General features: G+C 37.7%; 44 protein-coding genes. 24 read left to right on the top strand and 20 right to left on the bottom strand.

All coding sequences use genetic code 11. From position 1 onward, the window contains the following. Positions 1-91 precede the first annotated feature (91 nt). The 3 genes from WAE64_RS23760 (at position 92) to WAE64_RS23770 (ending at position 2,724) form a co-directional block, all read left to right on the top strand. The gene (locus tag WAE64_RS23760; protein ID WP_340240528.1) at positions 92-1,276 is read left to right on the top strand and encodes an AI-2E family transporter; all 1,185 of its coding nucleotides are present in this window, start codon (positions 92-94) and stop codon (positions 1,274-1,276) included. Positions 1,277-1,522: 246 nt separating this feature from the next. Continuing rightward, complete coding sequence (locus WAE64_RS23765; RefSeq protein WP_340240529.1) at positions 1,523-2,179, top strand: porin family protein; 657 nt, start codon at positions 1,523-1,525, stop codon at positions 2,177-2,179. An 89-nt stretch (positions 2,180-2,268) separates the two neighbouring features. Continuing rightward, the gene (locus tag WAE64_RS23770; RefSeq protein ID WP_340240531.1) at positions 2,269-2,724 is read left to right on the top strand and encodes a hypothetical protein; all 456 of its coding nucleotides are present in this window, start codon (positions 2,269-2,271) and stop codon (positions 2,722-2,724) included. Positions 2,725-3,296: 572 nt separating this feature from the next. Here WAE64_RS23770 and WAE64_RS23775 read toward each other — a convergent pair. Continuing rightward, a complete protein-coding gene (locus WAE64_RS23775; RefSeq protein ID WP_340240533.1) occupies positions 3,297-3,551 on the bottom strand; it encodes a GlsB/YeaQ/YmgE family stress response membrane protein in 255 nt (84 codons plus the stop codon). 127 nt (positions 3,552-3,678) lie between these two features. Further along, positions 3,679-4,041, bottom strand: coding sequence for a response regulator (locus WAE64_RS23780; protein ID WP_340240535.1), 363 nt, complete (start codon positions 4,039-4,041; stop codon positions 3,679-3,681). A 222-nt stretch (positions 4,042-4,263) separates the two neighbouring features. Between WAE64_RS23780 and WAE64_RS23785 the strand changes: the two genes are divergently transcribed. The 3 genes from WAE64_RS23785 to WAE64_RS23795 all read left to right on the top strand — a co-directional run bounded on the left by WAE64_RS23785 (position 4,264) and on the right by WAE64_RS23795 (position 5,631). Continuing rightward, positions 4,264-4,572, top strand: coding sequence for a YtxH domain-containing protein (locus tag WAE64_RS23785; RefSeq protein ID WP_340240537.1), 309 nt, complete (start codon positions 4,264-4,266; stop codon positions 4,570-4,572). Between the two features lie 77 nt (positions 4,573-4,649). Then, entirely contained in the window at positions 4,650-5,006 is a 357-nt protein-coding gene (locus WAE64_RS23790; RefSeq protein WP_340240540.1) for a phage holin family protein, read from the top strand. Further along, positions 4,996-5,631: a hypothetical protein gene (locus WAE64_RS23795; RefSeq protein ID WP_340240542.1), complete on the top strand. Its 636-nt coding sequence runs from the start codon at positions 4,996-4,998 to the stop codon at positions 5,629-5,631. The genes WAE64_RS23790 and WAE64_RS23795 overlap by 11 nt, the downstream gene beginning before the upstream one ends. Here WAE64_RS23795 and WAE64_RS23800 read toward each other — a convergent pair. Both WAE64_RS23800 and WAE64_RS23805 read right to left on the bottom strand, forming a co-directional pair. Beyond that, positions 5,612-6,028 carry a response regulator gene (locus tag WAE64_RS23800; RefSeq protein WP_340240544.1) on the bottom strand — a complete coding sequence of 139 codons (417 nt, stop codon included), beginning with the start codon at positions 6,026-6,028 and terminating at the stop codon, positions 5,612-5,614. The genes WAE64_RS23795 and WAE64_RS23800 overlap by 20 nt on opposite strands. 12 nt (positions 6,029-6,040) lie before the next feature. Then, a complete protein-coding gene (locus WAE64_RS23805) occupies positions 6,041-7,429 on the bottom strand; it encodes a sensor histidine kinase (RefSeq protein ID WP_340240546.1) in 1,389 nt (462 codons plus the stop codon). A gap of 245 nt (positions 7,430-7,674) precedes the next feature. On the opposite strand from WAE64_RS23805, the gene rpoN reads away from it, so the two are divergent. The 4 genes from rpoN to WAE64_RS23825 all read left to right on the top strand — a co-directional run bounded on the left by rpoN (position 7,675) and on the right by WAE64_RS23825 (position 12,581). Beyond that, the gene (gene rpoN / locus WAE64_RS23810; protein ID WP_340240548.1) at positions 7,675-9,096 is read left to right on the top strand and encodes an RNA polymerase factor sigma-54; all 1,422 of its coding nucleotides are present in this window, start codon (positions 7,675-7,677) and stop codon (positions 9,094-9,096) included. A 49-nt stretch (positions 9,097-9,145) separates the two neighbouring features. Then, positions 9,146-10,576 carry a sigma-54-dependent transcriptional regulator gene (locus WAE64_RS23815; RefSeq protein WP_340240550.1) on the top strand — a complete coding sequence of 477 codons (1,431 nt, stop codon included), beginning with the start codon at positions 9,146-9,148 and terminating at the stop codon, positions 10,574-10,576. 98 nt (positions 10,577-10,674) lie between these two features. After that, the gene (locus tag WAE64_RS23820) at positions 10,675-11,136 is read left to right on the top strand and encodes a response regulator (protein ID WP_340240552.1); all 462 of its coding nucleotides are present in this window, start codon (positions 10,675-10,677) and stop codon (positions 11,134-11,136) included. After that, the gene (locus WAE64_RS23825) at positions 11,136-12,581 is read left to right on the top strand and encodes a hybrid sensor histidine kinase/response regulator (RefSeq protein WP_340240554.1); all 1,446 of its coding nucleotides are present in this window, start codon (positions 11,136-11,138) and stop codon (positions 12,579-12,581) included. The genes WAE64_RS23820 and WAE64_RS23825 overlap by 1 nt, the downstream gene beginning before the upstream one ends. A gap of 51 nt (positions 12,582-12,632) precedes the next feature. On the opposite strand, the gene WAE64_RS23830 is transcribed toward WAE64_RS23825, so the two are convergent. Further along, positions 12,633-13,466, bottom strand: coding sequence for a hypothetical protein (locus tag WAE64_RS23830; protein WP_340240556.1), 834 nt, complete (start codon positions 13,464-13,466; stop codon positions 12,633-12,635). Between the two features lie 4 nt (positions 13,467-13,470). Next, positions 13,471-14,406, bottom strand: coding sequence for a YihY/virulence factor BrkB family protein (locus WAE64_RS23835; protein WP_340240558.1), 936 nt, complete (start codon positions 14,404-14,406; stop codon positions 13,471-13,473). Positions 14,407-14,876: 470 nt separating this feature from the next. On the opposite strand from WAE64_RS23835, the gene WAE64_RS23840 reads away from it, so the two are divergent. Beyond that, positions 14,877-15,347 (top strand): Dps family protein, encoded by a 471-nt coding sequence (locus WAE64_RS23840; RefSeq protein WP_340240560.1) that lies wholly within the window; start codon positions 14,877-14,879, stop codon positions 15,345-15,347. Positions 15,348-15,497: 150 nt separating this feature from the next. Here WAE64_RS23840 and lpdA read toward each other — a convergent pair whose 3' ends face one another. Together lpdA and WAE64_RS23850 are read right to left on the bottom strand one after the other, a co-directional pair. Next, positions 15,498-16,889: a dihydrolipoyl dehydrogenase gene (gene lpdA, locus WAE64_RS23845; RefSeq protein WP_340240562.1), complete on the bottom strand. Its 1,392-nt coding sequence runs from the start codon at positions 16,887-16,889 to the stop codon at positions 15,498-15,500. 268 nt (positions 16,890-17,157) lie between these two features. Next, positions 17,158-18,006, bottom strand: a complete 849-nt coding sequence (locus WAE64_RS23850) for an SdiA-regulated domain-containing protein (protein WP_340240564.1) — start codon at positions 18,004-18,006, stop codon at positions 17,158-17,160. Between the two features lie 83 nt (positions 18,007-18,089). Here WAE64_RS23850 and WAE64_RS23855 point away from each other — a divergent pair, with 83 nt between their 5' ends. From WAE64_RS23855 to WAE64_RS23880, 6 genes are all read left to right on the top strand, one after another. Further along, positions 18,090-20,147: a M13 family metallopeptidase gene (locus WAE64_RS23855; protein WP_340240565.1), complete on the top strand. Its 2,058-nt coding sequence runs from the start codon at positions 18,090-18,092 to the stop codon at positions 20,145-20,147. Positions 20,148-20,286: 139 nt separating this feature from the next. Further along, positions 20,287-20,706 (top strand): lasso peptide biosynthesis B2 protein, encoded by a 420-nt coding sequence (locus tag WAE64_RS23860; RefSeq protein ID WP_340240566.1) that lies wholly within the window; start codon positions 20,287-20,289, stop codon positions 20,704-20,706. 620 nt (positions 20,707-21,326) lie between these two features. Further along, a complete protein-coding gene (locus tag WAE64_RS23865) occupies positions 21,327-21,458 on the top strand; it encodes a hypothetical protein (RefSeq protein ID WP_340240568.1) in 132 nt (43 codons plus the stop codon). A 126-nt stretch (positions 21,459-21,584) separates the two neighbouring features. Beyond that, positions 21,585-21,716, top strand: coding sequence for a hypothetical protein (locus WAE64_RS23870; RefSeq protein ID WP_340240570.1), 132 nt, complete (start codon positions 21,585-21,587; stop codon positions 21,714-21,716). A 480-nt stretch (positions 21,717-22,196) separates the two neighbouring features. Then, on the top strand, positions 22,197-22,328 hold the full coding sequence (locus WAE64_RS23875; RefSeq protein ID WP_340240574.1) for a hypothetical protein: 132 nt from the start codon (positions 22,197-22,199) through the stop codon (positions 22,326-22,328). Between the two features lie 134 nt (positions 22,329-22,462). Beyond that, the gene (locus tag WAE64_RS23880) at positions 22,463-22,594 is read left to right on the top strand and encodes a hypothetical protein (RefSeq protein WP_340240576.1); all 132 of its coding nucleotides are present in this window, start codon (positions 22,463-22,465) and stop codon (positions 22,592-22,594) included. A 49-nt stretch (positions 22,595-22,643) separates the two neighbouring features. Here the strand turns inward: WAE64_RS23880 and WAE64_RS23885 are convergent, their stop codons facing one another. The 3 genes from WAE64_RS23885 to WAE64_RS23895 form a co-directional block, all read right to left on the bottom strand. Then, on the bottom strand, positions 22,644-24,521 hold the full coding sequence (locus WAE64_RS23885; RefSeq protein WP_340240577.1) for an asparagine synthetase B family protein: 1,878 nt from the start codon (positions 24,519-24,521) through the stop codon (positions 22,644-22,646). A gap of 44 nt (positions 24,522-24,565) precedes the next feature. Continuing rightward, positions 24,566-24,841: a PqqD family peptide modification chaperone gene (locus WAE64_RS23890; protein ID WP_340240578.1), complete on the bottom strand. Its 276-nt coding sequence runs from the start codon at positions 24,839-24,841 to the stop codon at positions 24,566-24,568. A gap of 183 nt (positions 24,842-25,024) precedes the next feature. After that, entirely contained in the window at positions 25,025-25,720 is a 696-nt protein-coding gene (locus WAE64_RS23895; protein WP_340240580.1) for a DsbA family oxidoreductase, read from the bottom strand. 212 nt (positions 25,721-25,932) lie between these two features. On the opposite strand from WAE64_RS23895, the gene WAE64_RS23900 reads away from it, so the two are divergent. Beyond that, positions 25,933-28,119: a 3-coathanger stack domain-containing protein gene (locus tag WAE64_RS23900; protein ID WP_340240581.1), complete on the top strand. Its 2,187-nt coding sequence runs from the start codon at positions 25,933-25,935 to the stop codon at positions 28,117-28,119. 77 nt (positions 28,120-28,196) lie between these two features. Here WAE64_RS23900 and serS read toward each other — a convergent pair whose 3' ends face one another. From serS to WAE64_RS23945, 9 genes are all read right to left on the bottom strand, one after another. Then, positions 28,197-29,468, bottom strand: coding sequence for a serine--tRNA ligase (serS, locus tag WAE64_RS23905; RefSeq protein WP_340240582.1), 1,272 nt, complete (start codon positions 29,466-29,468; stop codon positions 28,197-28,199). 50 nt (positions 29,469-29,518) lie between these two features. Continuing rightward, positions 29,519-30,847: an aspartate kinase gene (locus WAE64_RS23910; RefSeq protein ID WP_340240584.1), complete on the bottom strand. Its 1,329-nt coding sequence runs from the start codon at positions 30,845-30,847 to the stop codon at positions 29,519-29,521. A 39-nt stretch (positions 30,848-30,886) separates the two neighbouring features. Beyond that, the gene (locus WAE64_RS23915) at positions 30,887-31,375 is read right to left on the bottom strand and encodes an SRPBCC family protein (RefSeq protein WP_340240586.1); all 489 of its coding nucleotides are present in this window, start codon (positions 31,373-31,375) and stop codon (positions 30,887-30,889) included. Between the two features lie 11 nt (positions 31,376-31,386). Further along, positions 31,387-32,007 (bottom strand): nucleotidyl transferase AbiEii/AbiGii toxin family protein, encoded by a 621-nt coding sequence (locus WAE64_RS23920; RefSeq protein ID WP_340240588.1) that lies wholly within the window; start codon positions 32,005-32,007, stop codon positions 31,387-31,389. Beyond that, on the bottom strand, positions 31,962-32,261 hold the full coding sequence (locus WAE64_RS23925; protein WP_340240590.1) for a DUF6922 domain-containing protein: 300 nt from the start codon (positions 32,259-32,261) through the stop codon (positions 31,962-31,964). Before WAE64_RS23925 ends, WAE64_RS23920 begins: the two co-directional genes overlap by 46 nt. Before the next feature lie 7 nt (positions 32,262-32,268). Then, complete coding sequence (ribH, locus tag WAE64_RS23930; protein ID WP_340240592.1) at positions 32,269-32,745, bottom strand: 6,7-dimethyl-8-ribityllumazine synthase; 477 nt, start codon at positions 32,743-32,745, stop codon at positions 32,269-32,271. 100 nt (positions 32,746-32,845) lie between these two features. Next, a complete protein-coding gene (locus WAE64_RS23935; protein WP_340240594.1) occupies positions 32,846-33,541 on the bottom strand; it encodes a tetratricopeptide repeat protein in 696 nt (231 codons plus the stop codon). 326 nt (positions 33,542-33,867) lie between these two features. After that, entirely contained in the window at positions 33,868-34,545 is a 678-nt protein-coding gene (locus tag WAE64_RS23940; protein ID WP_340240596.1) for an AlbA family DNA-binding domain-containing protein, read from the bottom strand. A gap of 150 nt (positions 34,546-34,695) precedes the next feature. Further along, positions 34,696-35,409, bottom strand: coding sequence for an MIP/aquaporin family protein (locus tag WAE64_RS23945; RefSeq protein ID WP_340240598.1), 714 nt, complete (start codon positions 35,407-35,409; stop codon positions 34,696-34,698). A 336-nt stretch (positions 35,410-35,745) separates the two neighbouring features. On the opposite strand from WAE64_RS23945, the gene purB reads away from it, so the two are divergent. The 6 genes from purB to WAE64_RS23975 all read left to right on the top strand — a co-directional run bounded on the left by purB (position 35,746) and on the right by WAE64_RS23975 (position 46,808). Next, a complete protein-coding gene (purB, locus tag WAE64_RS23950) occupies positions 35,746-37,089 on the top strand; it encodes an adenylosuccinate lyase (RefSeq protein ID WP_340240600.1) in 1,344 nt (447 codons plus the stop codon). Between the two features lie 202 nt (positions 37,090-37,291). Then, positions 37,292-40,237, top strand: a complete 2,946-nt coding sequence (locus WAE64_RS23955) for a DEAD/DEAH box helicase (RefSeq protein ID WP_340240609.1) — start codon at positions 37,292-37,294, stop codon at positions 40,235-40,237. A gap of 43 nt (positions 40,238-40,280) precedes the next feature. Next, positions 40,281-41,234, top strand: coding sequence for a D-2-hydroxyacid dehydrogenase (locus WAE64_RS23960; RefSeq protein ID WP_340240602.1), 954 nt, complete (start codon positions 40,281-40,283; stop codon positions 41,232-41,234). A gap of 225 nt (positions 41,235-41,459) precedes the next feature. Then, positions 41,460-41,978 carry a hypothetical protein gene (locus WAE64_RS23965; RefSeq protein ID WP_340240604.1) on the top strand — a complete coding sequence of 173 codons (519 nt, stop codon included), beginning with the start codon at positions 41,460-41,462 and terminating at the stop codon, positions 41,976-41,978. Positions 41,979-42,262: 284 nt separating this feature from the next. Next, positions 42,263-45,289: a SusC/RagA family TonB-linked outer membrane protein gene (locus tag WAE64_RS23970; protein WP_340240605.1), complete on the top strand. Its 3,027-nt coding sequence runs from the start codon at positions 42,263-42,265 to the stop codon at positions 45,287-45,289. Between the two features lie 13 nt (positions 45,290-45,302). After that, a complete protein-coding gene (locus tag WAE64_RS23975) occupies positions 45,303-46,808 on the top strand; it encodes a SusD/RagB family nutrient-binding outer membrane lipoprotein (RefSeq protein WP_340240607.1) in 1,506 nt (501 codons plus the stop codon). Positions 46,809-47,466: the final 658 nt, after the last annotated feature.

Genomic DNA, 47,466 nt, shown 5'->3' on the forward strand with positions numbered 1-47,466 from the left:
TGAAGTCACAATTAAGAAAACCTCAAATCTCTGCGGCATGACCATTCCAAAGCGAAAGCCCTAGTATATTGACTTTTAAACTATTATTTCCATGTTTCCACAACGTTTACCATTTAATGTAAAACTGCCTCTTGCGCTTATATCAATTTCAATTGTTGTATATTGGCTGAGTATCCTCGAATCAGTACTGGTTCCGTTTATTATCTCAATTATTTTATCGATTCTGCTGTTTCCGTTATGCGATTGGCTCGAGAAACACAAAGTTGGCAGGGTGCTCGCCATCACTATTACGTTGGTTTTATTTACTATGCTATTAGGCGTAATTGTGTATCTGGCCTCTACCCAGATAGCAGGTTTCTCAGAAATGATTCCTCAGTTAGTATCTAAGCTCGAAAAAGCCTATAATAATCTTCTGGCGTGGACCTCTGAGAAGTTTAATTTATCGATGGAAACCCAGACCAATCAAGTAAAAAACTATACTGACCAATTACTTGATAAAGGCGGAGCAGTTGTAGGCACAGCACTTACTACAACCTCAAATATGCTTGGCAATGTATCTATTATGCCTGTATATATGTTTTTTCTACTGCTTTACCGAGATTTCTTCAAAGAGTTTTTCCATAAGGTTTTTAAGAGTGTAGAGAAAGAAAAAGTAGACGAAGTGCTTGGCAAAATCTATGATGTTATTCATAGCTATTTATCCGGCGTTATTATAGTTACTATTATAGTTGGCACACTCAATACTATTAGTTTACTTCTTTTAGGGATAGATTATGCCATTTTCTTTGGTTTTCTGGCAGCTGTGCTCCTTATAATTCCCTATATCGGCATTCTTATTGGCTCTCTTTTGCCTATCATTATTGCATTGGTTACCAAAGACTCCCCCATGTATGCAGTAGGTGTGGCAGCTTGTTTTTTTGCTATACAGATGCTCGAAGGTAACTTTATAACACCAAACATTGTAGGGTCAAAAATCAGTATTAATCCGCTGGCTGCAATCCTGGGCTTGTTGATGGGTGCTACCCTATGGGGAATAGCCGGCATGGCCCTTTGTTTACCTTGTATAGCCATTATAAAAGTAATTTTTGATTCTGTGCCGAGCTTACAACCTTATGGTTTTTTGATGGGTGAGCCAGTGAGCGACAGTGAGCTAATGGATAAGAAACGTAAGCGTGCTACTAAAATCGAGAAAGATATTGTAGAAACCATCAGCGAAACTACTGAAGATGTAAAGTCTTTTTTTAGAGGAAAAAGTACAACTAAAAAGAAAGAATAACTCTCAAAAAGCCTGTTTAAATTTTATAATCCAGTGTCTTGAAAGAGTTTCTTCAATCAGAATCACAAAATTTAAACAGGCACTCACAATAGCCAGAATAATAAATTCTTACCCACTGTGTAGAAACATTTCCCCGTTCTGCAAAAACACCTTTATACAAACAACTGATAATAAGCTACTTACAAACTTGGCATGTTAATTTTTGCTATATAATCAACTAACAATTATTTATAACAAAAACACAGCATGAAGAAGTTTATAACATTAGCAATTGCTACCCTTTTAAGTGCCTCGGCATTTGCACAAACAAAAAGTTTTACGGCGGGTTTGAGATTAGGTGCAAATCTATCACAAGTAAGAGGAAACGACCTTGCAATTAATTCGGGCGGTACTGCATTTAATTTCAGACACAACGAAAACAGAGCTTTTGGCTTTACAGGTGGGGTGTTCTTAAGATTCGGACGAACGTTTTTCTTTCAACCAGAGATTTTGCTTTCGCAAAAAGGTGGAAAATATGACTTAATTACCGATAATGGTAATAATACAAAAACTGTAGATTTCCGCATGACAAACCTTGACTTCCCACTATTAGTAGGTATAAAATTAGGAGATGTGTTTAGAATCAATGCAGGGCCAATTGCAACTTTTAATATAGGCAATAACGGCCGTTTGGGTGAAGCTATTGAAGATGCAAATGGTGAAAGTGCCGAGAGTATTTTCAAGAAGGCAGTTTTGGGTTATCAGGCCGGTGTAGGTTTTGATATTGGTAAAATCAATTTTGATGTGCGCTACGAAGGCAACATAAACGATATTATTGATGTAAAATATAAAAATGCCCAAACAGCAAGCCAGTTTGCATCAAAAGGAAATCTATTTCAGGCAACTATAGGTTTTCATTTTTAAGACAGAATCTAAGCCGCAACAATATATAAAAAATCCGGAACGGATTGATACTTATACAAATCATACAACCATTTAAATTATTATTGATAATGAAAAAGAAAATAATATTAGCATACGCTTTAATAGCAATCGGAACATTGAGCCTTAGTTCATGCTCAAGAGAAGAAAAAAGAGATGCTGCCGATGCAGCACAAAATGCACAAGATGATGTAGCGACTGCTGCTGATAACGTAGCAAGCGACATTAAAGATGGTGTAAACCAAACGGCTGAAGACATAAAAAGAGAAAAAGATGAAATGGCTGTGAGACTGGAAGATCAACGAAAAGAGCTGAAGAGAGAGATAGAAGAAGCAGAAGCTAAAATTAAAACAGCCTCAGCAAAAGAGAAAGATCGTTGGGAAGAAAGAAGAGAAAAGCTGAAAGGTGAACTGAATGACATCGATGATTCTATCAAAGAAATCAGAAGCGATATGAAACAGGATTGGAAAGATTTCAAGAAAAAATTAAATCAGAAGATTGATGATATTCAGAAAGATATTGAATAATAATAGGTGGTTTAGATTAGTAGCAATGGTTAGAAAAGCAGCGGATTTTATCTGCTGCTTTTTTTGTTTGCTCCCGAGCCTAGCAGGGGTACTTGTTCTTTAAAATCTATTAAGATTAACCTCAAAAGAGGTCAATGATACGATTAAGCTATTGCTTATACTGGCTTCAATACAATAAGAAGATATTTTCATTTTACCCCATTCAATTAGAATTCAAGAAATAAACGTTCTCTGGAATACCTAGTTTAGGTAGAGACACTAACTAGGCGTCTGCGCACTACTCTATCTCTACTTTGCGTACCCTGAGAAATTATATTATAAAAAATTAAAGACGGCTTATTTCTTAAACCCAAATTAGGTTTAACTCAAACTTTCAAAGGAAGTTTTATAGACTATAACCTAAAATCAACTACTCAATATGTATTCAGGCACTTTTATAAAATTTTACTTTACATATATGCTATACTTGGTCACCAATATAAGCTCTATATTATGAGAGGTATCCACAAAAAAATCGGGAATGATATAAATACCATTCCCGATTTTGTATATAAGATTTATCTTCTGGTAAGCTATGCCCTTCGTATGAGCCCAACTAAAAACAATACTACCAATGCACCGATAACGGCCGTAATAATATGAGCAATTGCACCTGTACCAAGAGAAACACCTAATGCGCCGAATAACCAGCCACCTACTAAAGCGCCTATTATGCCGACGATAATGTTACCGATAAGACCAAAGCCAAAACCTCGTTTGATTTCTCCGGCTAACCAGCCTGCAATGGCACCAATAATGATTGCGTATAATAATCCTTGTCCGTCCATATGATTATGTGTTAAAGGGTTTAAAAAAATTGTTTATAAACAATTTGATTTACTACACTTCTGACACTTTTTATCGAAAGGTCATAAAAGTTTGTGGGATTCAGTAAACCAAAAATTAAATTCTTTATTATAAGGAGCTGTCTATCGATGCATACGATAGTGGTTTTTCTATAAAATTATAGGCACCTATTTCTAGTGCTTTGTCTTTTAACTTTCCTATGGCAGTAATCATAACAATTTTGCTATTAGGTAATAGTTTCTTAAACTCAGGTAGTTTTTCAATACCTAAGCCATCAGGAAGATTATTATCAAGAAAAATCCATTGCGGTTGTGGCGTAAGGCTGCTTGCTTTCTCAAACCCATCTTGTAAAGTATGGGCATGAAAAGACTCTATTCCTTTCTTCTTCAAATACATCTTAATAAGCAAGCAGGTATCAATTTCATCATCTACTATTAGGGCAGATAATCCATTTTCTTCTAGGCTTTTCATCTTTTCACAATTTCAACATAATATAATATTCCATATATAATAAAAAATCATGCCAGCATCATTTATACCCAGTTTAAAGCCCGAGTCCTACGTTTCCCCCATTATGGGCAAAAACTTCTACATTCAACCCGTATATATTAACTAAAACCCCCGATAAACACAATGGAATAAGATTTTTAAAATATAGTGTATAATTAGAAACTATTTAAACATTGAACTATTATGAAAAGTACTTCAAAAATCTTATTAGGAGTTATTACAGCGGCAGCGGCTGGAGCAGTAATCGGAATGTTGTTTGCTCCGGATAAAGGGAATGAAATTCGTTCAAAAGTGAAGAAAACGGCTAACGAGTTGGCAGATGAGCTATTGAATGCGATTCGTCGTGGTAAAAGTCAATATCAAGACACAAAAGATGAATTACGTAATAAAGCATACGAATTGAAAGGCAAAGCTCAACAAAAATTCGATGATATAGCTGAAGAAGCTGATGAGCAATATAACGCTACCAAGAAAAAGCTACAGGTAAGCTAAATCCAAAAGCATTTTTTGTTTGATGAGTCAGGGCCTTAGCCCTGGCTCATCTTTTCACTTAAAAAGTACCAACTGCTATGGAAATCTACAACGACATTAAAGAAAAAACAGAAGACATTTTTGATGATTTAACCAATCATCTTGAAGCTCGCTGGAACTTGGGCGTACTTAACGCAGCCGAGAAAACTGCCGGAGCTATCTCTTCAGTCACTTCTATAATCATAATGGGCGTAATCGCCTTATTCGTACTTTTCTTTTTAAGTTTAGGTGCTGCCTGGCTAATAGGCCAAAGCCTGAACAATTTTGCGTTTGGTTTATTTATTGTAGCTGGCTTCTATATGATTGTAGGGCTCATTGTTTATTCTAAGAGAGAAATTCTTATCAAAATTCCGGTTATTAACGCTTTTATTCAGAGATTCTATTATGAAGACTAAAATCAGAAATATCGACGACCTAAGAGCTGAAAGAGCCCGACTTAAAAACGATATTGAGCTATCAAAAACCAAGATGCGGGGTAGCATTAATGCTATTAAAGAAGAATTAAGCCCTGCTCGCCATGCGGTTAATTTTTTAGGTAATTTTCTGACCAACCGTAACAAAGGCCTCTTGAATGTAGGTGTTGGCATTGGAGTTGATACCGTAATACGCAATGGAATACTCAGAAGTGCCCCGTGGCCTTTAAAAATTGTTGTGCCTTTCTTCCTGAAAAATTTTGCAGGTAATATGATTCATAACAACAAAGAGAATATCATGCAAAAAGGTATTGAGTGGGTGAGAGATATTACACAAGATAAACCCGTACTTACTAAAGTAGAAGAAGTTTACATTGAAGAAAAACCATCGTTTATAGAAAAGGCACTTATCTGGGTAAAAGATGTTACCGAAGAGAAGCCCGAAGCCTTAAAAAAGGCTACCAAAGAAGATGATAAACCCTCTTTGGTAGAAAAAGCTTTGATGTGGGTAAAAGATGTAACCGAAGAAAAACCTACTACCGTTCAGGTAATACATGTAAACGGGAACGGACACAAGCATAAGCCTGCTAAGCCTTTGTCGGAATAGACGCAATATTGAACCAGAACTTATTAAGCTCACCAATAACCCTCATCAATCCTTCAAAAGTTGAGGGTTTTGTTATGAAACAATTAGCCCCCAAAAAGTAGCAATTTCTTATATCTTCAGGCGAGTTTGAGGTTGTGAGTATCAGAATTGGTATGCTTCTGAATCGTGGGTTTTCTTTGATTTCTTTTAGTGCCTCTCTCCCATCTTTTTTAGGCATGTTCAAATCCAATAGAATGATACTAGGCAACTTCTTGGCTTTCTGCAAAAAATCTAATAGCTCTTGCCCGTTATCAACAAACGATAACGGCGCATTTATTCCGCTCTCTTCAAAAGCCGATTTCAGTAAAAATTTGTCATCTTCATCGTCATCGGCGATGAGGATTGATAATACACTCATTCTAATGGTTAATTATTTTGTAGGGAAATATAATATAAATCTGGTTCCTTCGCCCAATTGGCTTTCTGCAAAAATAAAACCATTATGATTGGTCATAATCCTGCGGCAAATAGCTAATCCAACACCGGTACCTTCATAATGGTTGCGCCCATGAAGCCGCTGAAAAATAACAAATATTTTCTCGGCATATTCTTCTTCAAAGCCAATACCATTATCACTAACTATTATTTTATGGTAATCAAAATCTTTTCTTAAATCTTCTACTCCGTTTATTTCAGCACCTTTTACCAATCTGTAAGTAATATCAACAACAGGTGTTCGCCCTTCGGCGACAAATTTCAATGCATTGCTAAGAAGGTTCAGAAATAACTGATTCAATTGAAAAGAAACGCCCCAAATATACGGCAATTTTTCTACATTTACCTGTGCTTTTTTTTCTTCAATCTTTACCGATAAATCGTTTATTACCTTCTCGACGGTTTCTTGTAAATTAACTTCCTGCATGCCTATTTCTTTTCTGTTTACCAGTCTCGAGAAATCTAGTAAATCGTTAATAAGATTCTGCATCCGCTCGGCCGAATACGTAATTTTTTCAAGATTTTCCCTACCATCTTCATTCAGAAACTCAGCGTGTTTTCGCACTAATCTATCGCTGAATGCCCTTATTTTCCGAAGTGGCTCTTGCAAATCGTGAGAAGAAACATAAGCAAATTGCTCTAGGTCGGCGTTCGAACGATTCAGTTCATCAATTTTATTCTCTAGTTCATGCTGAAACTTCAATCTCCGTTTCAGTTCCAGAAATATGAGTAAAAAACATACGATTAATAAGCCAAAAGAGAAAATTGATAAAAGCATCAGAACTGAGGTAGTTTGGTCATCGTTTTTCTCCTTTACTGCTCGGCGGTCGGCCAATAACTGACGTTCAGTAGCCTGAAATCTATTTACAATTACCCGTATCTTATCCATTTCCTGCTTGCCTTGCAGAAATGTTTCTTTATTTAGTTCGCCGCTACGGTCGGCCTGTTTGATATTATTTCTTAATAGACGGATTTTTGACAGAATAACCCGTCTTAAAGTATCCAGTCTTTGAGCTTGTATAGGATTATCTTTTACATTGAAAACCAATGTTCTGTATACTTGATTTATGCGGCTTTCAGCCCTATAGTATGGCTCAAGAAAAACCTTCTCATCGGTTAAAAGATAGCCTCTTTGCCCAGTTTCAAAGTCTTTCAGAATAGAGATAAGTTCTTCGCTTTTTCTTAATACTTCGTGCGTATGTTCTACGGCGGTGGCGTAGCTGGTTGAGTCTTTAATTTTATCGTAGGAAATCCAGCTCAGGGTAGCTAATAGCACAACACAAATAGCAAATGAGGAGAAAATAAAGCGTAGACCTTTTTTCATAGGGAGTGCTAAAGCAAATGTTTACAAGTGGTTAAATTAAAAAATGTAGAATTTAATCCTCAAAATGAGGATTTTTTTACATTATTTGCAAATAGAATTACCTTAAGAGTGTAGCAAACTCAAAAATACTACTCTCATAAAATACTGATAATCAACTTTTTATAATTACTTTTTTTGTTTTTTAATAACATTTCAAGTTGTGGGCTATAAATTGATATATATAGGCTTATATAAAACATTATGCCATGCTAAATCTCAGCCAAACCCAGAAACAGACTTTAAGAATTTCTCCTTCGCAGATTCAGTTGCTTAATTTTTTGCAACTTTCAACTTTGGAGCTCGAAGAGCATATAAAAACAGAATTGGAGGAAAACCCTTTGCTAGAAGAAGTATCTGTAAGTGACGAAAGCGACGATTTTGACAAAGATGACAAGGACCTCCTTCAAGGTAACAATTCTGATTACCTTGATTGGGACGAGTATGATGATGACACCCCTAATTACAAAACTCAATTAAATAATTATAGCAGCGACGACGATTTTTATTCGGCTCCTATTGTGCAACAAATCTCATGGCGTGATGATTTAAAAGAACAATTACATGTATTGGCTCTAACAGAGCGTCAGCAATTATTAGGCGACTTTATCATAGATTCTCTTGATGAGAATGGTTTCCTTAAATATGATGCAGAGGCTATTGCCGACGATGTTTCGTTTACTAACAATATATTTGTTGATACGCCAGACGTAGAAGATATTATTAAAATCATTCGCCAGCTAGACCCTATCGGCATTGCAGCCTCAAACCTACAAGAATGTTTACTGATTCAGCTAGACCATAAAAGAGAAGAAGGCCAAAACGTAGACTTAGCTTACGAAATTGTATTAAACAACCTCGACGACCTTGCCGTGCGCAATTATGAAAAAATAATGCGCTCGCGTGAGATATGTACCGATAAGCTCAAAGAAGCCGTTAACCTTATTACCTCATTAAACGCCAAGCCAATTTCAGAAGAAAACACAAGCTCTATACTGGTTAAGGATAATATCATACCAGACTACCTTGTGTTCTTTGACGATAACAGAATTGAAGTTTCGTTAAACAGTAATCAGATTCCTCCGCTGAGAGTTAATAATAGCTTTCAGGATATGCTACAAGGCAACACCGATAAAGCAGCAACGAATTATATCCACACTAAAGTTTCAGCAGCTAACTGGCTGATTGACGCTATTCAGCAAAGAGAAACTACTATGCTGAAAACCATGCGAACACTGGTAAAATTGCAGGAAGAATTCTTCAAAACAGGGAATGTTCAGAAACTAAAACCTATGACCTTGAAAGACATAGCCGAGATTATTAGTATGGACATTTCGACGGTTTCAAGAGTAACCAGCGGTAAGTATGCACAAACACCATTCGGTACTATTCATTTGAAAGACCTATTTTCGGGGGGTATTTTTACAGAATCAGGCACTGAGGTTTCGAATCGTGAGATTCAACAAACACTGGCTACACTGATTTCGAACGAAGATAAAAATGCCCCACTTAATGATTTTCAGCTAGCCGATTTACTGGCACAAAAGGGGTATCCGATTGCTAGACGTACTGTAGCCAAATACCGTGACCACCTGGGTATTCAATCAGCACAATTAAGACGAGTACTTTAATACAATTTTTTATTCTTAATACTTAATTTAAACTAACCATATATTACTTATGCAACGTATCCTTGTTATTGATGATGACACTGATATTTGTCTTTTACTTCGTCGCTTTTTAAGCAAAAACGGCTATGAAGTAGCTATTGCTCAAAGCGGACAAACTGGTCTGAGTTTATTAGAAGAATTCTCTCCTGATTTGGTCATGACAGATTTTCGTTTAGGAGATTTAGATGGAGGACAAATTCTAAGAAAAATAAAAGAGCGCTTTCCTGATGTTCCTGTGCTTATAATCACGGGTTATTCTGATATAAAGATTGCCATCGACGTAATGAAACAAGGGGCTTTTGATTATATCACCAAACCTCTTTTTCCAGACGAAATTCTACTTACAATAAAAAAAGCATTAGGTGGCGAAAAACCAGATGGGAGTTCACAAACCACAGTTGAGAGAGAGACAACAACAGCCAAGACACCTAATAAAGTTAGTAGAGCAAAACCAGACTCAAATTATATTTTTGGCAGTGGCCCCGAGTCGAAAAACCTGTATCGCCAGATTGACCTTGTTGCCCCTACCAACTATAGTGTGATTATTTATGGCGAAAGTGGCTCGGGTAAGGAATCGGTAGCGCAAGAGATTCATAAAAGAAGTAAAAGAGCCAATGGCCCATTTATAGCCATGGACTGTGGTGCAATATCGAAAGAATTAGCCGCCAGCGAGATGTTTGGCCATGAAAAAGGCTCATTTACAGGAGCGTTGAATCAGAAAATTGGCCATTTCGAAATGGCCAATGGTGGTACATTGTTTCTGGATGAAGTAGCCAACCTGCCTTACGACGTACAGGTGGCATTGCTGCGTGTAGTACAAGAAAGAAAACTACGCCGTATTGGTGGTAATAAAGAAATATCGGTCGATGTGAGGATTCTGGTAGCATCAAATGAACGATTGATGGAGTCGTGCCGGAAAGGGAAATTCAGAGAAGATTTATATCACCGGTTCAACGAGTTCAGCCTTGATGTACCACCATTAAGAGACCGCAAAGCCGATATTATGGATTTTGCACAGTTCTTTCTCGAAACAACTAATGCCGAGCTTGGTAAAGACATAAAAGGTTTTGATGAAGACGTAAAAGCTGCATTTTTAAGCTACCCTTGGTATGGTAACTTACGTGAAATGCGCAACGTAGTTAAGAGATCTACCTTGCTATCAGATAGCGAATACATAGAATCAAAATCATTACCATTTGAAATTATCAATTACTCTAGGTTATTGTTTTCAGAACCCACTCAACCTGTTGTTAACGAAGACATAGTTCCAAAACAAGAAGAACCTGCAAAGCCAAATTTAAAATCGGCTGCACTCGATGCCGAATATGAAATGATTTTGCAAGTACTTAAACAGGTAAACTATAATAAGAGTAAAGCCGCACAGGTATTGAGTATAGATCGAAAAACGCTTTATAACAAAATGAAAAGCTATAATCTATAAATGAGTGGAGCATAGTTAAAGCTGTTTTGTCTAAATAAAACCAAACATTTACCCAGAGAGTAATGCAATGCCTTAACTCTACTAATTTATAACATATAATGATTCAATTTCAGAAAGACAAAAAAAGTATTATGATTTTAATGGCTGACGATGACCCAGATGACAGAGTCATGACTAAAGAAGCCTTAGAAGAGAATTTTTTATTAAATGAGCTTCGTTTTGTTGAAGATGGCGCCGAATTAATGGACTATCTGAAACGCCGGGGCAAATATAGTAACCCAGAAAACTCGCCACGCCCAGGAGTAATTTTACTCGATTTGAACATGCCTAAAAAGGACGGACGCGAGTGTTTAAGAGAAATAAAATCTGATGACGAATTGAAGAGTATCCCAGTAATTGTTCTTACTACCTCTAAGGCTGAAGAAGACATTTTGCGTACTTATGATTTAGGCGTAAATAGTTTCGTGACCAAGCCCGTCACGTTTGTTGAATTAGTAGAAGTAATGAAAAATCTCGGAAATTATTGGTTTGATATTGTTCAATTACCAAAAACTAACTAATGAAAGAGCTCGACACAATAAGGGTTTTAATCGTAGATGATGATGAAGATGATTTTTTCCTGACAAGCGATTACCTGAATGACATACGAGGCAAAAATTTTGCCATAGATTGGGCAAAAAACTTTGATGATGCTGTTGAGAAAGTAACATCGTGTGAGTATGATATTTGCTTTTTTGACTTCTTACTCGGCGCTAAAACAGGTCTTGACCTATTAAAAAAAGCGATTCAGGAAGGATGCCAAAGCCCAATCATTTTACTTACAGGCAAAGGCGACCATAAGATAGATATGGAAGCTATGAGGCTCGGTGCCGTAGATTACCTGATAAAAAGCGAACTTGATTCTGAAAAACTGGAGCGCTGTATCAGGTATTCGCTAGAGCGTGCCGATACCCTTAAAACATTACGTGAAAGTGAACAGCAATACCGCACTATATTTAATCATGTTCGGCAGGGTATTATTGTAACCCAACCCAAAGATGGCAGCTTTATTTATTATAATCCGGCCACACTCGAAATGCTCGGTTATGACGCCGAAGAGTTTAACCAGATAAGTACTGCCAAAATCTTTGAAAAACCCGACGTATGGCACTTATTTAATGAAAAGCTCGAAGAAAACGGCAATATTGATAAGTTTGAAGCTATTTTTCTTACTAAAAAAGGTGAGCGAAAAATTTGCCTGATAGATGCTCAAAAACAAAAAAACAGCGAGGGGAAAGAGTCTTTTTTAAGTATCATTCATGATGTTACGGCTCAAAGAAAAGCCGAACGTGAAGCCATGATGCTAGAGAAAATGGCAGCTACAGGCCGCTTGGTACGGACGCTTGCCCATGAGGTTCGGAACCCATTGACAAACATTCATTTGTCGGTAGAGCAGCTCGAAAGCGACCTGAAAACCGAAGATGAAGACGCCCAGCTTTTTTTAGGAATTATAAGACGTAACAGCCAGCGCATCAGCGATTTGATAACAGAACTACTAAATAACTCAAAACCATCTGAACTTGCATTCAGCAAGATATCAATCCATCAGGTATTAGATGCAACCCTTGAGCAGGCAATAGACCGTATTAATCTGAAAAACATAACTTTAGAAAAACAATATGGAGATGATGTTTCTCTAAACCTTGATGTAAACAAGATAAAGATTGCTTTCCTGAATATTATCATTAATGCCGTAGAGGCCATGGAAGAGGGACAAGGAAAACTTATCATCAGAAATCACATTGCCAACAACTATTGTTATGTTTCTATCAAAGATAATGGCACGGGTATCAGTCCCGAGAACATGAGCCGCTTGTTTGAGCCCTATTTCACAGCCAAAAACAATGGTATTGGTTTGGGTCTTGCGGCCACGCTAAACATTATTCAGTCGCATAAGGCAACGGTTGATGTAAACTCCGAACTAGGAAAAGGCACAGAGTTTATAGTTACTTTTGCATTAAGCTAAAAAAATAGCCATCATGAAAATGATGGCCATTTAGTTTTGATGCAAGTCTGCCTATATACTGTCATGCATTAATGGTTGTCTTTTTCTGAAAGTGCCTCTGAATAGCTCGATAAACACGCTAATGGCAACCAGAATGATTCCGGCCCAGGCACTAAGCACAATGTATTCGTAATAGACTGTATCATTTTTACGTTCAATGATAATGCCACTCAAGGCCCATATAATAGCAAGGCCGATGTAAAAATTATTGAAACGCAGTATTGCAATAATACCAATAAACGAACCTACCAGCACCATCATAGAAGTCCATGATTCTTCACTCATACCATAGCCTCGCCAGCCATAGTTTACCAGTAATGCTGTAACGTTTGCAATAGTAGCAATACAAATCCAGCCCAAATACAAGCCAAACGGGGCTTTTACTATAAAGCTCTGTGAATTGGTCAGGTAAGGCTCCAGAAGTCTGATTTGTGTATCAATATATATGAGTCGGCTCAGTAGCAGAAGCATTAATATTACGCTCACAACTAGTAAGTCGTAATGCCAGGCTACAATCCAACACATATTAATAATACAGGTCAGAATAAACGCAACATTTATTCTGTTCACAATTTCGCCTACATAGGGGTCTATCTTTGCTTTAAACAGAGAGGTCATCTGATAAATACAAAAAACAAATAATAGTAAGTAGATTACGCTCCAGATAGAAAAAGTAAGCGGTGCCGGCACAAAAAGATTTGGGTATTGGTCTGACACCTGCCCTGTGTTCTTTCCGTTAATCGGTAAAAAATTGGCTAGAAAATTCACAAATACCATTGCTATAAAAAACAAGAAATTGAGTATCTGTAATGTTCTGATTTTAGTTGCATTGAGTTTAGTTTCCATATTTCTAATGAATTTTTGTTTCTTTTATCTTTACTTCTACTTCTTTTTTTTCTAATAAAACAGCGTTCCTGTTTGGTTGTATAGGCGTACCATAGTGGCGGGTATAAACCTTGGTAAATTCTGCACCTAAAAATAGTATCGTTGACGAGTAATATACCCAAAGCAAAATAATCACTACCGACCCTGCAGCGCCAAAGGTTGTCATAATAGTAGACTGCCCCAAGTAATAACCAATCAGAAACTTACCAAGCATAAACAATACCGCAGTTGCACCTGCACCTATAAAGGCATCTTTCCAAGCTATTTTACCATCGGGCAATACCTTAAATATAGTAGCAAACAAAAGTGTAATAACCGAAAACACAATTAGTAGATTAACAAACAGAAACAGATATACTGTTACATTCTCAAAAATTACCTGTAAACGTTGGCTGAAAATATCAAGAAATGTATTGATTAATAATGAGACTATTAACAGAAAACCCAAAGATAAGATTAATGAAAATGACAACAATCTGTTAAACAAGTATTTTAAAATGCCCGACTTAGGTTTTGCTTTAAGAGACCATATAAAATTAATAGAGTCTTGTATTTCGGCAAATACCCCGGTTGCCCCTACTAGTAATGTTCCGGTACCAATAATAGCCGCAATACCCGATTTCTGCGAAAGCCTAGCGTTTTTAATCAATTGCTCAACCTGTGCAGCAGCCTCTTTACCAATAAGCCAGTTTATTTGCCCATACACTTCGCCTTGTATGGCTTCTCGGCCATAAAAAATACTTGCTACCGAAATAATGACAACTAACATGGGTGCCAACGAAAAAATAGTATAATAAGACAATGAGGCACTCAGCTTTGTAGCGTTGTCGGTACTGAATTCAGAAAATACCTCTTGTGCAAAAGAGTAGTACTCTTTTATTTTTGATTTAAACGATTTCATAAGTGGTTGTTGCTTATTTGTGAATTTAGAATTTAATAATACAGCTATTCTATAGTTCGGTATATAAGCATATAAATAATACATACCATGTACTAATATTAGGGCGACAACCACAGTTGGGGCAAAAATTCTACATCAATTTTCCCAAAATGCCACATTTTCCCCAATTATATTATAAAAAATTAAGTAAAACCATGAAATAAATATATGGTATAAAGTTTTTATCTATTAAGGCATAACAATCGTTTCATAAAATTATTGAAATCATGACACCCATCATCTTCATAATCGGCACAATAACACTGTTTAGTATGGCGGTGATCTTGCTAAAGATTGTGAACAACAATCAGCAAAGTTGGGATGGCAGAACGAAAGGTTCTCAGAATAATGACTTCAATAATTTGATGAAGCGAGCGAAATTCACTTCATCAAAATTGAAGAGAGTTTAGCACACACACAACTTTATAGTCATGAAGGCCCATATAGGTTTACCAGAAAAAGATATTATAAAAATTGCTGGATTATTACAGGTGATATTGGCGGACGAACACGTTATTTTGACCAAAACCCGTAATTATCACTGGAATATCAAAGGTCCGAGATTCATAGAATTACATAAATTTTACGAAGACCAGTATAATATTATTAAGGACACGATAGACCAGATAGCCGAAAGAATCACACAACTTGGCCACCAGGCCAATGGCACAATGAAAGATTTTCTGGCAACCACCCGGTTAAAAGAAGGTCCTTACGAAGAGAAACAAGATGCTCAGATAAGCAATTTGTTACAAGACCACGAGGCGTTTATAACAAATTTGCGTAAAGACATTAAAGATATAGATGAAAGTTTGGGAGATGCAGTTACAACTGATTTACTAACAACTTTCATGGGGCAGCATGAAAAAATGGCATGGATGCTCCGCGCGTTTTTAGGGTAGTGTTTAGGTTAAAAAAGGTGGTACAAAAGGGGCAATTTTTGCCCCTTTTGTATTTGTAGTCGGTCTGAAATTCTCTTACTATCATATATAACACAAAAAACGGGCACTTAGTAAACTAAGCGCCCGTTTGTATTTATAAGCTAACGCTTATTACAAGTGTATTACTTCACCATAAGCTGCGGCAGCTGCTTCCATGATAGCCTCTGACATTGTTGGGTGAGGGTGAACCGATTTAATGATTTCCATACCTGTAGTTTCTAGTTTGCGAGCTACTACAGCCTCGGCAATCATTTCGGTTACGTTGGCACCAATCATGTGGCAACCTAACCACTCGCCATACTTAGCATCAAAAATCACTTTCACAAAGCCTTCAGGCGTACCTGCTGCTTTTGCTTTACCCGATGCCGAGAATGGGAACTTACCTACTTTAATTTCGTAACCTGCTTCTTTAGCGGCTTTTTCGGTATAACCTACAGAAGCAATCTCTGGCGTACAATAAGTACAACCCGGGATATTCTTGTAGTCCATTGGTTGTGGGTGATGACCTGCTATTTTCTCAACGCAGATAATACCTTCGGCTGATGCCTTGTGCGCTAAAGCAGGGCCTGGAGTTACGTCGCCAATGGCATAATAACCAGGTACATTGGTTTCAGACCATTGATTTACTGTAATTTTACCTTTGTCGGTAGCAATACCTACTTCTTCTAAACCAATGTTCTCGATATTTGATACGATTCCAGCAGCCGAAAGAACTAAATCTGTTTCGATTTTAATTTCTCCATTTGGCGTTTTAACTGTTGATACACAACCAGTACCGCTTGTATCTACTTTCTCAACGCTTGAGTTTGTATAAATTTCGATACCTGCTTTTTTGTATGCTTTAGCTAGTTCTTTAGAAATATCTTCGTCTTCAACCGGAACAATGTTTGGCATAAACTCAACAATGGTTACTTTAGTACCCATACTTGCATATACATAAGCAAACTCTACACCGATAGCACCCGAACCAATTACCAACAACGAATCTGGTCTTTTCTCAAGACTCATAGCCTTGCGGTATTCTATTACTTTTTTGCCATCGATAGGTACATTAGGCAATTGTCTTGCTCTTGCACCGGTAGCAATAATAATGTATTTACCCTCAACATCAGATTTTTTACCTTCTGCATCGGTTACTTCTACTTTTTTACCCGCTTTTACTTTACCCGTTCCGTAGATAACATCAATCTTGTTTTTCTTCATCAAGAATTGAACCCCTTTGCTCATACCCTCAGCCACACCACGAGAACGTTTGATAACAGCACCAAAATCAGCATTTGATTCGCCAACTTCAATACCGTAATCTTTTGCGTGTTTAATATATTCAAAAACCTGAGCAGACTTCAACAAAGCCTTTGTCGGAATACATCCCCAGTTAAGACAGATACCTCCGAGGTTTTCTTTCTCAACAACGGCTGTTTTCAGACCTAATTGTGACGCACGGATAGCAGTAACGTATCCGCCAGGCCCACTCCCAAGTACTACAACATCATATTGTGCCATAATATACAATTTTCTGGTTTATTATAAATTTTGATGCAAAATTAGACAAAATAGCTTATCCACAAAATCCGATTTACGAATACCTGCAAATCTACATAGTTCAGGATAATACCCATAAGTACTTTGTAAATACAGGATTGATTATCTAAAAGCTACTCTCTAATAAAACACCTGGTAGTTGATTTGAGTTCTTACGCTTATATAATATCCCTGTTGGTTATTTTATAATAAGTTTAGAAATAAAAAATAAACTGGCGTTGTTATACCCTTATTTGTACATAAAACTTAGAATATAGCCTTTTTTATCACCACCTTCTGACGCTATATATAGATTTCCATCAGGCGTAAAACAAATACCTTCAGGCTGACGGAACAGCTTGTCATCTAATTCTATTAAGCTTTTCTTTGCTCCTTCTTTGGTAAGCACCAAGAGTTTTTTTCCTTGCGAAGCCACTATGTAAATATCATTAGTGAGCGGATGAACAGCAATGCCTGATGGGCGGAAATCTGCCTTGCCATTCTGGCCAGTAACCATATTCTTGGTAATAATAAGGCGCTTATTTAGTTCTTGCTTTGCTAAACTATAGCTATAAATCATTTTCTCTTGGTCTTTGGTTTTAGTATGCTCTTTAGTGGCTATTAACAAGCTATTTGTAGAAGCATCATAACCGAGCCCTTCATATTCTACTACGTCTTCATTAGTACAATCAATTTCTCTTTCTGAGTCATTCTTTAAGCTCAAAACCTTGATTTTGCCGTTGCTTTTCATTACAAATACCTGTTCGCCTACAAGCTCTATACCCTCGTAATCGCCTGCTTTACCAAATTTTATTTCATCTATAATCGCTTCTTTGGCAAAATCATATATAAATACTTTTCCTTCTTCATCATTTATACACATAAGCAGATTATCTTTATAATAAGACAAACCCGATATTTCTTTCAGGCTTTTGGCCAGTTTCATTTCTTGTGCCGGATGCGTAAAATCATAAGCCGGAGTAACACTGGTTTCAGCGTTTTTTTCTTCTTTATTTTCCGTTTTTGATGGGCCACAGGCACTCAATGCTATGGTCATAAGAGCAATAGTGCTGCACCTGATAAAGAATAGTTTATTCATCTGTATAATTTTAATGAGGTATAGGTCTATTTTTCAAAAAATCTTCTCAAATTTAGAAATCATTTTCATTCAATCTTTCATTTATGCAAGCTATTACTATCCCTAAAGTGTTAGTATCTGGCATTTTAATGGTTTCAGGTATTTATCTGACTTCCTGCCAGTCGAAATCTTCTGAATCAAGCCAAAGAGATATTCTCGCCGAGGTAGTAGATACTACCGTTTCGCCCAAAGACGACTTCTTCAAGTATGCTGTTGGTACTTGGCTCAAACAAAATCCTATTCCGGCCTCAGAGAGTAGCTGGGGTATTGGTAGCATGGTGCAGGAAGAAACTTATGCAAGGCTAAGAGGTATCAGCGAAAAATCGGCTAAAGAACCGGGTAGTGAGGGATCTAATGAACAGAAAATCGGCGATTTCTGGTTTACGGGTATGGATAGCGTAAGCATTGAAAAACAAGGAATCAACCCTGTAAAAGCCGATTTAGACCGTATTGCAGCTATTAAAGATATACAAGGCGTGTTAACCGAAATATCGCTGCAACATACTTATGGTATAGGTTCATTGTTTAGCCCTTATATATTTCAGGATGAAAAAAATAGCGAAGAGCAAGCACTACACTTGTATCAAGGCGGTTTAGGTTTACCCGATAGAGATTATTATTTTAATACCGACAGCCGCACTATAAATATCAGAAAAGAATACAAGGCGCATTTACAACGTATGTTTAAGCTATTGGGTAATGACGAAGCCACAGCTACCAAAAACATGAATAATGTATATGCATTGGAAGAAACACTAGCCAAAAACTCTCGTAAAATAGAAGATTTGCGAGACCCGTATAAGAATTATAATAAAATGGACCTGGTGGCATTAGATAAACTAGCTCCCTCGCTGAATTTCAAGGATTTATTTGGTCAGATGAAGATGCCACAGGTGAAAAGTGTAATTGTGGGTCAGCCTGAGTTTTATACAGCTGTTGATAAATTATTAAAAACTACACCCATAGATACATGGAAGGCATACTTAACCTGGAATTTCGTCAGTAGTTTTGCCAGTGAGTTAAGTAGCCCGTTTGCAAAGGAAAACTTCTATTTCTATAGAACTGTGCTGCGTGGTGTAAAAGAAATGAAACCTCGCTGGAAAAGAGTATTAGATTCAGAAGAACGCTATTTAGGCGATGCGCTGGGGCAACTTTTCATTAAGAACTATTATTCTGACAAAACCAAAAAGCGTTACGAAGAGTTGGTTAAAAACATTTTCAGTACCTACAAAGAGCGTATCGAGAAATTAGACTGGATGTCAGACAGTACAAAGACAAAAGCATTACAGAAACTTGCTACAGTAGTGCCAAAAGTGAGTTTTCCTGATAAATGGAAGGATTTTTCTACGCTTTCAATCAAAAGAGACTCTTATGTGCAGAATATCATAAGAGCAAATCAATGGTGGTATCTGTATGAAGTAAATAAAATTGGCAAGCCAGTAGATAAAACAGAGTGGGGAATGACTCCACAAACCTACAATGCTTACTACAACCCCTCAAATAACGAGATTGTATTGCCTGCCGCCATCTTCTTTATAGCTGGTTTCACCGATGAGCAGCTTGACGACGCCATTATCTATGCCTATGCAGGTGGCTCAACCATTGGCCATGAAATTACGCATGGCTTTGATGACCAAGGTCGACAATTTGATGAAAAAGGGAACCTGACCGACTGGTGGACGAAAAAAGATGGCGATGAGTATAACAAACGTGCAAAAGGTATTATTGAACAATTTGATAATTACGTAGTACTGGATTCGATGCACGTGAGAGGCGAAGCCACGCAGGGCGAAAATATTGCCGATTTAGGCGGAGTTGTATTAGGCTTAGAAGCTTTCAAGAAAACTGAGCAATATAAATCGGGCAAGAAAATTAATGGATTTACACCGCTTCAACGCTTCTTTTTGGGTTATGCCTTGGCATGGATGGGACACTCAAGAGATGAAGCACTGGCTAACAAAATAATGACTGATGTACACGCTCCCGGCTTTTTGCGGGTAAATGGGCCCGTAGTAAATATTGATGAATTTTATGAGGCTTTTGATATAAAACCGGGCGATAAAATGTATGTAGCCCCTAAGAAAAGAGTAAGAATCTGGTAAGATGAAGAAACACAAGAGCGGCTGAGATTTCCCGGTCGCTCTTTTTATTTTATGTACCCCTATTAAATAAGCTATCTATGAACTTTTGGAAAACGAGTTTTGGTAAGCTATTTTTGCTAAAAACTTATCTCTTACTATTTTGCTAAAACGACTCTCCATAAAAGACTTTCTTCTATTTGCCGAAGCATGGGCACTTATTGCGCTAGCTCGTTTTATGCTTGTTTTTGTATCTTTCCAAAAGATTTTACCGCTTCTCGGCGAACGTGTAACAAACCAAGAAAAAGCAGATGAAGGCAAAAACGAATTCAAATACATACGTATTGCCATAGCAAGAGCTTGTAAATACTCTTTTTGGCGAACCAAGTGTTTTGAGCAAGCACTATGCGCAAAATTAATGCTTAGGCTAAGAAAACACCCTAGTACTATTTACTTCGGAGTTAAAAGAGATACTGCCAATAAAGAGTTTATGGCTCATGCATGGCTTATTTGTAATAATGAGATAATAACCGGTGGCTCACAAACCGAGCAGTTTCAGATTCTTAGTAGTTTTTACAAATAAGGCTATAAGAGTATGTTTAAAAATTATGATTCGACCTACGAAGTAATCTTTTTTAGCTACACTGCGTTGCATTTTTTCGATGTAGCTGCCGCTTCGGCGGTCCGATGGCTACATCTGCAAAATGCGCCCGCAGCGGCGGCCGCTTGTCTAGCAAAAAAATCTTTACTTCTCGGTCAGAATAACAAAATTTAAACATACTCTAAATTCAAAATATTCATCTATTAAATCACCGATAGAAATTTTAGCGGTAAATGAAAACACCTTAGCAAGAGAGGGCGGTTATTCAGACGGGGGATGTTATTTTGATACTTAATTCTGCTAATTTTTTTAAGGTTGGGCTTCTCAGTGCCTAGCCTTTCGACTATTTCTGCAAGTAGCATTTTATCTGTAAATTTTGCTTTTACAAACTACTCGCCGAAAACCGGAAGCTAGTAATATTCTATCAATTTTTCTTTAAATGTAGTATACAAAGATATTTTCAGTAATGATAACTAGCCAGAATATACGTCTGCTAATATATTTTCTACCTAATTCAAAATAAATGTTTTAGGCACCTTTTTACTTTTAAAAAAACGCTTAGACTTGAGAGTCTAATCTTTACAATATAAATATTTATTAGCATGGAAAAACAATACAATACCGAAGAACAACCAAAACTAGCTTGGAACACCCCTGAAGTTGAGGTTTTACCTATCAATGAAATAACCTTGGCCGGTGCCCCTGGTGTAGTGGATGCAGGTTTCTTCTCCTAAGAACTACCTAAGTTGATAAAGCCCAACTTTTTGTTTTTGTCTTATTTACAGATAGCTGTTGAGTTTTGTTTTTTGTATAAAAATTTTTATATTTAGGGATTATTTTTTACAAAAACTCTTTTTATTATGGAAAAACAATACAATACAGAAGAACAACCAAAACTAGCTTGGAACACCCCTGAAATTGAGGTTTTACCAATTAACGAAAAAACTTTAGCTGGTGCAGCAATTGTACCAGATGCAGGCATTTTCTCTTAATAGCGTTATGTTTTCAGAAGTTGGGTTTCTTGCTCAACTTCTGTTTTATTAAAAAACTGTTGCACAGTTTTTACTTGAAATATTCTGCTGTTGCAAGCCTCTCTAATAAATCTTTATTCTACGGAAAATCACCCTCATAATAAAGAACAATCAAAACTAGCTTGGCACCCGCCTAAAGTTGAAGTTTTACCTATCAATGAAAAAACTTTGGCTGGAACAGGAGTTATATCAGATGGAGGCGTATTATCTTGATAGCATTATGTTTTCAGAAGTTGGGCATATTCTTCTGCTTTATTAAAAACTCTGGCAACTTTTACAGGTTATGGGCCAGATTCAGGTATCTTTTCGTATGAGCTACTTAAGTTGGGCTATAAAGCCTACCTTCTTGTTTTTTCTTATTTACAGATAGCCGTTGCATTTTGCTTTTTGGATAAAATTTTTTATATTTAGGAATTACTTTTTACTTAAACTCTTTTTATTATGGAAAAACAATACAATACCGAAGAACAACCAAAACTAGCTTGGAACACCCCTGAAGTTGAAGTTTTACCTATCAATGAAATAACCTTGGCCGGAGCAGCAGGTATAACAGATGCAGGTGTTCTTTCTTAAGAACTACCTAAGTTGGGCTATAAAGCCCAACTTCTTGTTTTTGTCTTATTTACAGATAGGCCGTTAAGTTTTTGTTTTTTTGTGAAAAAATTTTTATAATTATAACCTAATCTTTTAAACAAATCTTTTTTATTATGGAAAAACAATACAATACCGAAGAACAACCAAAACTAGCTTGGAACACCCCTGAAGTTGAAGTTTTACCTATCAATGAAATAACCTTGGCCGGAGCAGCAGGTCTAACAGATGGCGGTATATTTTCTTAATATTTTTGATTTTATGCTTGTTTGAGTTGGGCTTTATAGCCCAACTCTGCTAAAAACTTTTCCTTAAAAAAGTCGAAGCCTGCATTGTTTTAATTAAGCTTTGTATTTCTATTTGTCTTTTTTCATCATTAAAGTAGGTATTAAGATTCTTTTCTATTTTATCTATATCTACGTAAGCTTTAAGCCAATTAATATTTGCCAGTATTGCGGCCTCATCAAATAATTCTTCTTTTGCAGCTTCTACTCTAAAAAAAATATCCGAACTCTGCAGACCTTTCTTTTTCTCAAACAAAACCTTATCAGGCAATTTGTTTTTCATCATTCTTTTCACAAGCATTCGGTTATTAAAACCATCATCAAAAAAAACGGTATTGGGTATCGTTAAAAAGTAGTTCAATAAATCTACATCACAAATCGGGTCTCTCATTTCTATTCCATAATAAGCTCCAAACGCTGCCCCTAAAGAGCTACGCATGTGATATAAGCTAATAAATAAATTTTTATTTTCTGAAACATGGCTAAACTGTCGTAATAAACCACTATGTTTTTTCTGAACGTCTTCTAAGATTGAATACTTTTTAAATAATTCTGTACTTAGATAGCTGTTTGATACATAGGTTTTCAAAGACCTTTCATCATGATAATCCTTTAAAAACCTTACATACATAGGCTTTAATACTTGCCGACGAATATAAGCAGATGGATATTTAATAAACCTTTTCAGGCTATGCGGCAATAGATAATCTACTCCGGCAAAAGAAGTTGAGCCGTTTCCCCCCTCACCTGTCAATAAAGTCCCGTAACCCTTTTGAACAGCGTTTTTAAAAATATCTGTCAACCAATAAGTGTTTGACGCGCCATGAATAAATCCATTTATGGCATCTGCGCATTGTATGCTACCTTGCCAAGGAGATATATCTTTGGAATCTAAGTAAAACGGGTCAATATTACCCGATGCGTTTACAATAGCTTCCATAAACGGTGTTTCGTCTAATACTCTGGCGTTTACGAGTGCATTATTGGTAAGCTCTTTTTTAAACAAGGGCACATGGCTAAAAGTAGTAAGTCTTTTATTTTGCTGCTTTAATAATTCAGCGGCAATATAGCTTACTGTGCTGCTATCTAAGCCGCCACTCAGCATTGAAGCAACAGGTTTGTAACTACGTAAACGTGCATTTACTGACTTATATAGCAACTCCGACATCTGGTCGGTATAATCTTCTTTATTTTTATAATGGGTTTCTTGTATGTTTTCAGGCGGCCAATACTTAGTAGTTTTTAATTCATTATCTTTGATTTTGAGCACATATCCTCCCTTTAGCACAAACACATTCTTAAAGAATGTTTCGTCACTCATCATTTTCTCATCAACCTTCCAAAGTGTAAGGTTCGAAACGAAAAATGGTTCATTCAGCTCTCTCTTAAAATCAGGTAAAGCCAAAATCGATTTGATAGAAGAACTAAACGCAAAGTATCTATCTGTTTTATAGAAATAAAGTGCTGTATAGCCCATCGTATCACGGGCCAAAAAGAGTTCTTTTGTATTAAAATGATATGCTGCAAAACTCCAGTCACCTTTTAATTTATGCTGTGTTTCTTCGCCATATTTCAGGTAAGCTTGCAGCATAAAAAAAGTATCAGAGCGCATATCATTCATACTTAGCCCCAGATTTTTAGCCAATTCTTCACGATTATCAATTCTACCCTCGGCAGTAAAAATGATATTAGGTTCGCTCAGGTAAATTGGCTGCGCATCATATACATCTTCAGGCGTGCCATAGTTCAGCATTTTGCCAAATGCAGCTTCCTGTACTAATTTTTTATCAAATTTATGGTGAGGGAAGTCTTGCAGAGGTGCATACATTGCCTCCAGAAAATTATCATCAGCTTTCTCATCACCATTTACAATTCCGAAAATCGAACTCATATTTTAATGATTATTTTTGCTTGCAGCATTAGTTAAGGCTTTATTTATACAAGTAGACCCTGTGTTTGTAGTTTTTCCAGAAAAGCATAGGTTTCTGTTTTACATTGCTCTTCTGTTACATTGTATTTTGAAAGCAAATAGTGAGTTAAATCGTTCACAGAAATAGGTTGCTCAATTTTCTCCCAAATTACACGGCCTAGGTCATTTAAAGTAATATAATTACCGCTCTGGGTGTCCATCATTACCAATTCATCGCCCAAATTAGTAGCCATTACATTATCTTCTTTTCGTTGAACGAGCTGCGGTAAAGAAATATTCATATTAAAGTGGTTAAGTTTCTTCAAATATATTGAAATATCTTTGAAATTTAACAACAATAAATAAGAACATACCTGTGGACGCAAAAAATTACAGGCACTATTTCAGGTATTGAATTAGTAGTATTTTAAACGAAAAAGAGCGATTAGATTTCTCCAACCGCTCTTTACAAAGGTTCTTATTTTTTAGCAATTTGCTCCGCCTATCTCACAAGCATCACCTGTAGCTTCAACAGGTTTTACTTCTTCAATTACTTTTTGTATAGCATCCTGAAATACTTCGGTAGGTTGTGCTCCACTCAAGCCATATTTGTTATTCAGTATAAAAAATGGCACTCCAGAAACTCCTAAATTCTGAAAATGTTTGATCTCCTGCGATACCCAGTAGCCAATCTGGTCGTCGGCTAATACGCTTTCGGTTTTTTCAGCATCCCAGCCAAGATCTTTCATAAAAGCTACGATATTTTCTTTGCTTGAGAAATCAACACCATCAGTAAAATAGGCTTTGAAAAGTTTTTCTTCAAGCTCGTTTTGCGTGCCTTCCTCGCGGGCTACGTGCAATATTTTGTGTAGCGGTATGGTATTAATTGCCTTTGGCATTTTTTCAAATTCGAACTGTATGCCTGCTTTTTGCCCTACGCTCTCTACTCGTTCGTGCATTTGTTGGATACGTTCTAAACTACCAAATTTATTTACAAAATACTCTTCACGAGAAAGCCCTTCGTCTGGAATTGTAGGATCTAACTGAAACGGATGCCACGTAACCTGAAAGTTCTGCCCATCGAAGCCTGCCAAAGCTTTTTCCAAATGTTTTTTGCCAATGTAGCACCAAGGGCACGCTACATCAGAAACTATATCTATCTGAATTGGTTTATTAGTCATTACATTAAATGTTTTAACAAATAACGACTCAATTATATGAATAGTTCAACTTGTACTTTATCACGAAACGTGTCCGCTTAATAACAACTCGGTAAATTTTTCATTAAAAATCCGAATAAAAAACATGACTATTGGCTAAAACTAAAGAATTATCACATAAATTGTCTTTGTTTTCGCTTTTCCATAAAACTAATTCTTACTAGAACCCCACCATGAAAAATCGCTTACTTTTAAGTTTGCTGTGTGTTATTATTACCCACACAACTCTGGCAAAAGCCAATATACCATGTGATAACACAAGTGTAATAAAGAATCAGAGATTCTTACCACCAGCAAAACCAGAAAAAAAGCCTGCTTACTTACCAAATTCTCTCTCTTCATTTCAGCATTTTTCGAGCCCCGCTCCAGCACCCGCACTATCAAGTACAATGGTTTCAAAAGAAGAGATTGAGCCGAACAATGACATTTTAATTGCTAATCCACTAGGCGGAAACGATGTAAAGGTTAAAGGATTTATTTCACCTGTTTCAGATATTGACATTTTTTCTTTTACTGCCAACACAGGAGATAGAGTTTATGTAGCTACTCAAACTTCTTCTTCAACAACAGGTACCAGTAGCTCTTTAGAAATTCTACAAGTAAATGGAACATCTATCGAATATGATGATACAGATGGTACTTTCGGGTCTTCATCTTCTAGTATCGCAGGGGCCATAATCCCATCAACCGGCACATACTACATACGAGTAAGACATATATCTAATAACAATACGATTCTTCCCTATTTTCTGTATTTCAGATTACAAAGCGGAACACCAACAGCGGAAGTTGAATCTAATAATAGCCCTGCTACTGCTAATGCAATACCAAACTCTGGCTGGATTAGTGGGAGTACGAGTTCTATGACAGATGTTGACTACTATTCTATTACTCTTGATGCTGGTGACACAATTTTTATGGGGCTTGATTTTAATCCGGAAAGAGACGCAACAACCTGGAACGGGCAACTTGCCTTTGGTGATTTTGGCGGGTATCTTTCAGCAAATGACCCAAATACTATCTCACCTAACTCAGAGAGTTTTTTTCTTACGGTAAGAACAAGTGGTACTTACTATATTGCTATTGGGTCTTCCGACGGCTCATTTGGCACTTACCGATTAAGTGTGAGTATATTACCTGCAGTTACGAATAATATTTTTACTTATACTAACAATACGGTTACAACAATTGCTGATAATCCTACCGTTACGAGCTCTATTATTAATATTCCTGCTAATAAGCGGATAGAAACTATAAAAGTTTTCATGAATTTCTTTCATGGAAAAGTAGCAGATTTAGATGTGCGTCTAACGTCTCCATCAGGTAATACTGTCGTTTTATTTACTGATTTAGAGAGTATCGGGAGTTCATCTCCTTTTGATATAAAGCTAGACGATAACGCCGCAATACCTATTGAAAGCTTTCCGGTTGTAAATAATATTGTTTACCAACCATCTATCAAATACCGATTAGAATGGTTTAAAGGACAAATGACACAAGGAAACTGGACATTAACAATTAATGATGATTCGGCGGGCGGAACAGGCCAATTGAATAGCTGGGGAATTGAAATAGAAGAACAACTGCCAATAACAGGTACAGTAACTAGTATTTATGGTAATGACTTTGAAAATAATGACGGTGGTTTTATTCATACTGGTATACAAGACGAATGGGAACGTGGCACGCCAACTTTTGCCCCTATTACAACAGCCAATAGTGGCGCTAGGTGCTGGAAAACCGACTTAGATAATACCTACAATTTCAATACCAATAGTGAGCTTGTTTCACCTAACATATACATCCCAAATTTAGGAAGTGAGAAAGCATATTTTACATGGGCCCAGAAATATCAGTTTGCAATTACTGGCAATGTAAGTGCTTATGTGGAAATACAAGAAGTGGGTACAATCAACAAAAAACGAGTATGGGAATGGTTTGGGGCATCGATGATTGAAACGGTTGGAAACCCTGGCACGACAATCAATCAATCGGCAGGATGGGGCGTAAATAGAATTGATGTGAGCGAATTTTCGAATAAAACCATTAGAATCATTTTCCATTTTGAATCAAACAGTTCAACCCCTCTACTCGCAGGTTGGGCAATTGATGATGTAAATGTGTTTAAAACGTTCTGCCCAAGTACCCAAAATTTAGCTACAAATTACTCTGGAGTTTATACCAGGTTGGTAGCTAGTGGCTCAGTTACGGCTACTAATGAGATAACAGCAGATATTCCGACACAAAGCCGTGCTAATGTTGTTTATCAAGGGGGTAATTCCATAACATTATTACCTAATTTTAAAGCAGACGCTGCAGGTGGAGCAACGTTCACAGCACAAATAGGTGGTTGTAATTAATAAAGCATCTATACAAACAAGAAATGCGAGGCAAACCACCTCGCATTTCCTTTTTATTAAATAGCTATTTATTTGTATTAGCTAATCATATCAAAACCACAATAGGGTACCAATGCCTTCGGAATTCGGATTCCATCTGGCGTTTGGTTGTTTTCTAAAATAGCTGCCAGGATACGAGGCAAAGCCAGCGCAGAACCATTGAGTGTATGCAATAGCTGTGTTTTGCCATCTACTTTGTAGCGTAGTTTCAGACGGTTGGCCTGATAGGCTTCAAAGTTTGATACTGAGCTACATTCCAACCATCTTTTTTGAGCTGCTGAATACACCTCAAAGTCGAAAGTAAGTGCTGAAGTAAAGCCCATATCACCACCACATAGACGAAGAATACGGTAAGGCAATTCGAGTTTATTTAACAAACCTTTTACGTGCTCAACCATTTCTTCTAATGCCTGATAAGACTCTTCCGGCTTACGTATCTGTACAATCTCTACTTTATCAAACTGATGCAGGCGATTCAAACCTCTTACGTGCGCACCCCAGCTACCTGCTTCACGGCGGAAACATGGTGTATAACCTACGTTTTTTATAGGCAAGTCGCTCTCAGCTACAATTACATCACGATAGATATTAGTGATTGGCACCTCAGCCGTTGGAATCAGGTATAAATCATCGGCAGTGGCATGGTACATTTGTCCTTCTTTATCAGGCAATTGACCAGTACCAAAACCAGAATCTTTATTAATTAATATCGGTGGTTGAATCTCTCCATAGCCTGCTGCTAGCGCTTCATCTAAGAAGAAATTAATCATGGCACGTTGTATTCTGGCGCCTTTGCCTTTGTAAATCGGGAAACCTGCGCCTGTAATTTTGTTACCTAAATCAAAATCAATGATGTTGTATTGTTTGATTAAGTCCCAGTGAGGCAATGCACTATCAGGTAGAGTCGGGATTTCTCCTTCTTCAAATATATTCACGTTTTCTTCAGGCGTGCGTCCTTCGGGTACACTGGCATGAGGTAAGTTTGGTATCGTAACCAATACATCATACAGCTCTACCTCAAAACCTTTCAGGCTATCTTCCAATACTTTTGACTGTGCCTTTAATTCTGCGGTCTGGGCTTTAGCGGCCTCGGCTTCTTCTTTTTTTCCGGCCTTCATCAAACCGCCAATCTCTTTAGCCAAAGCGTTAGATTTTGCCAGCGAAGTGTCTAATTCTGCCTGTGTTTCACGGCGTTTCTGGTCAATATCCAGCACCGTTTCTATGGTTTCTTCGGCATTCTTAAAATACTTCCGCTTCAGGCCATCAATGGTAGCCTGCTTGTTTTCTTTTATATAATTCAGTTGTAACATATATGTCTCAAGAATCAGATTGTTAAGTCAATAACAACCCGTATGTAATATTATTCAAATGTAAATAAGCCTTCATTTAAGGCATTCAGAGATGCTTCTTTGTCTTTGGTATCAACCAATAAAGAGATATTATGCTCTGATGCGCCATAGGCAATCATTCTGATTGGGATGTTTTTCATTGCCTCAATTACTTTCAGGGCTACGCCTGCTTTATCAGCTTTGAAATCACCAACGATACAGATAATGGTCTGATTGCGGTCGTGCTCTTCAAGGTCTGCTATCTGGCTTAATGCTTCGCTTATTTTTTCCAGATGCTCCGAGTTGTCAATCGTTACAGCCACCGAAACTTCGGAAGTTGTAATCATATCAACAGGCGTTTTAAATTTCTCGAAGATTTCGAACACCTTCGTCAAAAATCCGTAGGCATTCAGCATACGGGTTGAGTGAATATAAATAGCCGTGATACCATCTTTAGCTGCAATAGCTTTGATTTCAGAATCGTTTGTTTTATCTGCAATAAGCGTTCCGTATGCGTTAGGTTCCATAGTATTTTTTAAACGAACAGGTACACCTCTCAATTTTGCCGGGGTGATAGTGCTTGGGTGTAAAATTTTAGCTCCGAAATAGGCCAATTCAGCGGCTTCTTCGAATGTGAGCTCACGTACCGGAAATGTTCTTTTTACAATACGTGGGTCGTTATTGTGCATACCATCAATATCGGTCCAGATTTGTATTTCTTCGGCACGAATAGCCCCTCCTATCAACGAAGCTGTGTAATCAGAACCACCACGCTTTAAGTTATCTATTTCACCACGAGGATTACGGCAAATAAAGCCTTGTGTAATAAACACCTCTTTATCTGTCAGCTGCGAAAGCATAGCCGTAAGGTTTTCTTCTGTAAAACTCAAAACAGGCTCGTTGTCGGCATCAATCAGCATAAAATCTAAAGCCGGCAAAAGCGCCGAGCTAACGCCTTCTTCTTGCAGATATGCCTCAAACATTTGCGTAGAAAGTAGCTCACCTTGTGCTACAATTTCTTTCTCTTGTTTAAGTGTAAAAGGCTTTATACTTACCAAAGAGCGTATAAAATTAAACTCTTTATCTACAATAGCTTTGCCTGCATTATAACCTGCTTCGGTTTTATATAAATCTTTGATAAACGCCTCATAATGCGCATACATTGCATTTATTTTCTCAGCTGCTTCGGCATCATTATATGCTTTTAGAGATTCGCCAATAGAGATAAGAGCGTTTGTTGTGCCGGAAAGGGCCGATAATACAACAATTTTACGTTGACCATCTTCTGTAATAAGATTACGGATAGAGTGCATACGCTCTGGTTTCCCTACGGAAGTACCGCCAAATTTCCAAACTTGCATTTTCTGTGGTTCTGGTTTTGTGTTAAATAAATAAACTATTTAGAAACTGTTTGAGTTACCTAATATTTCTTTCCATCTACCCGATTCAGCCATTTCCTTAATACACTGGTTTCGCTCTCTCAAAAAGCCCCTCAGATAATCTTCTAATACCAATTTATTGGCTATTCTGCCTAAGATGCCCATTGGTGATTCAAACATAAAAATGTCTTTCATCAGAATACTGCCACAACTTTCTATAAAATGGTGTTGGTGCCGCATCACTTTAAAAGGCCCTTTTTGCATCTCATCTACAAAATACGCTGGTTTGTTAGCCTCAGTAATTTTACTGCTTAGCTTAAGCCAGATGCCAAAGTGTTTTGCTCTCCATGTAACACTCTCTCCCAATTTCATTATTCCTTCTCTCACCCCGGCAACAATATGCTCTTTGGTACGTACCGTTGAAAGCTGGTGCAAATCTACACTCAATGATAGATTATAGCAGATTTCGGCTGATGCACGAATTGGCGTTTCGAGAATTATGATGGGCATTTACAAATCTATTATGCAATTGATTCCAAATATTCCTGAACTTCTAATCTAATTTTTGTCTTTATTTCCTCCCAATTAGTTGGAATAATCATATTCAAATCAATATCATTATCTGCGTCTTCAAAATACACCAAACTCTGAAGTAGCATAAATATTTCAGCATCATATTTTTGTTGATACCATTCTATAATTTGCTTTAAAGAATAAGATTTTAACAGAAAGTATAAATCTATGAAATCTCTTTTTCTACCTCTATTAGTAATTGCTGCCATTTTCATACTTGCAATGTCTGGCAGCACAACCATTCTTATACCCTCTACTTCCACAAGTTCATATAAAGGCTTATATGGATATTTCAAAACATCGACTTTTATTTCTTTTATTTGTCCTTGTAAGAAATACACTCTATTCAGATTCTCTTTAAAACTATACCTTTCTTTTAATTCGGCAGAAAGTAAAACAGAATCAAAAGGTGTATTTGTAAATAAATCAATATCAACCGAAATTCTATGTCCAATCTGTAAAGCTAAAGCAGTTCCACCAACTAAATAAAAATCTTTCAGAAGAGGCTCTTGCATCAATTCCTTTAGAACTCCCAAAGTTTCGGGGTAGACTGACTGTGTTTGTAACATCTGAAGTTTTCTTTAGGAATATTGTAATAGAAACTACAAAAATTTAAAGCAAGGTCTGACAAATATCGCATCTGTACAATTTCTTCTTTTATTTTATCAATCCCGTAGTACTTATTCATTTCTACCCAGTCAGATAATTTCCCATTCATCAAAACACGATTGACAACATCACGGATATGCTTATCAAAATCAATTTGTTCAAAATTGACATCCCAAAAAGCAGTTTTCGATATGTTTGGTTTTACTTTCGACATTCTATTCTTATAACCCTAACATCTTAATAGCCGTAATAGCGGCTTCGTCTCCTTTGTTGCCATGTATGCCGCCTGCTCTATCAAGTGCTTGTTGTTGATTATTTGGTGTAAGTACACCAAAAATTACAGGCTTATTGTATTTCAGGGCTACATCGGTTAAACCACCAGCTACCGCATGATTTATATAATCGTTATGCTTTGTTTCTCCCTGGATCACACAACCAATGGCAATTACGGCATCTATTTCGGGCTTTTGGGCAAATACCTGTGAGCCAAAACTTAACTCAAAACTACCCGGCACATTGGCACGAACAATGTTCTCGGCCTGCACACCATTATCTACTAAAGTTTTATATGCACCTTCAAAAAGCGCCTCGGTTATTTCGCTATTCCATTCGGCAACTACAATGGCAAATTTTTTCTGGCTTACATCTGGCAAACCTGTGGTACTGAACTCACTAAGATTTTTATTAGCTGATGACATTTTATACTTGTATTAGAGCGACTTTACTGAATGTTAATATATAAAAAAGGGACAAACCAGATTCGGCTTATCCCTTTGATTATGATTATATAATCAAATCTTACTCGCCGACTATGCCTTCGAGTTTGGACTTATACTTCTTTGCGTTTGTTACCTCTCCTGCATCAGGATATTTCTCTACAATTTGCGTGTAGGCATCTATTGCCGACTTGTTGTCTTTAACAGTTTCGTAAGCCGTAGCTAACTTCATTAGATACACAGGAGTAAAAAACTTGTTAGGTTTGTACTCAGCTGCTTTTTTGTAATAGCTTATAGCCTCTTCAGTATTCTTTTTCTCCATATAAGCATCGCCAATCAATGCATAAGCACGACCTTGGATAAGTAAATCGCTTGAGCTAAAACTTTTCAAGTGCTCAATGGCTTCATCATACTTACCTTCTTTTACTAATGCAACACCGACATAGAAATTTGCCAGGTTACCTGCATCGGTAGAACCATAATTAGATGCAATGCTCAACAAACCTTCGTTACCACCAGTGCCGTTAAGCGCCTGTTTCAAAGAATCTGCTTCAAAAGCATAAACAGCATTAAACATTGCTACCTGTGCTTCTTCGTCTTGCGATTTTGACCAGAAGTTATAACCTACGATACCTAAGATTATTGCCAAAATCCCTCCACCTACATAGATAAGCAATGATTGATTCTTTTTCAAAAAACCTTCTGCTTTTCCAAACTCTTGTTTTAAAGCGTCTGCACTTTCAAGAATCTCAATTCCTGTTTTTTCTTTTTTCGCCATTGTTTAAGACCACTTGTTTGATTGACTGACTATCAGAGACTTATCACACAATCAAGATATTTTATTAATACTTTTAAATGTTCGCGATTTTTCGGACTGCAAAGTTATGAAATTGATTCCGAACTTGGTATATTCTTTCATAAAAAATATACCAATTCTTATTATTTTTTCAACTTTCTAGGTTTTTAAAGCTATTTGAAGACTTTAATCAGAAAAAAATATTTTCAACAAGCCCAAAATCCAGTTTTAAAGCCCAGATTTGAAGCACATATAAACAAGAAAGCCGGAAATTTAAGATTTCCGGCTTTCTTGTTTATAATCGTTTTTTAAGCTGCAATAAAAAAATCCTGAACCTCATGAGGTTGAACCCTAATAACATTGGCTAAAACCAGCACAACTAAGGTACGTGAGGCAATCTTACGAGGTATATTGGCGATACTGGCATAAGTATCAACCGTAATATGCTTGTTATCGGCCAGGTACTTCATCAGTGCTCGCTCCTTATCGCCATAATGAAATCTGATGTTGTTGGCTTTACGTTCGCCCTTTAGTATCTCTCGCATTTCTTTACTAGCCTGAACCGAGCGGTCTTCAACACGCACGTAGGCACGCCGATTTTCAACTATTCCATCGAGGTCAACGTAATGTGGTTTAAAAGGACTCTTAGGTATATTGAATATCAATACCTCTCTGTCTCCCTCAACAGCTACATTTTTAACATCATACTCAATAGCCGGATAGATATGTCGCTCAATGGCTCTTCGCAGAATAAACTCGTCTTCTTCTGCAAATTTTAGCCCCTTGATACTTCTATCGTCGCCAACACCTATAATAAGCTGCCCTCCGTCTGAATTAGCGAAAGCAACAATTTCACGGATAATCTTCTCTGGATGATTAGTCTTAAGCTTAAACTCAATATGCTTGTTTTCTCCGTGTTTCACAAGCTCTTTGAGCTCCCGCAAATCAGGTCTTGATTTGTAGGCAAATTGATAATCCAATATCATTTCCCCAATGATTTTGGTTTCTTAAATATATTCAAAACAATTCTCTTTTACAAGAAGTGTTTTTTACGTAAACGAATATTTTCAACAAAAGTTTATAGCAGATCAATAAACCTTATAAAATATTTCGTATTCGTTTTATTATCAATATGCTTATACATGAAACGCATTTAATAATAAAGCAGCAAGGGCTCCGCCAATGATTGGCCCGATGATCGGAATCCAGGCATAGCCCCAGTCGTTGGCGCCTTTGCCAGAAATTGGTAGAAGTGCGTGTGCAATACGAGGGCCTAAATCACGAGCCGGATTAATAGCATACCCGGTAGGTCCACCCAACGACAAACCGATTGACCACACTAAAAACCCAACCAATAATGGACCATAGCCTGAATCAGGCGAACTATAAAACGATGACGACGCTATAATAAGTACCATAGTGCCTATAACCTCAGAAAGAATATTGCCCGTTGTATGGCGTACGGCTGGAGCAGTGGCAAATATACCCAACTTGACACCCTTGTCTTCGGTTATGTTCCAATGGGGCAAATACACCAACCAAACCAATACAGCTCCAAGAAAAGCACCGATTAATTGGGCAGATATAAAAGGTACAACGTTTGTCCAGTCGCCTGTTTTTACGGCCATGGCTACCGTTACAGCTGGATTTATGTGAGCAGCCGAGCTACCGAATTTCTGAGCGACGAAGATTCCTGACATTACGGCAAATGCCCATCCGGCGGTAATAGCAATCCATCCGGCGTTTTCACCTTTTGAGCCTTTTAGTAAAACATTGGCAACTACACCGTCGCCCAGGAGAATAAGCACAAGCGTACCTATAAGTTCTCCGATAAAAGTAGAAGTTTGCATTTATTGGTTTTGTTGGTTTAGGTTGAATTGAGTAGCAATTTAATTTTTTTTTTGATATAACAACTAATCCATTAACATTAAAGCATTAAATTTGTAAGCGATTAAACCAAAACACGAGTGCCTGTAAAATAACACAGTGAGATAGGCCATTGGCAACTGAGGTATTTTAATGAAACATATCGATAAATATCTTAAATCTGTCCGTATCTTTACGCCTAAAGCATTGTTTTGTGTTGTATCCCTCATAAAAATGCACTTACTATCTGATGTAGCTATCTTAAATGATTTTACAACCTCTACTATAAGAGTATTGGCTACACTTTAAATTATATATTTATGATCTTAAATACCCTTTCTGCTATTTCTCCTGTTGATGGTCGATACCGTAAACAAGTGGAAGATTTAGCGAAATATTTTTCAGAATTTGGCTTGATTTATTACCGTGTTCGGGTTGAAATTGAATACTTTATTGCTTTAGTTGAATTACCTCTGCCACAACTTTCTACTTTTCAGAAATCGCATTATAAAGATTTAAGAGCTATTTATCAGAATTTTTCGGAAGAAGATGCACTTAAAATCAAAGAGATTGAAAAAACGACTAATCATGATGTAAAAGCCGTTGAGTATTTTATCAAAGAAGCTTTTGATAAATTGGATATCAGCCAATATGCTGAGTTTATTCACTTTGGCCTTACCTCACAAGATATTAATAATACGGCTATTCCGCTTTCTTTAAAAGAAGCGATAGATGCTAGCATTTCGCCTATTTTTGCTCAGGTTGTAGCAAAACTTCACGATTTGGCCGAACAATGGAAAGATATTTCATTGTTGGCACATACGCACGGGCAACCGGCATCTCCTACCCGATTGGGAAAAGAAATATTGGTTTTCTGTGAACGCTTAGAAAAACAAATCGAATTATTAAAGACTATTCCGTACTCAGCCAAATTTGGTGGTGCTACCGGTAACTTTAATGCACACCATGTAGCTTATCCTCAGACCGACTGGGTAGCCTTCGGAAATACCTTTGTAAACGAGCAACTAGGCTTGTATCGTAGCCAGAAAACTACGCAGATTGAGCACTACGATATGCTGGCAGCACTGAGCGATAATATCAAACGTATTAATAATATTCTGATTGATTTCTCACGCGATGTATGGACTTACGTATCGATGAGCTATTTCAAACAGAAAATCAAAGCAGGTGAAATCGGTTCATCGGCTATGCCACACAAGGTAAACCCGATTGATTTTGAAAACGCGGAAGGAAACCTTGGTATTGCTAATGCGCTTTTTGAACATTTTGCTGCTAAGCTACCTATTTCACGTCTGCAAAGAGACCTTACCGATTCTACTGTTCTAAGAAATCTGGGTGTGCCTGTTGCCCACACAGTTATTGCTTTAAAATCTCTGCTGAAAGGTTTAGACAAACTAGAGCTTAACAAAGAAGCCATAGACCACCACCTTGAAGAAAACTGGGCAGTAGTAGCAGAAGGTATTCAGACTATACTAAGAAGAGAAGGTTTCCCGAAACCTTATGAGGCGCTTAAATCGCTGACTCGTACCAACGAAAAAATAACCGAAAAGAAAATAAAGGAGTTTATTGATACCCTTGATGTAAGCGAAAAAGTAAAATATGAGCTTCGTCGTATCTCTCCTTTTAACTATACCGGAATTTAAGAAACAACCTCATCTTTCTTCCCTTTACCCGTAGCAGCATGAGCAATCATGTTGCTACATTTTTTATATTGGTGTTTACTTGCAAATACCCCAATCTCTCATCATTTTTGTAGTTTGTACTATCACAAAAGGCTAAGCCATGATACAGATAAGAAAAGTTTCTCCCAAACATCCTACTGGCAGGGCTTCATATTTTGTAAACATGAAAGTATCTACCCAACAACCATTTCAAATTGTCTATTCATTGTTCGAACATGAATACCTGGGCTTTCTTTTTGAATCCTTCATTATTCAGCTCAATGGAAAAGGCGAACTCACACTACTTAATCAGAACGTTTCTTCAAAAAATATCCGTGAATTTTCTGAGCGATTAGATACCATTGATTTCGAGCTCGTAAAACTCATTGATGCCATTCAACAAGAAGCAGTTCTTAAAAAATTTAATCTACGAAAAATAAGCCCGCTTGATTTTTTCCTGAAAGTTTTTGACCCCGAAAAAGGTGACAAACTTTTACAGGAAACTATTCATAGCTATATGGAAAAACACCGTTCACAGATTTTACATAAATTGCTTGAGAAGCAGGTTTTCATAATGGGTTCAGACGGTGAACCAACGTGGAAAGCGATACGAATGGTGCACGAAGGAGCAAAAGTGTTTTTTAACTTTATTCGTAACCAAGAAAACACACATTATTTTCCGACTATCAAATGTGAAGGCGAAAGAGTGCAATTTCAATTCAAAAACGCTAGTGTTATATGCGAAGAGCCTGCCTGGTTATTGATTGATAACAGGTTATATCATTTTGAAAAGCAGGTAGACGGCAAAAAACTAAGGCCGTTTCTGAATAAAAATCATATAATTATTCCTCGCAATATTGAAGATACCTATTACCAGAAATTTATTGCGCCCCTAATCGCTCAGTTCGATGTATTTGCACAAGGCTTTGAAATACGCTTTGAACGCCACGCCTCAAAGCCAGTTTTAACCATTAGCGAGGTTATAAACAGTAATCAGAAGGTAATGGCTACGCTTTTTGACAGTGACGAAGAAGAGAAAGATGACCGAGAAAGTAAGATAGTTTTTGATTTAGCCTTTCAGTACGGCAAATACACATTCCGATTCGATAGTTTTTCGACTGAGGCTTATGTAAATGTAGAAAAAAACGGCAACGACTGGATTTTTCATAAAGTAAAACGTGATTTAGTTTATGAACGCTACCAGATAACCCAATTGAAAGATTGGGGTTTAGACCTACGCCAGGGCCGACTATCTTTCACGAAAGCGCAGGCTTTCTCATGGTTGCAAAGCCATGCCACTTTGCTACAAGAAAAAGGCTTTACGGTTAAGCAAGATGAAAGTAATCTGGCTCAGAAACAGTATTTTCTGGGTTACTCCGCCATAGAGATAAACATTGAAGAAAAAAACGATTGGTTTGATATTCAAGCAAAAGTACGGTTTGGAGAGTTTGAAATTCCTTTTCTGAAACTCCGAAACCTGATTATAGCCAATAAACGTGAGTTTACGCTGCCCAATGGTCAGATTGCCGTTATTCCTGAAGAATGGTTTACACGTTATTCGGAGCTGTTTAGTTTTGTTGAAAAAACCATCGATGATGAAGTAATTCTGAAAAAACACCATCTGGTTTTGGTACAAGACCTAACCGACGAAGGACTGGCGCACTCGGTTATTACCCGAAAGCTCGAAAAACTTCGGAATTTTGAGAAAATAAACCAATATCCTACCCCACAGGGTTTATTAGCTACCTTGCGCCCCTATCAGAAAGCGGGCTACGATTGGCTACGGTTTTTATCAGAATATAAATTCGGCGGTTGCCTCGCCGATGACATGGGGCTCGGAAAAACTATTCAGACGCTGGCGTTTCTGCAATCGCAGAAAGAAATGGGGCTTGCACAAAACCCAAGTTTACTGATTATGCCAACCTCGCTGGTTTATAACTGGTTGAAGGAAATTGAAAAATTTGCACCCGACCTCAAGGCTTTTGTGTATACAGGTACTTATCGTGACAAAAATACTGAACAATTTGATAATTACGACCTAATCTTGACTTCTTACGGTATTGTTCGGATAGATATTGATTTTATTAAAGATTACCGTTTCCATTATGTTATTCTTGATGAGTCGCAATCTATCAAAAATCCGAGTTCTTATATTTCAAAGGCCGTAATGCAATTGAATAGTGCTAATCGTTTGATTCTGACTGGTACGCCGCTGGAAAACAGCACGATGGATTTATGGACACAGATGACATTCATTAATCCGGGTTTATTGGGCACACAGAGTTTCTTCAAAAACGAATATCAGATTCCGATTGAGAAACATCAGGACGAAAAACAAATGAAGCAATTGTATAGCCTTATCAAACCATTTATGCTTCGTAGGCATAAGTCGCAAGTGGCTACAGAATTACCTCCTAAAGTAGAAAGCGTACACTATTGCGACATGACCGAAGAGCAGGAGAAAACTTATGAAGAGGCTAAGTCGTACTACAGAAATATTATCTTAGAACAAATTGAGCAAGACGGCTTGGCTAAATCGCAGATGGTGGTTTTACAAGGTTTAACCAAACTTCGGCAACTGGCAAATAACCCTATAATGATTGATGAAAATTATGAGGGTAATTCAGGCAAAGACGAAGAGGTTTTACAAAAACTTGAAACCATTATAGAAGAAGACCACAAAGTTTTAGTTTTCAGCCAGTTTGTAAAACATCTTGCCATATTCAGACATTATCTTGACGAAAACAATATTCCTTATTGTTACTTAGATGGCTCAACCACAAACAGACAAGACCAAGTTGACCGTTTTCAGAATGATAAAACCATTAAGATATTCTTGATTTCGCTGAAAGCCGGAGGTTTGGGACTTAACCTTACAGCGGCCGAATACGTTTTCTTGCTAGACCCTTGGTGGAACCCCGCTATTGAAGCACAAGCCGTTGACCGTGCGCATAGAATAGGCCAACAGAATACGGTTTTCACCTATAAATTTATTACCCGAAATTCGGTAGAAGAGAAAATTCTGGCTTTACAGCAAAACAAAAGAAAGCTATTCGATAACCTGATTACTACTGAGGAAACCTTTGTAAAATCGTTGTCGAAAGAAGATATTTTAAATTTACTTGCTTAGAACAAAATACCCAATTATCTATTCAACGCATAAAATCAACAACATGAAAATAGTTTATCTTGACGCCTATACTATTAATGCTCTCGGAGATTTAGATTTATCAATCCTTAACACATTAGGAGATGTAACGCTCTACGACCGCACACATAAAGAGCAAATTATTGAACGTGCCAAAGACGCCGAAGTTATACTCAGCAACAAGTGCCAGCTTAATCGTGAAATTATCAGCCAGTTGCCCAATTTAAAATATATTGGTGTTACGGCTACGGGTTATAATATTATTGATGTGGCAGCGACCAAAGAGCATGGCGTTATAGTTACCAATGTTCGTGGTTATAGCTCGGCCTCGGTAGCTCAATTATCGTTTTCCTTAATGCTTAGCTTTACCAATCAGGTAGCACAACATGCTGAAAATATAGCTCAAACTTGGCCTTCTTCGGCCGATTGGTGTTTTTATCTGGCTCCGCTGGTTGAATTAGAAGGCAAAACACTTGGTATTATAGGCTTGGGTGATATTGGTAAAAAAGTAGCCAATATTGGCTTAGGCTTTGGCATGAAAGTACTCGCCAATAAAAGAGACCTCACAAGCGGCGGAATGGAAGGCGTAGAATTGTGCGAAATAGAGCACTTACTCAAAGAAAGTGACTTTGTAAGTTTGCACTGCCCTTTGACAGCCGATAACCAAGGTTTTATTAATAATGAAAACATAGCCTTAATGAAATCATCGGCTATCTTGATTAACACCTCTAGGGGTGGCTTAATTAACGAGGCCGATTTAGCCGATGCCCTTAACGCAGGCACAATTGCAGGTGCTGGGCTTGATGTGCTTTCAAATGAACCTCCGGCAAAAGAAAATCCGTTACTCACAGCCAAAAACTGTATCGTTACACCTCATATCGCGTGGGCGGGTGTAGAAGCACGGAAATTATTGCTAAGAGGCATCATAGAGAATATCAAGGCTTATCAGAAAGGCACACCTATCAATGTTGTTTCCTGATATTTTCATAAGCACTGCTTTTTCCTGCTTATGTTTAACGTATGAACTATTACCTTTCTGACTAAAAAGAAGCCATTGAAGATTGAATAATCGTTTTTTAAACAGGCTTTAAAAAATTCTTCATAGGCATAGGGGAAAGTGGGGCCTTGTTTGTCTTTGTTAAAAAACTTATGTATGCAACCTTTGCGTATATAAACGCATCATTAACAAAAACGAACATATACTATGAAACGTAAAGCCTTTGCCATTCTTGTTTTGTTTTGTATGCTTTTCGTTACCGAAACCAACGCGCAACGCCGTGGGTATAGGTATCGACATGTTCCTGCTCGTCCGTACGTTCGGGTTATGCCTCGTGTAATCGTTCCCCGAGTTATTGTGCCTCCTCCGGTAATCGGTTTTTCATGGGGTTATGGGCCACGAGTGTATGTAGCTCCACCGCCGATTATTATTGGAGGCGGAAGAGGCTGGCGCCATTATCACCGACGTGGACATAATTGTAACGAACATTGCCATAGCTGGCGTGATGACAGCTATTACCGTGATAGAGAACATCGCTATTACAATGAGCGACGAGACCGAGAGTATTATGATGGCAGAGATAGAAGATATGATGAAGACAGAAATCGTCCTTATAACGATAATGACCGTTACTATAATCGCCTGCAAAACAATCAGCAATCAGAACAAAAAACTTATGATTCTGACGAAGATTCGTACGACGAAGAAATAGTAGAAACTATTTGATTTGAATAAATTTAAGAGAATAACAGAAAGGGTAGGAAACATTTTTCTACCCTTTTTTATACCCAAATTTTCAACCTTCCATATACCAGTTTTGTAGAGAAACGGTTGCTGATAGTATTTAATATATCGAGAAACCTACTTCCTGCAATTCAATTTTTATTTGAACTAAATCTAAATAAGTCATTTTTTTTCTTGCATTCCTAAGTATCGAAATGTAGTTTTGCGCACTATTTAGATAAATTCTAAATAGATTACCACTTTTATGATAAAATTATACAACACAAATGAAGTTAAAACACTACTTTTTTTTACTACTGGTATTTTGCCAGGAGATTGCATTTGCCCAAAAGAAATCAATCTCCGGAAGAATAACAGAAGCAGCTACGGGTATTTCCCTACCAGGTGCCAGCATACAAATCAAAGGTTCTGACAGAGGTACTACTACAAATGCAGAAGGACAATTCAAACTGCAAGCAGAAGTAGGTGAAGTTTTGGTGGTCTCTTACATTGGGTTTTCTTCGCAAGAGATTACAATTAATACTAAAACAGAGTATATTATTAGCCTTGAAGCTGATAATAATCAACTTGGTGAAATAATTGTAACAGGTGCCTTAGGTATCAAACGCTCTTCTCGTGAGTTTGGTGGTGGTGCGCAGACAGTTAATAATGAGTACCTGAATCAGGGTAAAACTGTGAATCCACTTACGGGTTTAAGTAGTAAAGTAGCGGGTTTACGTATAAATATGTACGATAGTAAAGTTGACCCCCAGATTCAGATTATCATGCGTGGTAGCCGCTCACTTAATCGTAGTAAGAACTCTCCTATTTTCGTGGTTGACGGTGTTCCGGTGCCTGAAATTGGTCGTTTAAACCCTAACGATATCGAAAGCATTACGGTATTGAAAGGAGCCAACGCCGCAGCCCTTTATGGCTCTGAAGGTGTAAACGGTGCCTTGATGATTACAACCAAAACAGGTAGCCGTGGTAAAGGTACTATCAAGTTTAGCAATACTACTACATTCTCAAATGTGTTTATGTTGCCTCCGGCACAAAACAAATTCGGACAAGGAGTAAATGGCGTATATAACCCAACTCAATACGAATCGTGGGGGCCTGCATTTGATGGCAGCACTAAGCCTATCGGAGGTGTATTGCCAGATGGTACAACTGCACAACAACTTTATGCAGCGCCATCAAGAGACAACCGCCTTGATTTATTTAATACTGGCCTTAATCTTCAAAACGACTTATCGTTTTCGGGTGGTGACGATAAAAGTACTTATTTCTTCTCTTTACAAGATGTACGCATTAAAGGGATTATTCCTAGCGACGAAAGCAGCAGAACAGGCGGGCGTTTCAACGGTACTCGTTCATTTGGTAAGTTAAAAACTTCTTACAACGTAAATTACGTTGATTTCAAGAGCAACACTACACCTGATGGCCCGTGGATTACGGCTTATCAGATGCCTGCTAATCTTGATTTCAAAAGTTTAGAAAACTGGAGAGACCCAAACAGCCCGGCAAACCCATTGAATTTCTTCACTGATTTGCAGAAAAACCCTTACCATCAAATTGATAATTACCGTAATGACCTTAAACAACAAACTTTAAACGGGAAAGTTGAGTTAGAATATCCGCTTACATCGTGGTTAACAATTACTGAAAGAGCTGGTATATTTTCACGTACCAACGAAACCCGTAGTACTGTTGGTAAATTTGAGGCTGCTGGTCGTAGAAATATCAACGGTTCTGTATCTGACGGAAACGAAAACTTCAAACGTTTCAACAATGATGTTATCCTGACGGCGCAACAAAAATTCGGTGAGTTCTCAACCCGTTTGATACTTGGCCAGAATTTCCGTTCTGATTATACAAAATCAACTACTATCAGTTCATCAAACCTTACTTTACCAGACCTTTACAACCCGGGTAGTCGTATCGGAGAGCTTGGAGGTAGTGCTGGTATCACCCGTTACCGTTCGATGGCTGCTTACGGAGAATTTACCGGAGGTTTCAGAAATTTCCTTTTCTTAACCTTAACAGGTCGTAACGAATGGGTGTCAGTATTAAATAAAGAAAACCGTTCGTATTTCTATCCTGGTGTTAGTACTTCATTTGTATTTACCGATGCTATACCGCTTTTCAAAGGTATTCCTGCGTTATCATACGGTAAAATATTTGCTTCATATAACAAAACAGGTAACGTAACGCTAGACCCTTACTCGCTAAATAACCCATACAGCCAGATTAACGGTTTTCCGTTCGGAAACCTTGTAGGTTTCACACCGGGCACACGTTATCCAAACCCAAATATCCAACCTGAGTTTGTAAGTTCATTCGAAGCAGGTGCGCAATTAAGTTTGTTCCAGAATCGCTTAAACATTGAGGGTAGCTATATCTTCTCTGACTCTAAAGGACAAATCTTCAACGCAACCACTTCTCGTGCTACAGGTTACAGCAGTGCAATCGTAAACGCTGGTCGCCTTACCAACAGCATTGTAGAATTAACAGTGAGTGGAGACGTTATCAGACGTGAAAATTTACAGTGGAATATTGGTTTTGCCTTTACGCATATCAACAACCAGGTTAAAGAACTATACGAAGGCTTAACTTCATTCAATATCTTCCGTCAGTCTTATGCCAATATTGGCCAAGCTTATCCAAGCTTACAAGTAAGCGATTACCAAAGAGACCCACAAGGCCGAGTAATTATTAACCCAAACACAGGCGAACCGCTTATTGCCGCAGATCCTGTACATTTGGGCACAATGGTGCCACCTTACCAAATGGGGCTTAACACTTCACTGCGTTTCAAAGGCTTCTCAGTAGCGGCACAGTTCGACTGGCGTATGGGCGGTTGGTTGTATTCTGAAATTGTACCACGTATGTACACTGCAGGAACAGACCCACGTACTGCCGAATTTAACCGTGAACCGTTTATTTTCCCTAACTCGGTTATCAGAACAGCCGATGGTAATTATGTAGAAAACACATCTGTATACTCGAAAGGAGACAAAGCTTACTGGACAAAACAAGGTGAAGTGCAGATAAATACTGCTGCAAAATCAGATTATTTCAAACTACGCGAACTCAACATTTCTTATAGCATGCCGGCACAATGGCTAGGTAACAGAAGATTCGTAAAAGAAGCTTCACTTGGGTTTATTGCCACCAACTTGTTTATTATCCGTCATAAAGATAATAACTACGGTGATCCAGAATACCTCTATAATACAACTGATGGATACATCAGTTTCCGTCAAGTACCTCCTTTCCGTACTTACGGTTTCAATTTAAATGTTGGATTTTAATAGAACGTTACTCATGAAAAATACATTATCAGTTATTCTTATATTTATTTCTGCCGTTGCCTTTACATCTTGTAGCGACTACCTCGATGTAAACGACAACCCAAATGCCCCGGTTTCAGAGAACCTGAAACTGAGTGCAAAGCTTCCGGCAGCATTGGTTAGCTCTGTTAACCAGGAGAGTGTTCAACTTAACCAAATCGGTGCTTTCTGGGGTGGTTATTGGGGCACTACAAGTGAGGGGGTAAACTTATTCCCTGATTTAAAAAACTACAATGGGCCTGCTATTCGTCACCAACGTGATGGTATTCCGGTGTGGGAAAACGCTTACACAAACTTGCTTTATTACCAGTTAATACGTGAGCAAGCTACCAAAGAAGATTCTTTCTTTTATTTGGGAATAGCTAAAATTATGCAGGGATGGCATTTTTTAAGATTGGTTGATATTTACAACAATATCCCGTTCGACCAAGCGCTTCAGGGTACTATTTTCCCTACACCACGCTATGAAGACGGTAAAACAGTTTATGAGAAATCAATAGCACTTATCAGCGACGGTATGGAAGATATTAAAGCTGCAAGAGCAGGTTCAGAACCAGGCAACGACGATGTATTATTTAAAGGAAACCGTACACTTTGGTTGAAGTTTGGAAATACCATTAAACTACGTGCATTGGTGCGCCAAAGCGAGGCTGGTAACGACACTTATGTAAAAGCCGAGGCACAGAAAATACAGGCAGAAGGTAGTGGTTTCCTGGGTGCTGGTGAGCACGCAGCTATACAGCCGGGTTACCTTATGACAGCCGGAAAAATGAATCCGCTCTGGGAAAACTTTTACCGTAATGTACAAGGTATCAGCACAGCAAACCATATTGATATACGTCCGACAGCGTACTTGATTGAACAATATAAGGTCAGAAACGACCCCCGTTTAGAGCAACTTTATACAGCAGTTGGGAACGATTATAAAGGCGTTTTGTTTGGTAATCCAAATGCAGAAGCAGAATACAACCGTTCTGCGACTTCATTATTCAAAGGCCCACAAGAAAACAGTAACAGACCGGGTGGCGTATTCAAAAGTGCTACACAGGCCACTATTTTGTTAAGCTCGTTCGAGAGTCTGTTTTTACAGGCAGAAGCAGCGCAAAGAGGCTGGATTAGCGGATCAGCTAAAAGCTTTTATGATTTAGCCGTTGGCGAATCGTTTGTGTATGTAGGTACTACCGGCATGAGCATTGACAATTACCTTGCACAAAGCAATGTAGCTTACAATGCAACCATCGAACGTATTATTGAGCAAAAATGGTTGTCGCTTAATAGTATTAGCAGCATTGAAGCCTGGAACGACTACCGCCGTTTAAGCTTACCAAATTTCCCGAATTCATTAGATGCAGCCTCTGCTACTGACAGACCTTTGCGTTTAATGTACCCAGAGTCAGAAAGACAAACCAACAACGTAGAAGCCACTAAACAAGGCAACGACGATATGGTTTCAGCTCGTGTATGGTGGGATACGAAATAAGTTTAGTATTGTGTAGCCTATAAATGACAAGAGCCATCTCCAAATTGGGATGGCTCTTTAAGATTCTGGTCAATTAGCGAACTCACAAATCTAGCACCATCATAAACCATAATAATTTTCTGGTGCTTTTACGGCTTCAAATAAATCTCCGCCCTCTACTTCCAATTTTTGCGTAGCATTGTCTTCTGAGTACGACTAAAACAATCTTACGCACATTTACTATTTAACCACATCCAATTCAGTTGGTCTTCTAATCCTGCAACAAAACCATTAATGCCTGGCTGCCTGGGGTCATTTGGTCTAGTAGTTTTAATTTATTTTCGTATAGAATAGAATCGAATTTAAATTATCTTATAGATATTTTATGGCTATTAATGACAAGAATGAGGGGATTTACGCATAATATATACAAGCGTATTATACTTATAAAACGAAATCAAGAGGTGAGAGATTTAAGTTTGCTTCGTTTATTAGCGGCTGAACAAGGCTTGTTTTGTTAGAGTTTATCCAGATTGACCCTGACCGCCTCCATTTGGTTGTGTCTGATAGTAGCAGTATGTTGGTTCTTTCACATAAAAAAAGCCCCTAAGAATGTTCTTAGAGGCTTTACAATAAAATCCTGGCATCTACTTACTCTCCCGAGGATGAACTCAGTACC

Source organism: Emticicia soli, assembly GCF_037860775.1.
GTDB classification, from domain to species: Bacteria; Bacteroidota; Bacteroidia; order Cytophagales; family Spirosomataceae; genus Emticicia; species Emticicia soli.

What these genes read in the sequence shown, in the direction of transcription:
- WAE64_RS23760 (WP_340240528.1), top strand. Translation starts at nt 92, where the DNA reads ATGTTTCCACAACGTTTACCATTTAATGTAAAACTGCCTCTTGCGCTT.
- WAE64_RS23765 (WP_340240529.1), top strand. Translation starts at nt 1,523, where the DNA reads ATGAAGAAGTTTATAACATTAGCAATTGCTACCCTTTTAAGTGCCTCG.
- WAE64_RS23770 (WP_340240531.1), top strand. Translation starts at nt 2,269, where the DNA reads ATGAAAAAGAAAATAATATTAGCATACGCTTTAATAGCAATCGGAACA.
- WAE64_RS23775 (WP_340240533.1), bottom strand. Translation starts at nt 3,551, where the DNA reads ATGGACGGACAAGGATTATTATACGCAATCATTATTGGTGCCATTGCA.
- WAE64_RS23780 (WP_340240535.1), bottom strand. Translation starts at nt 4,041, where the DNA reads ATGAAAAGCCTAGAAGAAAATGGATTATCTGCCCTAATAGTAGATGAT.
- WAE64_RS23785 (WP_340240537.1), top strand. Translation starts at nt 4,264, where the DNA reads ATGAAAAGTACTTCAAAAATCTTATTAGGAGTTATTACAGCGGCAGCG.
- WAE64_RS23790 (WP_340240540.1), top strand. Translation starts at nt 4,650, where the DNA reads ATGGAAATCTACAACGACATTAAAGAAAAAACAGAAGACATTTTTGAT.
- WAE64_RS23795 (WP_340240542.1), top strand. Translation starts at nt 4,996, where the DNA reads ATGAAGACTAAAATCAGAAATATCGACGACCTAAGAGCTGAAAGAGCC.
- WAE64_RS23800 (WP_340240544.1), bottom strand. Translation starts at nt 6,028, where the DNA reads ATGAGTGTATTATCAATCCTCATCGCCGATGACGATGAAGATGACAAA.
- WAE64_RS23805 (WP_340240546.1), bottom strand. Translation starts at nt 7,429, where the DNA reads ATGAAAAAAGGTCTACGCTTTATTTTCTCCTCATTTGCTATTTGTGTT.
- rpoN (WP_340240548.1), top strand. Translation starts at nt 7,675, where the DNA reads ATGCTAAATCTCAGCCAAACCCAGAAACAGACTTTAAGAATTTCTCCT.
- WAE64_RS23815 (WP_340240550.1), top strand. Translation starts at nt 9,146, where the DNA reads ATGCAACGTATCCTTGTTATTGATGATGACACTGATATTTGTCTTTTA.
- WAE64_RS23820 (WP_340240552.1), top strand. Translation starts at nt 10,675, where the DNA reads ATGATTCAATTTCAGAAAGACAAAAAAAGTATTATGATTTTAATGGCT.
- WAE64_RS23825 (WP_340240554.1), top strand. Translation starts at nt 11,136, where the DNA reads ATGAAAGAGCTCGACACAATAAGGGTTTTAATCGTAGATGATGATGAA.
- WAE64_RS23830 (WP_340240556.1), bottom strand. Translation starts at nt 13,466, where the DNA reads ATGGAAACTAAACTCAATGCAACTAAAATCAGAACATTACAGATACTC.
- WAE64_RS23835 (WP_340240558.1), bottom strand. Translation starts at nt 14,406, where the DNA reads ATGAAATCGTTTAAATCAAAAATAAAAGAGTACTACTCTTTTGCACAA.
- WAE64_RS23840 (WP_340240560.1), top strand. Translation starts at nt 14,877, where the DNA reads ATGAAGGCCCATATAGGTTTACCAGAAAAAGATATTATAAAAATTGCT.
- lpdA (WP_340240562.1), bottom strand. Translation starts at nt 16,889, where the DNA reads ATGGCACAATATGATGTTGTAGTACTTGGGAGTGGGCCTGGCGGATAC.
- WAE64_RS23850 (WP_340240564.1), bottom strand. Translation starts at nt 18,006, where the DNA reads ATGAATAAACTATTCTTTATCAGGTGCAGCACTATTGCTCTTATGACC.
- WAE64_RS23855 (WP_340240565.1), top strand. Translation starts at nt 18,090, where the DNA reads ATGCAAGCTATTACTATCCCTAAAGTGTTAGTATCTGGCATTTTAATG.
- WAE64_RS23865 (WP_340240568.1), top strand. Translation starts at nt 21,327, where the DNA reads ATGGAAAAACAATACAATACCGAAGAACAACCAAAACTAGCTTGGAAC.
- WAE64_RS23870 (WP_340240570.1), top strand. Translation starts at nt 21,585, where the DNA reads ATGGAAAAACAATACAATACAGAAGAACAACCAAAACTAGCTTGGAAC.
- WAE64_RS23875 (WP_340240574.1), top strand. Translation starts at nt 22,197, where the DNA reads ATGGAAAAACAATACAATACCGAAGAACAACCAAAACTAGCTTGGAAC.
- WAE64_RS23880 (WP_340240576.1), top strand. Translation starts at nt 22,463, where the DNA reads ATGGAAAAACAATACAATACCGAAGAACAACCAAAACTAGCTTGGAAC.
- WAE64_RS23885 (WP_340240577.1), bottom strand. Translation starts at nt 24,521, where the DNA reads ATGAGTTCGATTTTCGGAATTGTAAATGGTGATGAGAAAGCTGATGAT.
- WAE64_RS23890 (WP_340240578.1), bottom strand. Translation starts at nt 24,841, where the DNA reads ATGAATATTTCTTTACCGCAGCTCGTTCAACGAAAAGAAGATAATGTA.
- WAE64_RS23895 (WP_340240580.1), bottom strand. Translation starts at nt 25,720, where the DNA reads ATGACTAATAAACCAATTCAGATAGATATAGTTTCTGATGTAGCGTGC.
- WAE64_RS23900 (WP_340240581.1), top strand. Translation starts at nt 25,933, where the DNA reads ATGAAAAATCGCTTACTTTTAAGTTTGCTGTGTGTTATTATTACCCAC.
- serS (WP_340240582.1), bottom strand. Translation starts at nt 29,468, where the DNA reads ATGTTACAACTGAATTATATAAAAGAAAACAAGCAGGCTACCATTGAT.
- WAE64_RS23910 (WP_340240584.1), bottom strand. Translation starts at nt 30,847, where the DNA reads ATGCAAGTTTGGAAATTTGGCGGTACTTCCGTAGGGAAACCAGAGCGT.
- WAE64_RS23915 (WP_340240586.1), bottom strand. Translation starts at nt 31,375, where the DNA reads ATGCCCATCATAATTCTCGAAACGCCAATTCGTGCATCAGCCGAAATC.
- WAE64_RS23920 (WP_340240588.1), bottom strand. Translation starts at nt 32,007, where the DNA reads ATGTTACAAACACAGTCAGTCTACCCCGAAACTTTGGGAGTTCTAAAG.
- WAE64_RS23925 (WP_340240590.1), bottom strand. Translation starts at nt 32,261, where the DNA reads ATGTCGAAAGTAAAACCAAACATATCGAAAACTGCTTTTTGGGATGTC.
- ribH (WP_340240592.1), bottom strand. Translation starts at nt 32,745, where the DNA reads ATGTCATCAGCTAATAAAAATCTTAGTGAGTTCAGTACCACAGGTTTG.
- WAE64_RS23935 (WP_340240594.1), bottom strand. Translation starts at nt 33,541, where the DNA reads ATGGCGAAAAAAGAAAAAACAGGAATTGAGATTCTTGAAAGTGCAGAC.
- WAE64_RS23940 (WP_340240596.1), bottom strand. Translation starts at nt 34,545, where the DNA reads ATGATATTGGATTATCAATTTGCCTACAAATCAAGACCTGATTTGCGG.
- WAE64_RS23945 (WP_340240598.1), bottom strand. Translation starts at nt 35,409, where the DNA reads ATGCAAACTTCTACTTTTATCGGAGAACTTATAGGTACGCTTGTGCTT.
- purB (WP_340240600.1), top strand. Translation starts at nt 35,746, where the DNA reads ATGATCTTAAATACCCTTTCTGCTATTTCTCCTGTTGATGGTCGATAC.
- WAE64_RS23955 (WP_340240609.1), top strand. Translation starts at nt 37,292, where the DNA reads ATGAAAGTATCTACCCAACAACCATTTCAAATTGTCTATTCATTGTTC.
- WAE64_RS23960 (WP_340240602.1), top strand. Translation starts at nt 40,281, where the DNA reads ATGAAAATAGTTTATCTTGACGCCTATACTATTAATGCTCTCGGAGAT.
- WAE64_RS23965 (WP_340240604.1), top strand. Translation starts at nt 41,460, where the DNA reads ATGAAACGTAAAGCCTTTGCCATTCTTGTTTTGTTTTGTATGCTTTTC.
- WAE64_RS23970 (WP_340240605.1), top strand. Translation starts at nt 42,263, where the DNA reads ATGAAGTTAAAACACTACTTTTTTTTACTACTGGTATTTTGCCAGGAG.
- WAE64_RS23975 (WP_340240607.1), top strand. Translation starts at nt 45,303, where the DNA reads ATGAAAAATACATTATCAGTTATTCTTATATTTATTTCTGCCGTTGCC.